Source organism: Paenibacillus sp. lzh-N1, assembly GCF_002872435.1.
GTDB lineage: Bacteria > Bacillota > Bacilli > Paenibacillales > Paenibacillaceae > Paenibacillus > Paenibacillus polymyxa_C.
Genome location: NZ_CP025696.1, coordinates 3,115,001 through 3,172,671 on the forward strand (window position 1 = coordinate 3,115,001; position 57,671 = coordinate 3,172,671).

The 57,671-nt window shown below is 46.2% G+C and carries 50 protein-coding genes, 11 tRNA genes and 2 rRNA genes (2 of these 63 running past the window's edge); 57 read left to right on the forward strand and 6 right to left on the reverse strand.

The window, feature by feature from the left end; all coding sequences use genetic code 11:
- From C0638_RS14170 to yajC, 21 genes are all read left to right on the forward strand, one after another.
- Positions 1 to 1,045 (forward strand): 23S ribosomal RNA (locus C0638_RS14170); it begins 1,882 nt to the left of the window's first position.
- A 145-nt stretch (positions 1,046 to 1,190) separates the two neighbouring features.
- Positions 1,191 to 1,307 (forward strand): 5S ribosomal RNA (rrf, locus tag C0638_RS14175).
- 18 nt (positions 1,308 to 1,325) lie between these two features.
- Positions 1,326 to 1,401 (forward strand) — tRNA-Asn (locus tag C0638_RS14180).
- 3 nt (positions 1,402 to 1,404) lie between these two features.
- Positions 1,405 to 1,496: transfer RNA gene (locus tag C0638_RS14185), tRNA-Ser, on the forward strand.
- 17 nt (positions 1,497 to 1,513) lie between these two features.
- A tRNA-Glu gene (locus C0638_RS14190) sits at positions 1,514 to 1,585 on the forward strand.
- Positions 1,586 to 1,594: 9 nt separating this feature from the next.
- Positions 1,595 to 1,670: transfer RNA gene (locus tag C0638_RS14195), tRNA-Val, on the forward strand.
- A gap of 30 nt (positions 1,671 to 1,700) precedes the next feature.
- Positions 1,701 to 1,777, forward strand: a tRNA-Met gene (locus C0638_RS14200).
- Between the two features lie 26 nt (positions 1,778 to 1,803).
- Positions 1,804 to 1,880 (forward strand) — tRNA-Asp (locus C0638_RS14205).
- Positions 1,881 to 1,905: 25 nt separating this feature from the next.
- A tRNA-Lys gene (locus C0638_RS14210) sits at positions 1,906 to 1,981 on the forward strand.
- Between the two features lie 35 nt (positions 1,982 to 2,016).
- A tRNA-Gly gene (locus tag C0638_RS14215) sits at positions 2,017 to 2,091 on the forward strand.
- 5 nt (positions 2,092 to 2,096) lie between these two features.
- A tRNA-Arg gene (locus tag C0638_RS14220) sits at positions 2,097 to 2,173 on the forward strand.
- 12 nt (positions 2,174 to 2,185) lie between these two features.
- Positions 2,186 to 2,265, forward strand: a tRNA-Leu gene (locus C0638_RS14225).
- Between the two features lie 7 nt (positions 2,266 to 2,272).
- Positions 2,273 to 2,346, forward strand: a tRNA-Pro gene (locus C0638_RS14230).
- A gap of 107 nt (positions 2,347 to 2,453) precedes the next feature.
- Positions 2,454 to 3,155, forward strand: a complete 702-nt coding sequence (locus tag C0638_RS14235) for a BofC C-terminal domain-containing protein (RefSeq protein ID WP_058712559.1) — start codon at positions 2,454 to 2,456, stop codon at positions 3,153 to 3,155.
- Between the two features lie 226 nt (positions 3,156 to 3,381).
- Positions 3,382 to 3,885, forward strand: a complete 504-nt coding sequence (gene ruvC, locus C0638_RS14240; RefSeq protein ID WP_016819144.1) for a crossover junction endodeoxyribonuclease RuvC — start codon at positions 3,382 to 3,384, stop codon at positions 3,883 to 3,885.
- A complete protein-coding gene (gene ruvA / locus C0638_RS14245) occupies positions 3,882 to 4,496 on the forward strand; it encodes a Holliday junction branch migration protein RuvA (protein WP_025675036.1) in 615 nt (204 codons plus the stop codon). The genes ruvC and ruvA overlap by 4 nt, the downstream gene beginning before the upstream one ends.
- 50 nt (positions 4,497 to 4,546) lie before the next feature.
- Entirely contained in the window at positions 4,547 to 5,554 is a 1,008-nt protein-coding gene (ruvB, locus tag C0638_RS14250; protein ID WP_058712558.1) for a Holliday junction branch migration DNA helicase RuvB, read from the forward strand.
- Positions 5,555 to 5,778: 224 nt separating this feature from the next.
- The gene (locus C0638_RS14255; RefSeq protein WP_058712557.1) at positions 5,779 to 7,872 is read left to right on the forward strand and encodes a SpoIID/LytB domain-containing protein; all 2,094 of its coding nucleotides are present in this window, start codon (positions 5,779 to 5,781) and stop codon (positions 7,870 to 7,872) included.
- Positions 7,873 to 7,879: 7 nt separating this feature from the next.
- Positions 7,880 to 8,908, forward strand: a complete 1,029-nt coding sequence (gene queA / locus C0638_RS14260) for a tRNA preQ1(34) S-adenosylmethionine ribosyltransferase-isomerase QueA (RefSeq protein WP_025675031.1) — start codon at positions 7,880 to 7,882, stop codon at positions 8,906 to 8,908.
- Positions 8,909 to 8,928: 20 nt separating this feature from the next.
- Entirely contained in the window at positions 8,929 to 10,068 is a 1,140-nt protein-coding gene (gene tgt / locus C0638_RS14265) for a tRNA guanosine(34) transglycosylase Tgt (protein WP_013372647.1), read from the forward strand.
- A 35-nt stretch (positions 10,069 to 10,103) separates the two neighbouring features.
- A complete protein-coding gene (yajC, locus tag C0638_RS14270) occupies positions 10,104 to 10,439 on the forward strand; it encodes a preprotein translocase subunit YajC (protein WP_013372646.1) in 336 nt (111 codons plus the stop codon).
- Between the two features lie 70 nt (positions 10,440 to 10,509).
- Here yajC and C0638_RS14275 read toward each other — a convergent pair whose 3' ends face one another.
- Positions 10,510 to 10,899, reverse strand: coding sequence for a TIGR04086 family membrane protein (locus C0638_RS14275; protein ID WP_013372645.1), 390 nt, complete (start codon positions 10,897 to 10,899; stop codon positions 10,510 to 10,512).
- 207 nt (positions 10,900 to 11,106) lie between these two features.
- Between C0638_RS14275 and C0638_RS14280 the strand changes: the two genes are divergently transcribed.
- Positions 11,107 to 11,883: a YetF domain-containing protein gene (locus C0638_RS14280; RefSeq protein WP_013372644.1), complete on the forward strand. Its 777-nt coding sequence runs from the start codon at positions 11,107 to 11,109 to the stop codon at positions 11,881 to 11,883.
- A 6-nt stretch (positions 11,884 to 11,889) separates the two neighbouring features.
- Here the strand turns inward: C0638_RS14280 and spoVB are convergent, their stop codons facing one another.
- Entirely contained in the window at positions 11,890 to 13,461 is a 1,572-nt protein-coding gene (gene spoVB, locus C0638_RS14285; RefSeq protein ID WP_058712326.1) for a stage V sporulation protein B, read from the reverse strand.
- A 306-nt stretch (positions 13,462 to 13,767) separates the two neighbouring features.
- On the opposite strand from spoVB, the gene C0638_RS14290 reads away from it, so the two are divergent.
- The 7 genes from C0638_RS14290 (at position 13,768) to C0638_RS14320 (ending at position 22,724) form a co-directional block, all read left to right on the forward strand.
- Positions 13,768 to 14,025 carry a post-transcriptional regulator gene (locus C0638_RS14290; protein WP_013372642.1) on the forward strand — a complete coding sequence of 86 codons (258 nt, stop codon included), beginning with the start codon at positions 13,768 to 13,770 and terminating at the stop codon, positions 14,023 to 14,025.
- A gap of 90 nt (positions 14,026 to 14,115) precedes the next feature.
- Entirely contained in the window at positions 14,116 to 15,372 is a 1,257-nt protein-coding gene (gene secD, locus C0638_RS14295) for a protein translocase subunit SecD (RefSeq protein ID WP_044787284.1), read from the forward strand.
- The gene (secF, locus tag C0638_RS14300) at positions 15,362 to 16,276 is read left to right on the forward strand and encodes a protein translocase subunit SecF (RefSeq protein ID WP_052833350.1); all 915 of its coding nucleotides are present in this window, start codon (positions 15,362 to 15,364) and stop codon (positions 16,274 to 16,276) included. Before secD ends, secF begins: the two co-directional genes overlap by 11 nt.
- 199 nt (positions 16,277 to 16,475) lie before the next feature.
- Positions 16,476 to 17,432 (forward strand): cation diffusion facilitator family transporter, encoded by a 957-nt coding sequence (locus C0638_RS14305; protein ID WP_013372639.1) that lies wholly within the window; start codon positions 16,476 to 16,478, stop codon positions 17,430 to 17,432.
- Positions 17,433 to 17,465: 33 nt separating this feature from the next.
- Entirely contained in the window at positions 17,466 to 19,862 is a 2,397-nt protein-coding gene (gene recJ / locus C0638_RS14310) for a single-stranded-DNA-specific exonuclease RecJ (RefSeq protein WP_044787283.1), read from the forward strand.
- A gap of 65 nt (positions 19,863 to 19,927) precedes the next feature.
- A complete protein-coding gene (locus C0638_RS14315) occupies positions 19,928 to 20,440 on the forward strand; it encodes an adenine phosphoribosyltransferase (RefSeq protein ID WP_013372637.1) in 513 nt (170 codons plus the stop codon).
- A gap of 235 nt (positions 20,441 to 20,675) precedes the next feature.
- Entirely contained in the window at positions 20,676 to 22,724 is a 2,049-nt protein-coding gene (locus C0638_RS14320) for a methyl-accepting chemotaxis protein (RefSeq protein WP_058710635.1), read from the forward strand.
- 138 nt (positions 22,725 to 22,862) lie between these two features.
- Here C0638_RS14320 and uraA read toward each other — a convergent pair whose 3' ends face one another.
- Complete coding sequence (gene uraA / locus C0638_RS14325) at positions 22,863 to 24,173, reverse strand: uracil permease (RefSeq protein WP_058710636.1); 1,311 nt, start codon at positions 24,171 to 24,173, stop codon at positions 22,863 to 22,865.
- A gap of 269 nt (positions 24,174 to 24,442) precedes the next feature.
- Between uraA and C0638_RS14330 the strand changes: the two genes are divergently transcribed.
- The 14 genes from C0638_RS14330 (at position 24,443) to crcB (C0638_RS14390) (ending at position 41,586) form a co-directional block, all read left to right on the forward strand.
- On the forward strand, positions 24,443 to 26,620 hold the full coding sequence (locus C0638_RS14330; protein ID WP_040103058.1) for a RelA/SpoT family protein: 2,178 nt from the start codon (positions 24,443 to 24,445) through the stop codon (positions 26,618 to 26,620).
- A gap of 133 nt (positions 26,621 to 26,753) precedes the next feature.
- Complete coding sequence (gene dtd, locus C0638_RS14335) at positions 26,754 to 27,200, forward strand: D-aminoacyl-tRNA deacylase (RefSeq protein ID WP_040103059.1); 447 nt, start codon at positions 26,754 to 26,756, stop codon at positions 27,198 to 27,200.
- A 132-nt stretch (positions 27,201 to 27,332) separates the two neighbouring features.
- A complete protein-coding gene (locus C0638_RS25360) occupies positions 27,333 to 27,494 on the forward strand; it encodes a hypothetical protein (protein ID WP_013372632.1) in 162 nt (53 codons plus the stop codon).
- Positions 27,495 to 27,732: 238 nt separating this feature from the next.
- Positions 27,733 to 28,239 (forward strand): type 1 glutamine amidotransferase domain-containing protein, encoded by a 507-nt coding sequence (locus C0638_RS14340; RefSeq protein ID WP_013372630.1) that lies wholly within the window; start codon positions 27,733 to 27,735, stop codon positions 28,237 to 28,239.
- 62 nt (positions 28,240 to 28,301) lie between these two features.
- Complete coding sequence (locus tag C0638_RS14345) at positions 28,302 to 28,772, forward strand: hypothetical protein (RefSeq protein WP_058710637.1); 471 nt, start codon at positions 28,302 to 28,304, stop codon at positions 28,770 to 28,772.
- Positions 28,773 to 29,463: 691 nt separating this feature from the next.
- On the forward strand, positions 29,464 to 30,708 hold the full coding sequence (hisS, locus tag C0638_RS14350) for a histidine--tRNA ligase (RefSeq protein WP_102163571.1): 1,245 nt from the start codon (positions 29,464 to 29,466) through the stop codon (positions 30,706 to 30,708).
- Between the two features lie 86 nt (positions 30,709 to 30,794).
- Positions 30,795 to 32,573 carry an aspartate--tRNA ligase gene (aspS, locus tag C0638_RS14355; RefSeq protein WP_025676154.1) on the forward strand — a complete coding sequence of 593 codons (1,779 nt, stop codon included), beginning with the start codon at positions 30,795 to 30,797 and terminating at the stop codon, positions 32,571 to 32,573.
- A gap of 152 nt (positions 32,574 to 32,725) precedes the next feature.
- Positions 32,726 to 33,475, forward strand: coding sequence for a tRNA threonylcarbamoyladenosine dehydratase (locus C0638_RS14360; protein ID WP_013372626.1), 750 nt, complete (start codon positions 32,726 to 32,728; stop codon positions 33,473 to 33,475).
- 173 nt (positions 33,476 to 33,648) lie between these two features.
- Positions 33,649 to 34,947: an NCS2 family permease gene (locus C0638_RS14365; RefSeq protein ID WP_058710639.1), complete on the forward strand. Its 1,299-nt coding sequence runs from the start codon at positions 33,649 to 33,651 to the stop codon at positions 34,945 to 34,947.
- A 98-nt stretch (positions 34,948 to 35,045) separates the two neighbouring features.
- Positions 35,046 to 36,863: an ABC transporter ATP-binding protein gene (locus tag C0638_RS14370; protein WP_058710640.1), complete on the forward strand. Its 1,818-nt coding sequence runs from the start codon at positions 35,046 to 35,048 to the stop codon at positions 36,861 to 36,863.
- A 140-nt stretch (positions 36,864 to 37,003) separates the two neighbouring features.
- On the forward strand, positions 37,004 to 39,145 hold the full coding sequence (locus C0638_RS14375; RefSeq protein ID WP_058710641.1) for a HelD family protein: 2,142 nt from the start codon (positions 37,004 to 37,006) through the stop codon (positions 39,143 to 39,145).
- A 279-nt stretch (positions 39,146 to 39,424) separates the two neighbouring features.
- Entirely contained in the window at positions 39,425 to 40,735 is a 1,311-nt protein-coding gene (locus C0638_RS14380; protein ID WP_013372622.1) for a replication-associated recombination protein A, read from the forward strand.
- An 87-nt stretch (positions 40,736 to 40,822) separates the two neighbouring features.
- Positions 40,823 to 41,224, forward strand: coding sequence for a fluoride efflux transporter CrcB (gene crcB, locus C0638_RS14385; protein WP_013372621.1), 402 nt, complete (start codon positions 40,823 to 40,825; stop codon positions 41,222 to 41,224).
- Positions 41,221 to 41,586 (forward strand): fluoride efflux transporter CrcB, encoded by a 366-nt coding sequence (gene crcB / locus C0638_RS14390; RefSeq protein WP_058710642.1) that lies wholly within the window; start codon positions 41,221 to 41,223, stop codon positions 41,584 to 41,586. Before crcB (C0638_RS14385) ends, crcB (C0638_RS14390) begins: the two co-directional genes overlap by 4 nt.
- Positions 41,587 to 41,692: 106 nt before the next feature.
- On the opposite strand, the gene C0638_RS14395 is transcribed toward crcB (C0638_RS14390), so the two are convergent.
- Positions 41,693 to 42,523, reverse strand: coding sequence for a PPK2 family polyphosphate kinase (locus C0638_RS14395; RefSeq protein WP_058710643.1), 831 nt, complete (start codon positions 42,521 to 42,523; stop codon positions 41,693 to 41,695).
- 286 nt (positions 42,524 to 42,809) lie between these two features.
- Between C0638_RS14395 and C0638_RS14400 the strand changes: the two genes are divergently transcribed.
- The 3 genes from C0638_RS14400 to C0638_RS14410 all read left to right on the forward strand — a co-directional run bounded on the left by C0638_RS14400 (position 42,810) and on the right by C0638_RS14410 (position 44,896).
- Positions 42,810 to 44,015, forward strand: a complete 1,206-nt coding sequence (locus C0638_RS14400; protein ID WP_040103065.1) for a WXG100 family type VII secretion target — start codon at positions 42,810 to 42,812, stop codon at positions 44,013 to 44,015.
- A gap of 14 nt (positions 44,016 to 44,029) precedes the next feature.
- A complete protein-coding gene (locus C0638_RS14405) occupies positions 44,030 to 44,380 on the forward strand; it encodes a hypothetical protein (protein WP_058710644.1) in 351 nt (116 codons plus the stop codon).
- 189 nt (positions 44,381 to 44,569) lie between these two features.
- Positions 44,570 to 44,896, forward strand: coding sequence for a maleylpyruvate isomerase N-terminal domain-containing protein (locus C0638_RS14410; protein WP_233902206.1), 327 nt, complete (start codon positions 44,570 to 44,572; stop codon positions 44,894 to 44,896).
- Between the two features lie 228 nt (positions 44,897 to 45,124).
- Here the strand turns inward: C0638_RS14410 and mnmA are convergent, their stop codons facing one another.
- Positions 45,125 to 46,246 carry a tRNA 2-thiouridine(34) synthase MnmA gene (gene mnmA, locus C0638_RS14415; protein ID WP_025676145.1) on the reverse strand — a complete coding sequence of 374 codons (1,122 nt, stop codon included), beginning with the start codon at positions 46,244 to 46,246 and terminating at the stop codon, positions 45,125 to 45,127.
- A gap of 304 nt (positions 46,247 to 46,550) precedes the next feature.
- On the opposite strand from mnmA, the gene cymR reads away from it, so the two are divergent.
- The 4 genes from cymR to C0638_RS14435 all read left to right on the forward strand — a co-directional run bounded on the left by cymR (position 46,551) and on the right by C0638_RS14435 (position 49,013).
- Entirely contained in the window at positions 46,551 to 46,970 is a 420-nt protein-coding gene (gene cymR / locus C0638_RS14420; RefSeq protein ID WP_013372613.1) for a cysteine metabolism transcriptional regulator CymR, read from the forward strand.
- A 10-nt stretch (positions 46,971 to 46,980) separates the two neighbouring features.
- Complete coding sequence (locus C0638_RS14425; protein ID WP_058710645.1) at positions 46,981 to 48,132, forward strand: cysteine desulfurase family protein; 1,152 nt, start codon at positions 46,981 to 46,983, stop codon at positions 48,130 to 48,132.
- Between the two features lie 136 nt (positions 48,133 to 48,268).
- On the forward strand, positions 48,269 to 48,790 hold the full coding sequence (locus C0638_RS14430; protein ID WP_013372611.1) for a PRC-barrel domain-containing protein: 522 nt from the start codon (positions 48,269 to 48,271) through the stop codon (positions 48,788 to 48,790).
- Positions 48,791 to 48,800: 10 nt separating this feature from the next.
- Positions 48,801 to 49,013 carry a hypothetical protein gene (locus C0638_RS14435; RefSeq protein WP_013311529.1) on the forward strand — a complete coding sequence of 71 codons (213 nt, stop codon included), beginning with the start codon at positions 48,801 to 48,803 and terminating at the stop codon, positions 49,011 to 49,013.
- 178 nt (positions 49,014 to 49,191) lie between these two features.
- On the opposite strand, the gene C0638_RS14440 is transcribed toward C0638_RS14435, so the two are convergent.
- On the reverse strand, positions 49,192 to 51,165 hold the full coding sequence (locus tag C0638_RS14440; RefSeq protein WP_058710646.1) for a methyl-accepting chemotaxis protein: 1,974 nt from the start codon (positions 51,163 to 51,165) through the stop codon (positions 49,192 to 49,194).
- Between the two features lie 211 nt (positions 51,166 to 51,376).
- Here C0638_RS14440 and C0638_RS14445 point away from each other — a divergent pair, with 211 nt between their 5' ends.
- The 7 genes from C0638_RS14445 to mltG all read left to right on the forward strand — a co-directional run.
- Positions 51,377 to 52,444: an AI-2E family transporter gene (locus C0638_RS14445; protein WP_013372609.1), complete on the forward strand. Its 1,068-nt coding sequence runs from the start codon at positions 51,377 to 51,379 to the stop codon at positions 52,442 to 52,444.
- Positions 52,445 to 52,793: 349 nt separating this feature from the next.
- Entirely contained in the window at positions 52,794 to 55,427 is a 2,634-nt protein-coding gene (gene alaS / locus C0638_RS14450; RefSeq protein ID WP_058710647.1) for an alanine--tRNA ligase, read from the forward strand.
- A 136-nt stretch (positions 55,428 to 55,563) separates the two neighbouring features.
- Entirely contained in the window at positions 55,564 to 55,824 is a 261-nt protein-coding gene (locus tag C0638_RS14455; protein ID WP_007431624.1) for an IreB family regulatory phosphoprotein, read from the forward strand.
- Positions 55,825 to 55,833: 9 nt separating this feature from the next.
- Positions 55,834 to 56,250, forward strand: coding sequence for a Holliday junction resolvase RuvX (gene ruvX / locus C0638_RS14460; protein ID WP_016819084.1), 417 nt, complete (start codon positions 55,834 to 55,836; stop codon positions 56,248 to 56,250).
- A gap of 13 nt (positions 56,251 to 56,263) precedes the next feature.
- On the forward strand, positions 56,264 to 56,566 hold the full coding sequence (locus C0638_RS14465) for a DUF1292 domain-containing protein (protein WP_013372606.1): 303 nt from the start codon (positions 56,264 to 56,266) through the stop codon (positions 56,564 to 56,566).
- Positions 56,563 to 56,868, forward strand: coding sequence for a DUF1292 domain-containing protein (locus C0638_RS14470; RefSeq protein ID WP_013372605.1), 306 nt, complete (start codon positions 56,563 to 56,565; stop codon positions 56,866 to 56,868). The genes C0638_RS14465 and C0638_RS14470 overlap by 4 nt, the downstream gene beginning before the upstream one ends.
- Positions 56,869 to 56,962: 94 nt before the next feature.
- Positions 56,963 to 57,671, forward strand: partial view of an endolytic transglycosylase MltG gene (mltG, locus tag C0638_RS14475; RefSeq protein ID WP_013372604.1) — the 5' portion only. It continues 320 nt past the right edge of the window; only the first 709 of its 1,029 coding nucleotides appear in the window; it begins with the start codon at positions 56,963 to 56,965; the stop codon falls past the right edge of the window.

Consider the following 57,671-nt stretch of genomic DNA (forward strand, 5'->3'; position numbering starts at 1 on the left):
GGTTAAGGGGAGTGGTAAGCCTTCGGGCGAAGCTATGAACCGAAGCCCCAGTAAACGGCGGCCGTAACTATAACGGTCCTAAGGTAGCGAAATTCCTTGTCAGGTAAATTCTGACCCGCACGAATGGCGTAACGACTTGGGCGCTGTCTCAACGAGAGATCCGGTGAAATTTTAATACCTGTGAAGATGCAGGTTACCCGCGACAAGACGGAAAGACCCCATGGAGCTTTACTGCAGCTTGATATTGAATTTGGGTACGATCTGTACAGGATAGGTGGGAGCCGTTGAACCTTGAGCGCCAGCTTGAGAGGAGGCATCCTTGGGATACCACCCTGATCGTATCTAGGTTCTAACTTGGTACCGTGATCCGGTGCGAGGACAGTGTCAGGTGGGCAGTTTGACTGGGGCGGTCGCCTCCTAAAGAGTAACGGAGGCGCCCCAAGGTTCCCTCAGAATGGTTGGAAATCATTCGAAGAGTGCAAAGGCAGAAGGGAGCTTGACTGCGAGACCTACAAGTCGAGCAGGGACGAAAGTCGGGCTTAGTGATCCGGTGGTACCGCATGGAAGGGCCATCGCTCAACGGATAAAAGCTACCCTGGGGATAACAGGCTTATCTCCCCCAAGAGTCCACATCGACGGGGAGGTTTGGCACCTCGATGTCGGCTCATCGCATCCTGGGGCTGAAGTAGGTCCCAAGGGTTGGGCTGTTCGCCCATTAAAGCGGTACGCGAGCTGGGTTCAGAACGTCGTGAGACAGTTCGGTCCCTATCTGTCGTGGGCGTAGGAAATTTGAGAGGAGCTGTCCTTAGTACGAGAGGACCGGGATGGACGTACCGCTGGTGTACCAGTTGTTCCGCCAGGAGCACCGCTGGGTAGCTATGTACGGAAGGGATAAGCGCTGAAAGCATCTAAGCGTGAAGCCCCCCTCAAGATGAGATTTCCCAGTATGTAAGACCCCTTGAAGACGACGAGGTAGATAGGTTGGGGGTGGAAGTGCAGTAATGCATGGAGCTGACCAATACTAATCGGTCGAGGGCTTATCCTAAGATAAGACGCAAGGAAGTTTCGGATCCAGTTTTCAGGGTGTAAGTTCAGTAGATCGTCAGCTCAAGGAGCTGAAGTTACACGAACAAACACACAGCATTTGGCGATGCTGATTCCTGAAAAAGAATTTGCGAAGCAAATTCATGTTTGGTGGCGATAGCGGAGGGGTTCCACACGTACCCATCCCGAACACGACCGTTAAGCCCTCCAGCGCCGATGGTACTTGGACCGCAGGGTCCTGGGAGAGTAGGACGCCGCCAAGCGAGTTTTGCAATTATTATTCCCTGATAGCTCAGTTGGTAGAGCACTCGACTGTTAATCGAGTTGTCACAGGTTCGAGTCCTGTTCGGGGAGCCATATGGAGAGGTGTCCGAGTTGGCCGAAGGAGCACGATTGGAAATCGTGTAGGCGCCAAAAGCGTCTCGAGGGTTCGAATCCCTCTCTCTCCGCCAGAATTATTTTATAGTATGGCCCGTTGGTCAAGGGGTTAAGACACCTCCCTTTCACGGAGGTAACAGGGGTTCGAATCCCCTACGGGTCATAGTAGTATGGAGGCTTAGCTCAGCTGGGAGAGCATCTGCCTTACAAGCAGAGGGTCGGGGGTTCGATCCCCTCAGCCTCCACCATTTATTTTTAATAGATTTCCCTACTATTGCCGCGGGGTGGAGCAGTTCGGTAGCTCGTCGGGCTCATAACCCGAAGGTCGCAGGTTCAAATCCTGCCCCCGCAACCAATTAACTTTTTAATGAAAATTATTGTGGAACTGTGGTGTAGAGGCCTAACATGCCTGCCTGTCACGCAGGAGATCGCGGGTTCGAATCCCGTCAGTTCCGCCAACACAAAGTTACATTACCCTGTTGGGAGCCATTAGCTCAGTTGGTAGAGCACCTGACTTTTAATCAGGGTGTCGAAGGTTCGAGTCCTTCATGGCTCACCATTCATGTACTTATACGTCATGGATATAATTGTATTGCGGACGTGGCTCAGCGGTAGAGCATCGCCTTGCCAAGGCGAGGGTCGCGGGTTCGATTCCCGTCGTCCGCTCCATATTTGCGCCCTTAGCTCAGCTGGATAGAGCGTTTGACTACGAATCAAAAGGCCGGGAGTTCGAATCTCTCAGGGCGCGCCATTAACTTCATAAGCCGGTGTGGCGGAATTGGCAGACGCGCGCGACTCAAAATCGTGAGGGAAACCGTGGAGGTTCGAGTCCTCTCACCGGCATCTATTTCGGGATGTAGCTCAGCTTGGTAGAGCACCTGGTTTGGGACCAGGGGGTCGCATGTTCAAATCGTGTCATCCCGATTCAATAGGAAGTCGCTGGAAGCAGCGACTTTTTTGTTATTATCTTTTGTATAAATCAGTAATCTTCAGGTCACACTAACACAAAAAGTGGGACGGAAGGGATTACTGTGAAGCGATTAAGTTGGAAAAAACAGATGAAACGGCGCTGGAAACAGTGGAGAAGAACAGTGTGGGCATGTACTATTTTGGGTGCGGCTTGCTTACTGACAGGGTTAGGCATTCTGTTTTCGAATCATATGCAGGCTATGCTGTCGCAACCACTGGCTACTCCCGTTATGGCAGAGATGGAGGAGGAGTCACCAAATTATACTTCTACCGAAGACCGCTCCTCGCAGATGCAGCTATTGCAAAGTATTCATGCTTCCGGTATAAGCAGGAAGACCCGTTTGTTAACTACCTACGTATGTGGTACGGAGACCACTTCCTTGGGAACGTTAAGTTCACAGCAACTGCAAAGTTTGCTGAAGCAACATCCCGATTGGAAGGGACGGCTTAATACTAAAGGAGAAGTGTGGCTGGAGCGTAGGGTGGAAGATTTGTCGGAGTCATGCAAAGAGCGTGCATATATGGGCTTAAGCACTGATGGACAGCTTACATTGTTTGAAGGGCTGCCTAAAAAGGAAAAAGTAATTCGTACCTTTTTTCAATTGGATATAGGGTCTATGGAGACGGCCTTGCCGGAAGGGGTATATAAACAACTTCAGCAGGGAATCCGTGTACAGGATATAAATGAGTATAACAGTGTAATCTCCACTTTTAGTGACTTCGCAGTGGAGCGAACACAGAGGGTATTAAAGCAGCATTATTGATTACAAGTCCGAGACGTTAGGCTTTGCCCATGAGGTGAGGCTTGTAGCGTCTCTTTTTATGTTTTCACTCATGGTTAAATTTTTTCCTCTATTAGATACAAAGTTTTGTTATAATGAAAAGAACGACACATATGTTCGCTTTATATGGGATTTGGTCATGTATATTGACGATAGTACTGACTGTTGGTTAGTTACGCCATGTTTGCGCGATAGGGGAGGGATTTTGTTGCGTTTTCTAGGAATTGATCCGGGTATTGCCATTGTGGGCTTCGGATTTGTAGACAAGGTTGGTAGTAAGGTGGTTCCTGTGCAATATGGCTGTATCCAGACGGAGGCACACACTCCCGAAGAAGACAGGCTGCTTCACGTGTATGAAGGCATGTTGCAATTAATTGATAAGTATAAGCCGGATGCGGTAGCATTGGAGAAGCTCTTTTTTAATCGCAATGTTACAACGGCTATGTCTGTAAGTCAGGCACGTGGGGTGCTGGTACTGGCTGCCAAACAACGTAATTTGCCTATAGGGGAATACACGCCGATGCAGGTAAAGCAGGCTATTGTAGGGTATGGCAAGGCGGAGAAGAAGCAGGTACAGGAGATGGTTAGAATGTTTCTAAAGCTCCAGGCTGTGCCCAAACCGGATGATGTAGCGGATGCTTTGGCAGTGGCTATTTGTCATGCGCATTCCTATGGACTAAATTCAAAATTAAATGAGGTATTACGAAAATGATAGATTTCTTGCGTGGTTCTGTAGCTCACTTGGAAAATGAATATGTCGTTTTGGATGTGCAGGGTGTAGGGTATCGGGTATTTTGTCCGAATCCTTACGCCTTCGCCAAAACGGAAGGACCGGTGGTTATTTACACTCACCATCATGTAAGGGAAGATGCTATTTTACTGTTTGGGTTTGCAACCCGTGAGGAGCAGCAATTATTCCGTAAATTGATCGATGTGTCTGGTATTGGACCACGGGTGGCTCTTGGTATTTTGGGAGGCGGTACGCCTGCGCATGTGGTGACGGCGATTTATCAGGAGAATATCACATTTCTCACCAAATTACCGGGGATCGGTAAAAAGACGGCACAACGTATGATTCTAGATTTAAAAGACAAGCTGGACGGTATTGGGGCGTTAGGAATGGCTACCGGATTGTTTGCGGAGCCTGCTGTAGAAGAAGGCGAAGGTTCGTACTGGAGTGAGGCGCGTGAAGCGCTTAAAGCACTCGGTTACACGGATGCTGAGTTAGATAAGGTATGGAGCAAAATGAAGAAAGATGCGAAACCTGATGATTCTGCCGACATTTTGATGAAACGGGCTTTGCAACTGTTGTTTGCCGGATAGGACGCTGTTGTCCGTGAATAGAAATCTGGTAAAAAGAGGAGCGATGGAATATGGATGACCGGATTATTTCCGCCAATTTGATGATGGAAGACCAGACGGCGGAGTTAAGCCTTCGCCCCCGTTATCTAAATGAATATATCGGGCAAAATCAGGTTAAGGAAAATCTGAAAGTATATATTGAAGCAGCCAAGATGCGTAAAGAAGCGTTGGACCATGTATTGTTGTACGGACCGCCCGGATTGGGTAAAACCACTTTGGCTAACATTATCGCCAATGAGTTAGGGGTTAATTTACGTACAACTTCAGGTCCTGCAATTGAAAGACCGGGAGATTTGGCAGCATTGCTGACCAACCTTCAAGAGGGTGATGTTTTGTTCATTGATGAAATTCATCGCCTTCATCGTACAGTGGAAGAAGTCATGTATCCGGCGATGGAAGATTTTGCACTGGACATTATGATTGGCAAAGGCCCAAGTGCACGTTCAGTTCGTTTGGATTTACCGCCCTTTACTCTTATAGGCGCTACTACACGCGCTGGGTTGCTCTCTGCGCCATTGCGTGACCGATTTGGCGTTATTAGTCGATTAGAGTTTTATACGACAGACGAGCTGGCTTACATCGTGTCTAGGAATGCGGATATTATGGAAATCGAGATTGTCGGGGATGCAGCGGAGGAAATCGCATTGCGTTCACGGGGGACACCGCGGATTGCCAACCGACTGTTAAAAAGGGTACGTGATTTTGCCCAAGTTGCCGGAGACGGTATTATTCATTCAGAGTTGGCTGCAGAGGCACTAAAGAGACTTCAAATAGATCCACTCGGGCTGGATGAAATTGACCATAAAATGCTTAAGGCTATGATTCATTCATTCCGGGGCGGACCTGTAGGATTGGACACCATTGCTGCGACCATTGGTGAAGAGAGCCAGACAATTGAAGATGTGTACGAGCCTTATTTGTTACAAATTGGCCTTTTACAAAGAACACCTCGCGGACGAACGGTGACTCCGGCGGCATATGCTCACCTTAGAATTCCCATGCCAACAGACCCACGGTGACTAGGAAATCATGGTGCACATTTAAAAATCATTGAGTTATTCGTAAGTATGGCGATATGAAATGGATTAGACAGATGAACTGAGTAAGAAGTGTATAAGTCCGTTTCGAGCGGGTTCAAATTTTAGTTTATTCCGCCGATGTATTTAAAGGGATAGACGCGGGTCGAGATCCCGATAAATCATGTAATATAAGTGCTAGTCAGCTAGAATTGGGGGAGCTAGAAATGAGTGGAGATACATTAAACCGAAATAAAAATTTCAGAGCGTGGACAGGCCGGCTCAAACGAGCAGCTTTGATTATGGTATTAGCTACAGCTTGCATACCTTGGCCTTCAGCTGTTCAGGCTGCTGCCGCCCAAGAGGATATTCGTGTAGTGATCTTTGCGGATCTAGGCAGTAAATATAAAGCGACAGTTCCCGCTGTAACTTTGAAATCATCAGGGAGCCTGAGTGTTGGCCAGAACAGTGGGGACAGCTTTCAGGCTTGGATGGGACTGCCAGACAGTACGGCTCGTTTTAGTGTAGACAGCTATCGAGTGAAGGTGCTTGAAGGAAATGAAGCGGCTGCGATAAAAGCGGCTCAAGCTCTGCAAAAGACTAATGATAAACCTACTGTTTTTATTGGTTCAAAAAACGGTGGCTCTGTCTATCAAGTGTATGCGGGATTATATGCTAGTGAACAGTCGGCACAGGCTGCTGTGCAGCGGATTTCCTCAGCAACCGGAGCACAGGCCGAAGTTAAGGGAAACAAACATTGGTCGACGGGAAGCTACGGAAGCGAGCAGGAGGCTAATCTCGTTCGCACGACAATTGCTGCCGCAGGTTTTGATGCTTTTACTGTAATTCAATCAAGAGGCCAGTATGCTGTATGGGTTGGAGAAGAAAGTAATGACAGTAAGCTGTCGGCCTTGAAAACAGAGCTGGAGAGCAAGCAGCCTAGACTCACCCTTTCCAAAGTGAATACTACTCAAACTGGTCTTATCCTAAGACAGGAAGCAGGGGTAACGACAGGCTCACAGGTGATGCCTCATTACATGCTAAGTGGCTCTAATAATAGCAAGATAATTGTCAACGGCGGTAATAATGGAATCCAAGTGGTCGAAAGGTCACAGCGTACATATCGCGGCGACATGGAGATTGGCATAACGTCAGGACAGCTGGCGCTTGTGAATGAAGTCCCTTTGGAGCAGTATTTGTATTCCGTAGTTGGAGCAGAAGTCTATTCCTCATGGCCAGCTGAAGCGCTTAAGGCTCAAGCGGTAGCGGCTCGCAGTTATGCGCTTGCCCAAGGCAATCGGTTTCAGATCGGCAATGTTGTAGATGGCACGCTAAGCCAAGCTTACAATGGTAAGAGCTCAGAACATGCAAATGTCAACGAGGCTGTAGATGCAACAACTGGTGAAGTTATTAAGAGTGGCGGCAAAGTGGTCGAAGCTGTATTCTCCTCTAATGCGGGCGGTGTGACAGCAGATGCTTCCGAAGTGTGGAATAGTGGTGGCGAAGCGTTTGCGAGCGTGGACAGCTCAGGAGATACCTCAGCGCAAAAAGGAGCACAGGAGTGGTATCATGTACTTCTCTCCAGTGGCAAGACAGGTTATATCCGCGAGGATAATGCTAAGGAGCTGGAGGGAGTCACAGAAGCGGGGTTAGACAAAATCACCGTCACTGCGGAAAATACAAATGTGCGTCCTATTCCTCAAATCCAATCAACGGTTACACCCGTAGCAAAGGCGCAGCCGGGTGAAGAGATGATTGTTCTGGAAAAGGTGCCTCAATCCGGAGACTATGCATGGGTTAGAGGGCCCTATACAGCAGCTCAGATTGCTAAGTCCTTGCAAGGGAAAATAACTGGCACAGTACCGTCCTCTGTTAATCACCTTGATGTTACCAAACGGGGTCCGTCAGGTCGAGTGTTGGAGGTTGAAGCAGATGGAACTCCACTAAAAGTGAAGTATCCGGACATGTATCGCTCAGCGATGGGGGGACTACCAAGCACACTGTTTGATATTGCGAGTACCGGCAGTTATACTGTATTAGGCGCTGATGGAGCTACTACTCATGTAAGCGGCACACAAGGTGCCCAAATTCTGTCGGCATCTGGGAGCAGCACTTTAAGTGGTAACGGGGTGGTCGTCATGAATGAAGATCGCCATGCACGAGTCATTGACAAAACGCAAAGCTTTATTTTTACAGGTAAAGGGAATGGTCATGGCTTGGGCTTATCACAATGGGGGGCCAATGGTTTGGCAGAGCAAGGGTATGATTACAAGAAAATTTTGAAACACTATTACAAAAATGTGGATATAGTTAAGGACTGACCAATATATGAACGTAAACGATTACGATTTTGAACTACCTGAAACATTAATTGCACAGACGCCTTTGCTTGAGCGGACCGCTTCTAGATTACTGACGTTAAACAAAAACAACGGTGAAGTGGGACATCATACCTTTTCGGATATTGTGCAGTATCTTCAGCCAGGGGATACGCTGGTTCTGAATGATACCAGAGTAATTCCTGCACGTTTGTTTGGCATCAAGCAAGACACCGGGGCTAAGGCCGAGGTTTTGCTGCTTAAACAACTGGAGGGAGACCGATGGGAAGCATTGGTGAAACCCGGCAAAAAGCTGAAAAAGGGAGCTGTTATTGTTTTCGGTGATGAGCTGAAGGCAGTTATTGAGGAAGAAGGAGATATGGGCGGAAGGGTACTTTCATTTTCATATGATGGTATTTTTCAGGAGATCCTGGATCGCTTAGGGCAGATGCCGCTTCCTCCGTATATTAAGGAACAGCTGGATGATCGTGAGCGGTATCAAACCGTTTATGCTCGGCACGAAGGTTCTGCTGCGGCTCCAACGGCAGGGTTACATTTTACCGAAGAATTACTGGACCGGATTAAAGAGAAGGGCGTTACGGTTGCCTTTATCACACTTCATGTCGGTTTAGGGACGTTCAGACCGATGTCGGTGGATACGATTGAAGAGCATGTCATGCATGAAGAATACTATTCATTGTCACAGGAAACGGCGGATGTACTCAATGCAACCAAGGCGCGCGGCGGAAGAGTCGTGGCAGTGGGAACAACCAGTTGCCGAACGCTGGAGACGGTGGGCAATAACTTCGTAGATGGTGTACTACAGGCCAGCAGTGGCTGGACACAGATTTTTATTTATCCAGGCTATAAATTCCGTGTGGTGGATGCAATGATTACGAATTTTCATTTGCCTAAGTCCACCTTGGTTATGCTGGTCAGCGCACTGGCTGGCAGAAAGAATATTATGCATGCTTACCAGGAGGCGATTGACCAAAAATATCGGTTCTTTAGCTTCGGGGACGCTATGTTCATTTATTAATTAAGGATGGTAGAGAAAATATGGCACCAGCAATAAGATACGAACATATTAAGACCTGCAAGCAATCAGGAGCACGTCTTGGGCGTGTACACACGCCTCACGGAGTTATTGAGACTCCAACCTTTATGCCCGTGGGAACTCAAGCAACTGTTAAAACGATGAGCCCTGAGGAACTGAAAGCGATGGATGCTCATATTATTTTGAGTAATACGTACCATCTGTTTCTTCGTCCTGGTCATGATATTATCCGAGAAGCGGGCGGACTGCACAAGTTTATGAATTGGGATCGTCCTATTTTAACAGACAGCGGCGGATTCCAAGTGTTTTCCTTAAGTGAAATGCGTAAGATTTCAGAGGAAGGTGTTCATTTCCGCTCTCATCTAAATGGAGATAAGAAGTTTCTTTCTCCGGAAGTGGCGATGGAAGTCCAAAACTCGCTTGGCTCGGATATTATGATGGCCTTCGATGAATGTCCACCGTTTCCGGCTGAGTATGAATACGTGAAAAAGTCACTGGAGCGTACCAGCCGTTGGGCTGAGCGTTGTTTGGAGGCACATGCGCGTCCACATGATCAAGGGCTGTTCGCCATTGTACAAGGAGGCATGCATGAAGATCTGCGTAAGCAAAGTGCGGCAGATTTGACTTCCATGGATTTCCCGGGGTATGCTATTGGTGGACTGAGTGTAGGTGAACCTAAGCATTTGATGTATGAAGTGCTCGATTACACGGTTCCTCTGCTTCCTACTAACAAACCACGTTATCTGATGGGCGTTGGTTCGCCGGATGCTTTGATTGAAGGCTCCATTCGTGGTGTGGATATGTTCGATTGTGTACTTCCAACCCGAATTGCTCGCAACGGAACAACGATGACAAGTCAAGGACGTCTTGTTGTTCGGAATGCGAATTATGCAAGTGATTTTGGCCCGCTTGATCCGGCTTGTGATTGCTACACTTGTCGCAATTATTCACGTGCTTACTTGCGACATTTAATTAAAGCAGATGAAACCTTCGGGCTCCGACTGACAACGTATCATAACTTGCATTTCTTAATACAATTGATGCGTAATGTCAGACAAGCGATTATGGATGACAGGCTGCTTGATTTCCGCGATGAATTTTTTGAGCAGTACGGTCTTCATGATAATGATAAAGGCTTTTAAGTTTTAGGGGAGAGTATACGAAAGGGGGATTTAATGTGTTTCATTTTGCTACAGCTGCGGCTGCACCTGGTGGAGCTGGCGGACTTTTTCAAATGATCTGGCCACTGGCTCTGATGTTTGTAATCTTCTATTTCTTGCTGATTCGTCCGAATCAGAAAAAACAAAAGCAGCGTCAATCGATGCTTCAAGCTTTGAAAAAAGGAGATAAAGTAATTACAATCGGAGGACTTCACGGTACAATTGTGGAGATTACGGACGATGTGGTTGTTTTGCGTGTGAACGATGTGACGAAGCTGACCTTTGACCGCAGTGCAATTAGTAATGCGATTGCAAAAGACACTGCATCTGAGGAAGTTGTTTCTAAATCGTAAAATGCGATTGTTATGCAAAAACCGAGCCTTTGAGGAGGCTCGGTTTTTTTTGTGTTACATACATGTTGACTTACTTACTAAAGTTAATGCCAAACATCCCGCCACCTGCTCCTATAACAAACGCGATTCCTAAGTGCAGCAGGTCTTTACCATTCATGCCTGCATCCAATGCCAAAAAACCGACCAGAAGAACGATTAGTCCATACAGAATGCCTGTAATACCGCCTTGATACCAGCCTTTGTTCGTGGATCTTTTACCGGCGACGAAGCCACCAGATAGCATGGCGAATGCGTGGACGATGTACGTATACAATGATAAGTCCTGTTCTTGCATCTGTGTCATCCACAAGAGTATTGAAAGAATCAATGCGCCAAACAGCATCCATGCAAAGGCATAAAATAAGCCGGATAAAATGGGATGGGCCAGACGAAACGAACACCAGCGGCGAATGAGCTCCATGGATAATTCCTCCTGTACCAAGGTTTGAACTATTATCATTCTATGGCCAAGCTTCCCGGGTTAGTACCAAGTCGTAAGCAGTCTTTCTCTTTATTTCAATAATTTAGCCTTTTGTTTTTTGTATGAGCCAAGTGAGGAACGGTCAGAATACGTGTACAATGAACGACTAATGTCTTGTCGCAAGTACAGGAGAGGAGGCGAACCTAGTTGAGTCACGATATTTTTGCTCATATTTTTCGGACGCTGCTCATGTATTTTATTGTATATCTGGTGATGCGCTTGATGGGTAAAAGGGAGATCGGAAAATTGTCTGTTTTCGATCTCGTCATATCCATTATGATTGCGGAAATTGCTGTATTCAGCCTGGAGGATATAAAACGTCCACTTTATGAAGGGCTGATTCCTTTAGGAGTGCTGTTAATTTTGCAAATCGGAATTTCCTATTTCAGTCTGAAAAGTCGGCGTCTGCGCTTACTATTTGATGGTAGGCCCAGTGTATTGTACTCAAATGGACAACTAAACAAGGACGAAATGGCGAAGCAACGTTACAACTTAGATGACTTGCTGTTACAACTTCGTGAACAAAATATAGAAAGTTTGGATGAGGTTGAGTATGTCATTTTGGAAACAACAGGTAAACTTACGGTGATTGACAAGGATTTTTACGATGGCGCTAAACACGAAAAAATAAAGCAGGAACAAAACAAAAATGATTTGATAAGCAAAGAACAACAGGAAAATAAAGTCCACCCTTCTCCACAAATCGGTGGAAAGTTTAGATATGAGGGACTACCGATTCCATTAATTATGGACGGCAAGGTGCTGGATCGAAATTTGGAACGGATGGATATGAACCGTTTTTGGCTTAAAAATCAGATTCAAGCGAAGGGTCACAAAGATTTTAAGGATGTTTTCTTATGCTCGGTCAACCATAGAGGGGATGTGTATATTACACCACCGGCCTATGGAGAATCTTTGGATTAGCTTTTTTTATGCTTTAAACCATCTTCTCAATATTGGAATGCGTGTGAGGTTGTCCCAGTCGATCATTTTGATCAAGGTCATCAGTAAAAGGTAGAGAATAATTCCCAAGCCTGCGGCAAACATAAATTGGAGCCACATTTGATCGAAAATCGTTAAATGTCTGTAGGTATATAATACCGCTGCCGCCATAATGATCATGCCCATCCCGGTTTTCCAGAAGTCAAGTAAACGTACACGAAAGCGAAGCAGTCTGCTGACACTGAAGCCATGTAGGAGGGTAACGATAGCACTGTTAATACAGATGGCAATGACAGCTCCGTAGATACCGTACTGAGGCTGAGAAGCAAGCCATACAATCAGCACAATTTTGATAATGGCTCCGATAAAGGTGTTTAATAAGGCACTTCCAGGACGGTCTAACGCCTGAAGTGCTGCCTGAAGAGGGGCCTGAATGTACATAAAAAGTGCAAAGGGAGCCATGAGTTTAAGCATGCCCGCAATATCGCCATTATTGTAGAGCAGCAGACACAGCGGCTCTGCTAATACATACATAATTACGGCAAATGGGGCTCCTGCGACTAAAGCAAGTCGAAGCGATTGATGCAAACGTTTGTGAATGGCAGTAACATGCCCTTTCGCTGCTGCTTCGGATAACGAAGGCACGAGTGAAACAGCCAGCGAACTGGTAAGGGCCCCTGGTAGTAATAACACAGGAATAACCATGCCTTGCATGGCCCCATATTGTGCGGTTGCCACGCCAGTTGCAATGCCTGCTACGGCGAGGCTACGCATGCATAAGATAGATTCGAGCAAATAAGATAAGGAACCGACAAGCCTTCCAGCAGTAACGGGAACAGATATCGACATAAGACGTGACAAAACGGATGATTGGTCGGTATGAACTTTTAGGGGTAAAGGGGCCTTTGGTTGAAGAATGTGATCTTTTCGCTGGTTCCAAGCATATTGCCACAGCAGCACAACCATGCCAATGAATTCACCCGCCAAAGCACCGAGCATGGCACCTGCAGCAGCGTAGGCTACACCATGAGGAAGTAACAAGTAAGCAAACCAAATGACGCAAAAAATGCGCATGACGGTTTCCGCAATGGAGGAACTTGCGGAAGGAATCATATTTTGTTTTCCTTGAAAATAGCCCCTATAAGCTGAGGAAACAGCAACAATGACAATCATTGGGCTCATACTTACGAATGTATAATACACACGGCTGTCGGTCAGGAGATGGCTTGTGATCCAAGGTGCAAACACAAGACAGATTGCCATGGCGATCAGGCTGAGTGTAATGGTGAAGCGCAAGCTAGTGTGCAAAATACGCCGTGACATCTCGGGTTGCCCCGCCGTTTCAGCTTCAGCTACAAGCTTGGCTACCGCAAGAGGGATGCCCCCAGTAATAAGAGTCACTAGTACAATAAAAAAGGGATACCCCTGCTGGTACAAGCCGACTCCTTCGGGGCCGATGATACGCGGGAGTGCGATTCGGGGAATAAAACCCAGTAGCCGATTGATGATACCCGCTGCCAATAAAATAATTGCTCCATGAATGAATGTCTGCTTTTTCAATCGCAACTCCCTCTTCCCAAAATGAAATTCTGCGTCTATGTGTTTCCTTAGAAGATATGCTGGACCTGTCCATGTTCATGACAAGCTTTTCAGTTTGAAACAAGGTGATCCAGACTACAAGAGGGAGAGTGGTGAATTCTGCTATTGACGAGCGAAATGAATGCATATATTGTTGATTTACGGCTATTTTTCGACGAAAAGAAGGGTTTTCCAAGATCAGGACAGAAATGTTCTATAAAGCAGTCAATAACCCCGCTAATTGCTGATCTGCGGAACCGATAGTCGCTGGGAGGAGGAACGACCATCGTGGGTATGGAAGAGCTGGATGAGCAGGATTGGGATGACGCAATTGAGATACTCTGTCAAAGTAAGGCAGACGAGCTGATTCTCGTAGGCTATGAACATGTCACCAGTAAGGACGTGTGGAATTGCGTCAGCCATAAATATGAAAAGGAGGGTATTCCTCCGCTGCACAAGCTCGTTAACGATATACTTTCCCTTAAAGCGACGAGCTTTATGAACTATTTGACGATGTCCGCATTACGGGGCTCCACTTTCGAATAGAAGGGGGTCTTTTTTTGCGTTCAAATTGACTGCTTTTTGAGGGGTAGCTATAATAGGAATATTGAGAATGAAAGGGGAACATGGGACGGAATGAAGAGAATTCTAAGTTTCATCGTGGTCGTGCTCATAACTACTGGTGTTATGATCGGGACAAGCCCGGGCCTACTAAAAAGTTTAAAACTAGGCCTCGATTTAAAGGGAGGCTTTGAAATTTTATATGAAGCCCAGCCTTTGGAAGCCGGGCAACGTGTAACCAGCCAGTCTCTGATACAGACAGCACAAAGTCTGGAGAGACGGATTAATGCGCTTGGTACGACTGAGCCGGAAGTAACAACGGAGGGCACCAATCGTATTCGCGTGCGGCTTGCTGGTGTCTCTAATGAGGCAGAAGTCCGCTCCATGCTGAAAAAACCCGCAGAGTTAACCTTCCGTAGTGCAACGGCAGCAGATGCTAAAAAGCCGGGTCAATACAGCAAAATTGAGCTCCGTGGTAATGATTTTGTGGAGAATGGCGCTGTTGTAGGCTATGACCAACTGAATCAACCTGAGATTAGTATTAAAGTAAAAGACAAAGCCAAATTTGCAGAAATCACAAAGCGACTTATGAATAAAGAGTTGGCTATTTTCCTGGATGATGAATTGCTGTCTGCACCTACAGTCCGTAGTGAATTGACGGATGGCAGTGCTTCGATTACAGGTAACTACACACGTGATGAGGCGAACAAGCTAGCAGATACGATAAACCTGGGTGCTCTTCCACTTAAACTGACGGAAAAATATTCTCAGAGCGTAGGGGCTACATTGGGTCAGCTGTCACTGGATCAGACGATCCGTGCTGGTTTGATCGGTTCGATCATCATTCTGATCTTCATGATTGCAATGTTTCGTGTACCAGGCCTAGTGGCCAGCTTCTGTCTCATCGTTCATACCTGGCTGGTGCTTGTGATCTTCTATTTGGGCGGCTTCGTGCTTACACTTCCAGGTATTGCTGCATTCGTGCTTGGGATCGGGATGGCAGTCGATGCCAATATCATAACGTATGAACGGATTAAAGAAGAAATCAAGTCAGGCAAAACGATTCGCTCTTCTGTCATTGCAGGCAGTAAGGCCTCGTTCCGTACTGTTATGGATGCCAATATTACGACAATTATAGCGGCAGCCGTCATGTTTGGTCTGGGTACAGGCTCCGTTCGAGGATTCGCTCTCGTGCTCATCGTTGATATTGTCGTCAGTATTTTGACGAATATCTTCTTCTCGCGCTTCTTGCTCAATCTGCTAGTTAAAGCGGATGCTGTGAAGAAGGCCAAGTATTTTGGTGTGAAGGAGAGTGATATCAGTGCGCTTTAATTGGGACTACAAATATGTCAAGATGAGCAAGTGGTTTTATACATTCTCGATTATCATCACATTGCTTGGTATTTTGAGCTTGTCGATATTCGGTTTGAATTACGGGGTTGATTTTCGTTCCGGTTCCAACGTGGATGTTAATTTGACTAAGGCAGTTACACAAAAACAGATTCAAACATTGCTGGACAAGAACGGGATCGGCAAAGAGGTGGATTATACACCAGGTAAAGAGCGCTTCGGCATTCGTTTTTCACAAGTGTTGACGGATCAGCAAGTGAATGAATTCAAAACCTCTTTTAACAAAGAGCTTGATCCAAAGGCATCATTTGAGGTCAATACGGTGGATACGGAAATGGCGCAAGAGCTGGAGCGAAATGCAATTTGGGCGGTTTTGCTAGCCTCTGTGGCCATTGCTATCTACATTTCGATCCGGTTTGAATGGCGTTTTGCGGTTGCTGCAATTGTTTCGTTGCTGCATGATGCGTTTCTTGTCATCAGTATTTTCTCGATTTTCCGACTTGAGGTCGATTTGACCTTTATTACGGCCATTCTGACGATTGTCGGTTTCTCCATTAACGATACCGTCGTTATTTTTGACCGTATTCGGGAAAATCTGCGATTTGCAAAGAAAAAGTCCAGAACCGACTTGGAGCAAGTAGTCGATCACAGTATTGCACAGACAATGACGCGTTCACTCGCAACGGTGTTTACAGTGTTTATTGCCTCTGTCTGCCTATTCATTTTCGGCGGCGAATCCATTCGGATGTTCTCGCTTGCGATGGTGATCGGTTTGCTATTCGGTGCTTACTCTTCCATCTTCATTGCCAGCCCGCTGTGGGTAGCTTTGAAGGGGAAACAAAAGACCCCGACAGCTGGTGGAGCAGCCAAAACTGCAAAGTCTTAAGTTACGCAAATACCAGTAGTATAAATTAAAGAGAAAGCCGCGTCTGCTTGGGCGCGGTTTTCTAAGGTTTTAAGATTTACCTTATGCTGTGGCTAATAGTGAAACACCTGATTGTAAAAGGTTTAGTTTTAAGAATTCGGTTATATTGGATTGGAGCTTTATCGGGAAATGGTTAGTTCAGGATTGAGGGGGAAACGTTGTGAATAGCGAACGCAGCCGATCATTAGAAACTGCGGCGTTGAGCGGGATTGTAGGTAATCTCGCGCTGGCTGTTCTAAAGGGAACCGTCGGTTATGCGGCAAACAGCAAGGCGTTGATGGGGGATGCACTGCACACGGCTGCGGATAGTGCTTCCCGTTTGCAGGAGATGCTGTTTTCCAAGGGTGGTACAGATCACGGAATGCTGGCGCGATTGCGGAACGGTGAAAAAGTTCGGACGGTCATATCTGTGGTGCTGGCTATTTTAGTGCTGATGAGCGGACTTCAGCTAGGTATTTCTGCCGTTCGTTCATTAAGCAGTTCGGAACCGCAGGCTCCCGGTCTGTATGCTTTAATTACCGTGTTAATTGCCCTGGTGTTGAGAGAAGCGTTATTTCAGTTTCAATATCGCTATTCGATTAAACATGGCCATAAAGCGGAAGCAGATCGGTACGCTAACCATGAACGGTACTCGCTGTATGCATCGCTGATTGCATTGATCGGTATGATCGGTGCAATGACTGGCGAAGCAATGGAATGGCCTGCATTATTGTATCTTGATCCAACTGCAGCTTTGCTGGTAGCCTGTCTGGTGCTGCGTAAAGGGTATCTGATGGTGATGAATACCGCTTATCAGGCACCTGCACAGCCCTTGCGGGAGGAAGACTCCCAGCGCTTTATGGAGACGATTCAACGAGTATATGGTATTGTAACGGTTGAACACTTACATGCTCAGGAAACGGGCCATTTCATAACAGTGGATGTAACGATAAGTGTTAACCCGCGGATTACGGTGCAGGAAGCGCAGGAAATTGCCGATCGAGCCAAAAATTTACTGTTAGCCCGTTTTCCACAGGTGACTCATGTACAAATGCAGTTCATTTCTTACCAAGCCGGGTATCCTTATAAATCCAATCATGAACTGCCTGATAATGATGCGTCGTCCTTGCTTCAATAAGGCAGGCCGACTATGAAAGAAAGGTGAATAGGATTGCTTCATTCGCAGTACAGATGGAAGACCCCGGATGTTAACCTGGAAGCGGCTCAGCCGTTAACAGAAGAGCTGGGGATTTCACCATTGTTGTCCCGGCTTTTAGTGAACCGGGGCGTCACTACGGCCGGGGAAGCAAACCGCTTTTTGTACGGAAGTGTGGACGATGTACACGACCCATTTCTGCTTCTTGGCATGAAAGAGGCCGTGCCGAGAATTCGCCAGGCTCTGGAGCGCGGCGAGCATATATTAATCTATGGCGATTATGATGCGGACGGCGTATCCAGTACATCATTGATGATTCAGCTTATGCGTTTTCTGAAGGCATCTTATGATATTTACATCCCCCATCGTTCCAATGAGGGATATGGTCTGCACAATCATGCTCTGGACTGGGCACATCAGCAGGGAGTTACGCTGGTCATTACAGTGGATACAGGAATTAGTGCAGTAGAGCAAATTACTTATGCGACTTCCTTAGGGATCGATGTGATTGTGACTGACCATCATGAACCGCCTGCTGTGCTTCCCGAGGCTTATACTTTGATCAATCCGAAGCTACCGGATTGTCCCTACCCATTTAAAGGTCTTGCAGGCGTTGGTGTTGCCCTGAAGCTAGCTCAGGCGCTGTTGAGTGAAGTACCCGAGGAATGGTTCGAAATCGCTGCTATTGGTACGGTAGCTGATTTGATGCCACTATATGGTGAGAATCGGACGATAGTACGTAGAGGGATTCAATCCATGAGAAACTCCGCATTTCCAGGGATTCGAGCGTTGCTTCATGTAGCGGGCGTGGAGATATCCACAGTGACTTCGGTCAACATCGCATTTGCATTGGCTCCGCGGATTAATGCGAGCGGGCGTCTAGATCATGCGGGTCGAGCGGTTTCTCTGCTGACGACAGAAAAAGAGGAGGAAGCAGATCAACTTGCGCATGCACTGGATCTGCTCAATCGTGAGCGTCAACAAGTGGTCGAACGCATTGTGGAGCAAGCCGAGCAGCAATTAGCATCCAAACTAAATGGAGGCAAGCTTCCATCTGTTATTGTTCTGGCTGGTGAGGGCTGGAATGTTGGTGTCGTCGGAATTGTGGCATCCAAGCTATTGGATCGTTATTATCGTCCGACCATTATTCTGGGCATAGATACGGAGACAGGCATGTGCAAAGGCTCTGCTCGTTCTATTCCTGCATTGGATATTTATAGTGCTCTTACAGATTGTCATGAGCTTATGGAGCATTTTGGTGGACATCCTTCGGCAGCGGGGATGACGCTGTCCCGTGACCATCTGGAATTATTCGAAGAGCGGCTAAACCGCTATGCAGGTTCCATTCTGACACCGGAAGATTTTATCCCTATAGCTGAGGCCGATATGGTCTGCCGTCTGGATGAGGTGTCTTTACAAGTGGTTGAAGAACTGGAATTGCTCCAGCCTTTTGGGATGGGAAATCCTTCTCCACGATTCGTATTACAGGGACTTCAATTGCGTGAAGCTCGTAAAATGGGACGTGAGAAAAACCATGTGAAGCTATTGCTGGAGCAGAACGGTTTATCGCTGGATGCGATTGCCTTCCGACGTGGCGATTTGGCTGATTTTTTACAGCAGCAAACGGACATAGATCTGTTGGGTGAATTATCAATTAACGAGTGGAACGGTAAACGTTCACTCCAGCTGATGATGCAGGATATTCGTGTACAGGCTCCGCAAATATTTGATTATCGTGGAGTATCGGACCCTCTTGCCGAACTGGAGCGAGGGCTGAGGATCTTCCATCCAAGCTTAGAGGAAAGAAAGAATAATGTTGCGGTGTTGATCCATCCGTCATCCAGGCTTCGGCCATCGAGCTCCGTGAGCGCTGAATCCTTATGGCTATACGATAAAGATGGCAGCGTTACTCCCAGTGAGGGTCAAAAAGATACACAGCACTTTGTGAAGTCGCTATTCGTACTGGAGCCGCCAGATACACCCGAGCAGTTTCATGCCTTATGGTCTACCTTTGAGAATGTGGAGAATGTATTTCTTCTTCATTCGATCAGTGAGCGTGGCGGCCGGCTCGTAAGCCCCGATAGGGAGCTGTTTAAGCGTATTTACATTGTGCTTTCCCGAATGGGAACACAGCTAATTGACGAAAAGGCAATGCTACCTGCTCTTAGCCGGCAGTGCTCCTGTTCAGTACGCATGTTATCCAAAGTACTGGATATCTTCGAGGATCTTGAGTTTTTGACGCGTACAGATGGTCAATTTCGTTTTGTATCCAATCCGCCCAAGCGGGATTTAACTGCTTCTCCGCGCTATCAGGAATTGTATAATATGGCTGAGATGGAGCGGTACTTATTGGATGCAGACACCACCCAGATGACGAGTTGGATCATGTCGCTTATGAAGGGTGCGTCTTGAGATACTACCTTGCAGTTTTGTAAAATGTATATACTAATTAGAAGTTTACAGTAGGAGGAACTAAGTTGGACTACAAAGAATATATTCGGGTGATTTCCGATTTTCCACAACCAGGGATTAGTTTTAAGGACATTACGACCCTAATGAAAAATGGTGAACTGTATCGTAAGGCAATCAACGATATGAAGGAACTGGTATCTGATTTAAAAATTGATTTGATTGCAGGTCCGGAAGCACGTGGATTCGTTGTCGGTGCACCTCTGGCTTATGCGCTTGGTGTTGGTTTTATTCCCATCCGTAAGAGTGGTAAGTTGCCTGGAGAAACCATTGAGGAAGCATACGGTTTGGAATATGGTAAGGATACTCTGGCTATGCATAAGGATGCGATTGAGCCGGGGCAAAATGTTCTGATTGCTGATGATCTGCTTGCTACAGGTGGAACCATCGCTACATCCGTTAACTTGGTACGCCAACTTGGTGGCAATGTGGCAGGGGCTGCTTTTCTTATCGAGCTGTCCGATCTCAACGGACGGGCAAAGCTGCCTGACGTAGACGTATTCACCTTAATTAAGTATTAAGTATTTCGAAACCGGGGTTTCCCGGGAAATATTTATGTATGATGATTTGCCTAAATAGTCCGATGGAACATCTCTTTTCTCTAAAGAGTTGCTCCATCGGACTATTTTGCTTAACAGTGATTATATTGAATTTTCCCATTGTCACAAATTACCACGGTTTTTATTGGAAAAGAGTTATAAAAAAATAAAATAAATGTCGATAAAGATTAAAAAAAGAAACAGAGGTGGATATATATTGGGTATATTTCAATTTAAGAGTTTACAAGCACGAACATTTTCTACCTTGATTCCGCTAGTACTTATAACACTGATTTTAATCAGTTTTTTGTCTTATTTTTTTGCCAAACAGAAGCTGGATACAGAAATAAGCCAAAATGCTGCTCATTCCTTGTCGAGGGTTAAAGCAGATATTGCAGCTAACGTAGATCGTCATGCTTTACTTGTTTCGATGCTGACTAAGAGTGCGGAACAAGTGGGAACAGAAATGAACATTGAAGATTATGGACGACTCTTTGAACAAGAGCTGACATTAAATGATATGACTTACGGGTTAGGGATTTATTTTGCTAAAGATGCGTATGATCCAGGAGTGACATACCGTTCAATATATGTGCATAGAGATGGCGAGCTAGTCAAGCAATCGACTGAATATGACGATCCACAATATGACTATTTAACGCAGCCTTGGTATACAGAAGCCGTGGAACGTGGTAAAGATATAAATTTCACAGAGCCATTTTACGATAGCAAGCTGAAAATCAATATGATTACTGCGGGGAAAGCATTTTATAACAGAGAGGGAAAACTGTTAGGTGTCATTACAGGCGACCTAAACATGACGAATATCCAAACGTATATTGAAAAAATGAAGTTTGGTACTCAAGGTAGTGCGATCTTGATGGATAAGAACGGAGCTATTCTGTCATCCGGTCTCCCGTCCTTAAAATCAGGCGAGTCGTTAACAAATACGATAAATGCGGAAGCAGCACAAGCTATTCAAAAAGGTACATCTGGACAAGTCTCCGTAGCTATTGATCAAGAGAATTATCGGGTAATGTATGAAACGCTACCACAAACCGGATGGAAAATCGGCGTATTACTGCCAGAATCAGATTTGAATCGCTCTGCGAATGAAATGCTTAAACTGTTACTAATTGTTAGTGTTATAGGCATTTTGCTAATTATGGGAGCGTTATTGATTAATAATTCAGGTATGATCAAAGAGATTAAAAAAATTAGGCAGATGACCAACCGTATGGCTCTTGGGGATTATACCGTTGAACTACCCCATCATCGTAAAGATGAGTTTGGCCAAATGGCTGATGGGATCAATAAGGTGATTGTTGCAACCAGAGGGATGGCATTGCGCTTGAGCGAAGAGTCAGATGTGATCTCAGGCGTATCTTCAAAAATATCCCAAGAGATTTCTGGAGCTACTAAAGATGCGCAGCATAATGCAGGAGAACTGGCACAGGTGAAGGAAGGAGCCGAGCTTCAGTTGACCGCAGCAGCGGAAAGTGCGACTGCGATGGAAGAAATGGCTGTTGGCATACAGCGTATTGCTGAATCTATACAGCATGTATCCGAGGCTACCAGTGAGATTGAACATAAAGCACAACAAGGGAATGAACGGTTGAACGTGGTCAGCCAAGGAATGCATAAAGCGAAAATGTCTATGGATGAGGCAGGCAGAGTAGTAAGCTCGTTAAATGAGCGGTCCGCCCAAATTGGCAGTATTATTGGAATGATTCAGGAAATTAGTGGGCAGACCAAGTTGTTGTCGTTGAATGCTTCCATTGAAGCCGCACGTGCTGGGGAGCATGGCCGAGGGTTCGCTGTGGTGGCTTCTGAAATCGGCAAGCTGGCTGTTAACGTAAGCGAGTCTGCTGAGCAAATTACGAGTCGAATCCGAACCATGCAGGAAGAAACCAAATTAGCTTTGGAAGGAATGCAACAGGGGACTCTGGAAATGGATGAAGGAGTATCTATTTTACGTGAGGTGGAAGAACGTTTTATAGCGATGAATCAGGATATTCAGCAGGTGGCAATAGAGGTGCAGGAAGTTTCATCTGCCTCTGAAGAAATGTCGGCAGGCTCAGAAGAAGTTGCAGCTTCTATTGGTTATCTTGCAGACATTGCAAAAGCTTCAGCTGTACGTGCAGGGCAAGCCTCGGAACGCTCTGAACGGCAGCTAGAGGATCTGGAGGGTCTGGACAGCTCCGCCAAGTCGCTTACAGGTGTCTCTGATACGCTTAATCAGGTCGTATCCCGTTTTCGTGTGTGATATCTTCTTTTAAAATAAAAGCCGTGCATAAAAAGACGCCGTTCCATGTAAGAGGATACTTACACGCTTGTCTAGATAGTCTGAGCGTGTTGATCCATAACTAACATGGAGCGGCGTTTTAAAATTGAAAAACAGATATCAATCTGGTGTTTTTTCAGTTAAAGGTTCCTGCGTTTTATCGTTCGACCAGCCGAGCACATCAACCAGCTTGAAGAACAAACTCAGGATAATACCGATGATTGTCGCCAATGCCATACCTTTCAAGGTGACAGCACCCCAAGTGAGCGTAGTACCACTGATTCCCACAACAAGCACGATAGTAGCGAGCAGCATGTTGGTTGGCTTGGCGAAATCAACTTTTTGCTCAACGAAGATTCTAAGACCAGAGGCAGCGATCACACCGAATAATAGTAAGGATACGCCACCCATAACTGGAGATGGAATATTAGAAACAATCGCTGAGAACGTACCCGAGAAGGACAACAGGATGGCAATAACAGCCGCTCCGCCAATAACCCATATAGAGTACACTTTAGTTAATGCCATAACACCGATATTTTCACCATAAGTCGTATTAGGTGTAGAACCTACAAAACCGGAAATGACAGTAGAAATCCCGTTACCCAGCAGAGAGCGATGGAGACCAGGATCTTTGGACAGCTCACGTCCGACGATGTTGCTAGTCACGAGCAAGTGACCAATGTGCTCTACAATGACGACCAGAGCAACTGGAAGAATCGTTAGCATAGCCGAGGCATTAAAGGTTGGAGTAGTAATTGCGGGATGGGCGAACAAAGGAGCGTCCGCAATGGCCTGTGTATTGACCATGCCCATGAAATAAGCAAGCACATAGCCCACCACGATACCGATTAGAATATGAATGATTTTGGCAAACCCGCGAAACAAAACCGCACCCAGAACAGTAACACCGAGCGTAACGAGGGAAAGGGTGATCGTTTTGGGATCTGGCGTCCAGGCTTTAGTAGGATCGGCATTAATAATGCCTGCCATGCCTGCAGCAACCGGAACTAGTTCCAGACCAATTAAGGCTACGATTGATCCCATGACAGCCGGTGGAAAAACGATATCCAGCCAACGTGTCCCGGCATACTTGATTACCAGTGCGACGAGACAGAAAATAATACCTGTAGCGATGAAAGCACCCAGGGCCATTGCATAGCCACTGCTGCCAGGATTACTTTTAAGCACAAGACTGACGGGAGCGATAAAAGCGAAGCTGGAGCCGAGATAGGCAGGGATTTTGCCACGGCAGATCCATATGTACAACAATGTTCCGAGACCGTTCATGAGCAAAATCATGCCGGGATCGACGCCGAAAATATTGGGCACCAGCACGGTGCTGCCAAACATGGCAAACAAATGCTGTACGCTGAGCAGGACCCCAGGTCCTGCTGGAAGCTTTTCATTAACTTGAATTTCGCGTTGCAACGCAGTTCACTCCTTAGTTCTTTCAATTATTCTTATATACATTAATTACTTTTCGTAATTTTTTCAATATAATTCGTTTCATTTCGACAACAATTCTGATTTTACTTATCCATGTGTGACAAAATAATGCGACAGTGCCAAACCTGTAATAGTTGACGTGTGGCGTGCTAAGCGTCATAATTGTAGGAAATCACTTTTAAAAGGGAACCTTTGCGCGACATTGATCGGCGGGTTCCATTTTGCATAGAAAGGACACGGAATAGAGCAGAATGGGGATAGAGCAATTACTTAAAAAGGCCGGGGCCTATACCAGAGAAGCAGATCTTATCCGCATCAGGGACGCCTATGATTTTGCCGAGCAGGCCCATTCCGGCCAGACTCGTAAGTCCGGTGAACCTTATATTCTGCATCCGCTTGCGGTTGCTGATATCGTCGTTAATATGCAGATGGATACCATCTCCATTATCGCCGCTCTTTTACATGACGTTGTGGAGGATACGACGGTGTCTTTGGCGCAGATTCGCGAGCATTTTGGCGATACATGTGCGATGCTTGTCGATGGTCTGACGAAGCTGGAGCGTATCCAGTTCCGTTCCAAGGAAGAACAGCAGAACGAAAATTATCGAAAAATGTTTATTGCTATGGCGCAGGACATTCGTGTCATCGTCATTAAGCTGGCAGATCGTCTGCACAACATGCGTACTCTGAAATATCAATCGGAAGAAAGCCAGCGTCGAATCGCTTATGAAACGTTGGAAATTTTCTGTCCGGTTGCAAACCGATTGGGTATTTCAGCGATTAAATGGGAAATGGAAGACATTGCTTTGCGCTATCTGAATCCCCAGCAGTATTATCGCATCGCTAATTTGATGCATAAGAAGCGGGCAGAGCGCGAGCAATTTATTGATAATGTCATACAGCGTATCAGAGAGAAGCTTGAAGAGATGGGTATTCAGGCTGATTTGTCTGGACGTCCTAAACATATTTACAGTGTGTTTAAAAAGATGACGACGAAAAACAAGCAATTCAATGAAATATACGATTTGCTGGCGATTCGAATTATTGTGGATAACATTAAAGATTGTTATGCCACACTGGGGATTATCCATACGTTGTGGAAACCGATGCCAGGGCGGTTTAAGGATTATATCGCCATGCCTAAGGCTAATATGTATCAGTCCCTCCATACGACCGTAGTAGGTCCTAATGGAGAGCCTACAGAAGTACAAATTCGCACAGTGGATATGCATCGCACTGCTGAATTCGGGATTGCCGCCCACTGGGCCTATAAAGAAAACAACGGGGCAAATAACACAAACTTTGAGGACAAAATCACCTTTTTTCGAGAAATTCTGGAGCTGCAAAACGAGGCGAAGGATGCATCGGAATTTGTGGAATCACTCAAAATGGACTTTTTCTCAGACCTTGTGTTTGTCTTTACTCCTAAGGGAGAAGTCATTGAGTTGCCGGCTGGATCGGTTCCGCTGGACTTTGCTTTCCGTATCCATACCGAAGTTGGAAATCGAACGATTGGCTCTAAGGTAAATGGAAGAATTGTTCCTTTGGATTATCGTCTGAAAACTGGCGATATCGTGGAAATTATGACGTCCAAGCACTCTTATGGACCTAGTCAGGACTGGCTTAAAATTGCTCAGTCCTCTCACGCGCGCAGTAAAATCAAGCAGTGGTTCAAGAAAGAAAAGCGTGAGGAAAATGTAGAAAAAGGCCGCGAAAGCCTGGAACGTGAGCTAAGAAAGCGTGATATTGAGCCATCCGTGTGGATGAGCGAGGACAAACTTCAGGATGTGGCACAAAAGTTCTCTTTTAATGATTCTGAAGATATGCTGTCTGCGATTGGCTTTGGCGGTATAACCGCAGCGCAGGTTTGTACACGTCTGACAGAGAAGCTGCGCAAGGAACAAGAAGAGGCACGGCTAATCGAACTGACGACCGAGGTCAAGGAGTACAAACCGCAGGGCGAACGGAAAAAAACACCGACCAACGGTGTCAGCGTCAGAGGCGTCGACAATTTGCTCGTTCGCTTTGCACGATGTTGTAATCCCGTACCGGGTGATGACATCATCGGCTACGTAACACGCGGGCGCGGCGTATCTGTGCACCGTACCGATTGTCCGAATATTCCTTCGGGTGTGGGCGAAGATCAGGCGCGCGTGATTGAAGTTGAGTGGGAAGAAGCAGCCGAGGTCAATTATAGCGTCGATATTGAGATTACAGGGCATGACCGCAATGGTTTGCTGAACGAGGTACTCCAGGCCATTTCTGAGAACAAAACTAGCTTCTCGGCCGTGACAGGACGTACAGATAAAAATAAAATGGTAATGATTCACATTACAATTCTTATTCGTAACACGGATCATTTGCATTCTGTTGTCGAACGGATCAAACGGGTGAAGGATGTATACACCGTGCATCGGATTATGCAATAAATTTGTTAGGTGTACACACAGGTTTGTATAGCCTTTGTAATACATGGGCACAAGCCTCATAGATGGCTGTAAGAGCCGTGATACGGCTGAGAGCAACTTTTAAGGGGAAAAGTAAAGGAGTAGCGGATAGGCGATGAAGATCATTATTCAGCGCTGTAAAGACGCTCAGGTAACGGTGAATCAAAAGGTGGTCGGCAAAATCGGAACTGGATTAATGCTGCTGGTTGGTATTGGTCAGGGAGATACGGCAGCCGATGCCGTTTATTTGGCGGATAAAATAGCGGGATTGCGTATATTTGAAGATGCTGAAGGCAAAATGAACGACAGTGTTCTGGATGTCGGCGGGGCCATTCTGTCTGTCTCCCAATTTACGCTGTATGGTGACTGCCGTAAAGGAAGAAGGCCCAACTTTATGGGAGCGGCCAAACCTGAGGAAGCGGAGAAACTGTATGATTTCTTCAACAGTCAGCTTCGAGCCAAGGGCCTGGAGGTCGAGACCGGAATTTTTGGAGCTATGATGGATGTTTCCTTGACCAACTGGGGTCCAGTGACGTTGATTTTGAATAGCGAGCGTTCTTAGGTATCCATTCTTGGTATGATCTGAGAACTTGAGCAGAAGAGAATAAAATAGCCGTTTAGAGGGACCCTAATGTCATCCCGGTTGGTGAGTAGCCATCTGGAAAGCCTTAAGGGTGACAGGAGAGACGAAACTATGCGTCAGACCCCAAAAATGGACGGATATCGAAGCGCGGTGTTGCTTTATCCTGGGAGTATGCGAGAGGCAATCAGCCTTACCCGTAATGCAGATGCGTTATTACAGCATGTTGCTACAGCTATGGACAAGCCAGGACGCGGTGCCCTGCCACGAAGGTAACAATGGAAATTCATTGGTAAATGCAGCATTAACGACGTGTTGCCTAAAGCGGTTATAAAGAGATCTAAAATAATTATGTAGCAGTAAATCAGGGAGGAGCCAACTGGCTCCTTTTTCTTTTTCACTGCTGAAAATTGTTATAAACACAGATCGAGCGGGTAATAACAAAGCGTGATAGACAAACAACCCTAACTTTAAACTCGCTCTGAGGATAACCGGAAAGGAGATCTGAACGATAATGAGTAAAATTGCATTTTTGTTGGCTGACCAATTTGAGGATTCTGAAATGAAGGTCCCCTATGATGAACTGAAAAAGGCTGGACATGAGGCAGATATTATTGGACTGAAGCAAGGTGAAAAAGTGAACGGTAAGCAAGGAAAAGCAAGCTACACTATTGAAAAAGCCATTGCAGATGTGAAATCAAGTGACTATGATGCAGTTGTTATTCCTGGTGGATCATCTCCGGAAAATCTGCGTTTGGATGCAAATGTTCTTAAGTTTGTAACTGAAATGAATGAGTCCAAAAAAACGATTGGCGCTATCTGCCACGGGCCGCAGATTTTGGCTAGTGCCGATTTGCTACAAGGTCGGACGATTACAGCTTATCCTCCATTGAAAGATGACTTGATTAACGCAGGTGCTCATTTCGAGGATCGAGAGGCGGTCGTGGACGGTAACTTTATTACGTCTCGGACCCCTAAGGATGAGCCAGCCTTTGTGCGTGAGTTGTTAAAGGCATTGTAATTTAACCGTGAATGCTTCCGTAAATTTATGCCAGTACAATTCCCATACGAGGAGGACTTGATATGGCTAAACAGATTCAGGCTTATTTTCGCACGGAAGATGAAGCTGAGGGCGCCAGAGCTTCGCTTCAGGCTTATAGAACTGAACATTTGGAAGTAGGTGCTCTGGATGAGGCGCTCGGTCGCGAGACGAGGGTTTTAATTCCGTTGGTCCCCTATAACAATACTGGCTCTGTGAGCACAGGAGGTTCTGCTGGTGCGGTAATTCCAGCCGCAGGGGCTTATGGCGAAAATATTCTACCAGATGCAAAGAATGACGAGGTTAACTATGGCGCAGCCCAAAGGGATCTGAATGAGGATCGGAGCGGAACAACGAATCATGACGGAGGTTTGCTCCGTGCGACAGATGTGTATATTAACGGTGATCATGATGAATTACGGTATGTATTGTCCGCCAAGGTAAATGATGCCGATTATGATGAGATCATTTATAAGCTCCGTTCCAATCGTGCATATGTGGCGCAGCTGGATTAAAAAGGAAGCGAGTGTCACAAGATTGTCGATACACGAGGAAATTAGCCACACTAGAGTGGCTGTAATACAATTGTAATATTCGAAACATCATTCCTTAATATTCGTTGTTTATAATAACAGCATGACCCCCTTTTGATATATCTTTTAGACCTGCGGACCGTTTCCGCAGGTTATTTTCTTTTTATAAGACTTATTTGTCTGATTCTAGGGGGAATGTCTTGACTTTGTCGAAGCAGTTCATTAAAATCATAAAATAATGAAAAATGATTTGATGACGGGACCAAGTACTCCGAACCCACAAGCGCAGAGAGGAATTTCCAGGCTGTAAAAATTCCCTTGATGAGCGGACGAATGACCTCCCCGAGAACAGGCGGCGAACAATGAGGAATCTTTGCTGAGTAATGCATGGCATATGCCAAACACAGCAGACCATCCTGCATAATAGCCGTACTGCGCGTTACGGGCGTTATACGTATGAGCGGAGTCAGTGCAATGCTGACGGACACTGAGTCATTTTTATGCCAGTGGTCTGGGTAAACTCCGGAATGTGGGTGGTACCACGGGTGATTTGTAAACGACAATCCCTCGTCCCTGTTAATAATAACAGGGCGAGGGATTTTTTGTTTTATATTGAAAGTGGAGTAAGTAGAGAGCGCACAAATAAGAAATATAATGACGGGGGGATACGTAAATGGCCTTTCAAAAACCGACGGGAACACAGGATTTGCTGCCAGGCAGTGTAGAAAAATGGCAAGTGGTCGAGGAAAAAGCCCGCGAAATTAGCCGCCGCTTTAATTATCGTGAGATCCGTACACCGATGTTTGAACAAACGAATTTGTTCGTACGGGGTGTGGGTGAAACGACCGATGTGGTGGAAAAGGAAATGTACACTTTTGAGGATAAAGGAAAGCGCAGCATGACTTTGCGCCCAGAGGGAACAGCAGGGGTTGTCCGCTCTTATGTGGAGAACAAACTGTATGGTGAGCCAGATGTGACCAAACTGTATTACATTGGCCCGATGTTCCGGTATGAGCGTCCACAGGCTGGGCGTCAGCGCCAGTTTCATCAATTTGGCATTGAAGCATTCGGGGCGATGGACCCGGCGCTGGATGCAGAAGTTATTGCTTTCGGGTATCAATTCTGCCGAGAGCTGGGCTTAAAAGGAGTACAGGTAGAAATTAACTCGGTTGGTAATGCTGCCAGCCGTGCAGATTATCGACAGCATTTGGTGGACTTCCTGATGCCCATTAAGGATACGTTGACCAAGGAGAGCCAAGCGCGCATCGAGCGTAATCCATTGCGAGTGCTGGATAGTAAAGACGATCAAGACAAATTTGGCGGGGCACCTTCGATTTTGGATAGTTTGGATGAGGAATCCAGCACTCACTTTGAGAAAGTGAAGCAAAATTTGGATGCGATGGGCGTGGAATATACAGTGAACCCGCGTTTGGTACGGGGGCTGGATTATTATACGCTGACAGCATTCGAGTTCAAAGCCGAAGGAATTGGTGCTATTGACACGATTGGTGGAGGCGGCCGATACAACGGATTGGTTGGAGATCTGGGCGGACCGGATCAGCCGGGCATTGGTTTTGGTATTGGGCTTGAGCGAATTCAGCTGATTTTGGAGCATCAGGGTGTCAAATTGAACGAAGCCAAGCCGTTGGATATCTATATGGTGGCATTGGGTGAGGCGGCAGAAACGGAAGTGACCAAGCAACTGTTCAAGTTGCGTCAAGCTGGATTTTCCGCAGAGCGAGATTATCTGGGGCGCAAAATGAAGGCGCAGATGAAATCGGCAGATCGTTTTAAAGCAAGATATACAGCAATTTTGGGTGACGATGAGCTGGGTAAAGGTGAAATTGCACTGAAAAACATGGAAACCGGCGAGCAGCGTACCGTTAAGTTGGATCAGTTGGTGGAAGAATTAGGATAAAAAACGTGATGAAACATCAGTCAGGGGGAGTTTCCCTCTGGCTGTCCATATAGCATTAACTACTAAACCTAACAGGAGTGTGTATTATGAAAAGGAGTCATCAATGCGGCGCATTGACTCATGCGCATATCGGAGAAACAGTTACATTGAACGGTTGGGTACAGACCCGTCGTGACTTAGGGGGCGTACTTTTTATAGACCTGCGTGACCGTAGCGGAATTGTACAAATCGTGTTTAATCCGGCCTATTCCGGTGACGCGCTGCAAATTGCGGACCGTGTTCGCAGTGAATATGTGCTAGAGGTTACTGGTACCGTTGTTAAACGTGATGCAGAAACGATCAATTCGAACCTGCCTACAGGTGAAATTGAAGTGCGTGTCACAGAAATCGAAGTATTGAATGCATCCAAAACACCTCCGTTCTTCATTGAAGATGGCGTAGAAGTTGACGAGTCGCTGCGTTTGAAATACCGTTATCTGGACCTGCGTCGTCCGGAAATGCATCAGACTTTGAAACTGCGTTCCAAAGCAGCAAAAGTATTCCGCGACTTCCTGGACGGTGAAGATTTCATTGAAGTGGAAACACCGATTTTGACGAAAAGCTCCCCAGAGGGCGCACGTGACTATCTGGTGCCTAGCCGAGTGCATGAAGGCGAATTTTTTGCCTTGCCGCAATCGCCACAATTGTACAAGCAATTGCTGATGGTGGGCGGCCTGGAGCGCTACTACCAAGTTGCACGTTGTTTCCGTGATGAAGATTTGCGTGCTGACCGCCAGCCTGAATTTACGCAGATCGACATTGAGACTTCCTTCATGCAACAGGATGACTTGCTGCCTATGATGGAGCGTCTTATGGTGAAATTGTTCAAAGAAACAGTTGGGGTAGAACTGGAAACACCGTTCCAACGAATTACACATGCAGAGGCAATGGACAAGTATGGTTCTGACAAGCCTGACCTGCGTTTTGGTCTTGAGCTGGTAAATGTTAATGATATCGTGGCAACCAGTGGTGTGAAAGTATTTGCTTCCGTAATTGAAAAGGGTGGCGAAGTTAAAGTCCTTAATGCCAAAGGATGTGGCACGTGGAGCCGTAAGGACATTGATGACCTGGGTCCTTTCGCAGCACGTTATGGAGCAAAGGGCTTGGCTTGGATCCAAGTGAAAGAAGGCGAATTCAAGGGGCCTATCGTTAAATTCTTCACACCGGAAGAAATCGAAGCCTTGAAAGAACGTACGGGAGCCGAAGAAGGCGATCTGTTGCTGTTCTCTGCGGATAATAAAAAAGTAGTTGCTGATGTTTTGGGCGCGCTTCGTCTGAAAATTGGCCGTCATTTGGGGCTCATCGACGATAACAAATTCAAATTTGCCTGGGTCGTAGACTTCCCGCTTCTGGGCTATGACGAAGAACAAAAACGTTATGTAGCGGAGCACCATCCGTTCACTCGTCCGAAGGAAGAAGACCTGGCCCTCTTGGACACAGATCCAGGTCAAGTTCGTGCTCAGGCTTACGACATCGTGCTGAACGGCTACGAAGTGGGTGGTGGCTCGATGCGTATTTTCAAACGTGAAGTTCAGGAGAAAATGTTCAAAGCACTCAACCTGCCGCCTGAAGAAGTGAAGGATAAATTCGGTTACTTGCTGGATGCATTTGAATATGGTACGCCTCCACATGGTGGTATTGCCTTCGGTTTTGACCGTCTTGTCATGCTGCTTGCAGGTCGTACAAATCTGCGTGAAACCATTGCATTCCCGAAAACAGCCAGCGCGACAGACCTGCTTATGGATGCACCAGCCGAAGTGGATCAAGCTCAATTGGATCAGCTTCATATTCGTCTTGCTCCGAAGCCTGTTGCGCCTAAAGCTTAAGACAAACGTTGGATTTTGCAAATTGCCATCTGTTGGCATGTAAATAGATTATAGAATGCCGTGAACCCGTTAACCTTTTATGGATAATGGGTTCGTGGTTTGTATGCTGGAGTTCCAGCATAGAGTTTAAACCAGTGAGGGAGGATTACCATATGCTGCATCAATTTTCACGCACGGAACTGGCCATCGGGACGGAAGGTCTGGAGGTTATGAAAAATAGCACGGTAGCTGTATTGGGTATCGGCGGTGTCGGTTCGATTGCAGTGGAAGCGCTGGCCCGAACGGGTGTTGGACGCATTATTTTGATTGATAAGGATGTCGTAGATATTACCAATATTAATCGCCAAATTCATGCGCTGACGACAACAGTAGGTCAAAAAAAGGCTGATCTGATGGTAGAGCGTGTGAAGCTGATTAATCCTGAATGTGAAGCAATTGCACTGAACATGTTCTATACAGAAGAAACATATGAGGAGCTATTCAAGTACGATCTGGATTATGTGCTGGATGCTTCAGATACAATTATTTACAAAGTTCATTTGATTAAAGAATGCTTGAAACGGGGAATTCCGATGATCTCCAGTATGGGCGCTGCGAATAAAATGGACCCAAGTCGTTTTCAAGTAGCTGATATTTCCAAGACAAGAATGGACCCGATTGCCCGTGTCATTCGAACCAAGCTGCGCAAGGAAGGTATTACCAAAGGCGTCAAGGTTGTATTCTCTGATGAGGAGCCAATGAAGCCGCGCGAAGAAATTACCAAAAAAATTGTACCTGCCAACGCACCTGAAATCCGGAAGGCGAAACAGCCGCCTGCAAGCAATGCTTTTGTACCTCCGGTAGCAGGCTTGATCATGGTGAGTGTGGCTGTGAAGGATTTGTTAGAGCGCGCTGGTGTGTAAGCTGAAAAAGTAGCATGACAGTACATTTATAGATTACAGTAGTATGTATTCACTTTTAAGACCTGTAGTTCTGTGCATCACTTCTTGGTGTCACAGTAGGCTACAGCTCTTTTTGTTTTGAAAAAACGCAGCTTACTGCAAACAGATTGAACAACTTGCTGGAGGGTTTTGGTATGAAGGATGGGCTATGGTCCAGAAGTCTCGGTTTCAAGCCCGAGCATCATTGGAAAAAGGAATTAGCCGCGGGTGCCATTTCTTATTTTTCCGTTGTATACATTATTATGGTTAATGCAACTATCTTGGCAGATGCGGGCATTCCTCTTCAAGGGGCAATGCTCGGGACGCTGCTGACATCGATGATCGGCTGTCTACTGATGGCTTTTGGCGGAAAGTCTCCCATGGTCGTTGTACCAGGGATGGGGATTAACGCCTTTTTCACTTACACGCTCGTACATTCCATGAAGCTGAGCTGGCAGGAAGCGTTGATGGTAGTTGCCGTCACAGGGGTGATATTCGCCATTGTGGCATTTACATCATTGTACAAGCTGATAAGCCAGGCGATTCCCCACAATTTGCAACATGGAATTACGGTGGGCATTGGTTTGTTTTTAACCTTTATCGGCTTGCAAAAAAGCGGGATCGTGATTGCACATCAAACGACTTTTGTGGCTATTGGTCATTTTAATGATCCTAAGGTGATTACAGCCTGTGTAACATTAATGCTCGCTATTGTATTATTTGTGCGTAACGTTCAGGGAGGTTTGCTGATCAGCATTTTAGCAGGAACCGGGCTTGCATACGTACTGGGGGCTGTAGAGCCGGCAAGCACGGTGCGAACCTCTGAAACAGTACGACAGTACGGGCAATTGTTTGGAGAACTTTCTTTTTCAGGCATCGTCTCGGTAGCCTTCTGGATCGCTGTTTTTTTGCTGTTACTGATTGTGCTGTTCGAGAATGTTGGAATGATTACTGCACAGACCAACATGATTGGAAGACCGGATTCTTTTAAGAATAGCTTGCGTGTGTTGGCTGTGACCAATATTTTTGCTGGTATTCTGGGCAGCAGTCCCGCAGTAGCCGCTGCGGAATCGACGGCTGGTATCGCCGCAGGGGGACGTTCGGGAATGACACCGCTGGTAACAGCAATTTTATTCGGAGCGACATTTTTCTTTATTCCGCTGTTGGCTTATATTCCTGACAGTGCCATTGCGCCTGTATTAATCATTATCGGGGGCCTAATGGTGCAAAATGTGCGAGAGATGGATTTCAGTGATTTTACCGAATCGTTTCCTGCGTTTCTGATCATGGTGATGATGCCCTTTACTTACAGTATTGTAGATGGGATGGCATTTGGTTTTATTGCATACCCCGTAGCCAAGCTGGCAGCAGGACGGGGCAAGGAAGTGCCTGTCGCATTATATATCATTTCTGTACTGTTTGTGGCTAACTTTGTGCTTCATTCTCTGGTGTAGTAAACTCGAAGATAGGTTGTACTGTTCATACCCGCGCAGAGCGCGGGTGTTGTTGTTTGAACAAGAAATGGTCAGACAGGAAGCGAGGTTGATGGTTTATGGAAAAAGAACATCATGGGCGACAAGATGAGCAGGAGGATCGGACGAAGGAAAAGCCGGGGAAAAGGCCGGATAAGGCTGGTATGGGTCGGTTTATCAAACTGATTGCGAGTGCACATCCGCCCAAGGCCATTCTGATCCTTGCCCTGATTCTGACCCTGATTCAGACGATTGCTGGTTTAATCGTACCGATGATGACCAAAGGGTTAATTGATGGCTTAACCTTTTCTTCACTGAACCGTATGGTCATTATTGGTCTGCTTGGCGCTTTTGTGCTTCAAGCGGTAGCTTCGGCGGTTTCGATCTATATGTTGAACTATGCCGGGCATAAGATTGTGGCTAATTTGCGCAAACGTTTATGGCATAAAATCTTATCTCTACCTATCCCTTACTTTGATCGAAATCGGTCAGGAGATACGATGAGTCGAGTTACCAATGATACAAGCCTGATTATGAACTTAATTACCGAGTATCTAGTTAATCTGATCTCTAATGTAATTGCAATTATTGGTGGTATTGCGTTGTTATTTTATCTGGATTGGGTGATGACGCTCATTATTATGACCATTGTTCCGCTAACAGCCCTGATTTTATTTCCGGTAGGCAGAAAAATGTATCGTATCTCCAAAAAACAGCAGGATGAGATGGCAGATCTGACCTCAGTACTGAGTCAGGTTATCGGCGAAATCAGGCTGGTCAAGGCCTACGGAACGGAAAGCAGAGAGGCACAGGCCGGGGAGGATCGCATTTACCGTATGTTCCGCTTCGGGTTGCAGGAGTCACGTATATTGGCCCTTGTAGGTCCTATTTCTACCTTTTTGCTAACTGCGGTGCTGGTTATTATATTGGGTGTTGGTGGTGTTCGCGTCGCATCGGGTGTGCTGACTGCGGGGGATTTGGTGGCTTTTATTTTGCTACTATTTCAGGTGATTACACCGATGGCCCAATTCACGACCTTGTATTCACGTCTGCAAAAGGTGGTTGGGGCCACTGAACGGATTCAGACTATTTTAGATCACGAAGAGGAACCACTTGAATTGAAGCAGGAAGCGGCAAAAGAGAGCAGAGATATTGTATTTCGTGATGTTGCTTTTTCCTATACCGAAGGTGAGGAGGTTCTTCATCATGCAAACCTGGTCATACCGGCTAACCGGACGACAGCATTCGTGGGGCCGAGCGGAAGTGGGAAGTCCACCTTGTTTTCATTGTTGGAACGCTTTTATGTGCCAGATACAGGGGAAATTCGTTACGGAGACGAATCGATATCTTCATATACACTTTCCTCCTGGCGCTCCAAAATTGGTTATGTATCACAGGAAAGCTCAATGATGACCGGAACGATTAGAGATAATATTACGTATGGCTTAGGACGCGAAGCTGATTTGGAAGAAGTGAGACGAGCTGCCATGATGGCGTATGCGGATACATTTATTATGGATCTACCTCAAGGCTATGATACGGAGGTAGGGGAGCGGGGAATGAAGTTGTCCGGCGGGCAGCGTCAACGGATCGCCATTGCGCGTGCGCTTCTTCGCAGTCCTGACATCCTCATGCTGGATGAGGCTACTTCTAGCCTGGACAGCTCATCCGAGCATGAGGTGCAGAAGGCCTTAGCGAACTTGATGGAAGGACGTACGACAATTGTCATTGCACACCGATTGTCTACAGTAGTCCACTCCGATCAAATTATTGTGTTGGACAAGGGCAATGTAACTGGTGCAGGGACCCATACCGAGTTATTAGAGACCCATCAGGTGTACCGCGAGCTGGCTCAAAAGCAGTTTGTGGAGATGGGAGAAAAGCTCCATACTTTGTGAAAGGGCAGGGAAATGGGCGTATTAGGAAATAAGGTTGGATTTTTGTGGTCAAATGTGTTACGCTTACTTTCCTTTTTTTGTGTCGGAGCAAGTGATAAGATGCAGAAATCGAGACTTGATATTCTTAGGAGGTAACTGAAATGGAGAATAAGTTTCAAAGTGCCTATCAAGAAGAACAGCACAGGCTGTCGCTTGCTATGGAGGAAATTGATCGGAGATTGGAACGGCTTCGCAGTACACCGGTGTACACTGGGCATGACTTTACGGAGCAAGTACTGGAATCTGCACGGGAGGAAAAACGCCAGGCTTTGGCCAAAAGCTCGCAGGAGCCTTACTTTGGGCGTATGGATTTTGACGAGCGCGGTAGAGGGCAGCGGAAGCCGCTTTATATCGGTAAAATCGGTGTGGAGCGTGAAGAAACGTCAGCGTATCCGCTGGTGATTGATTGGCGTGCACCGATTGCTAGCTTGTTTTATTCGTTTACAGGTGGTGAAGAAACGGCGTCTTATGAAGCTCCTGAGGGAACTGTCGAAGGCTTGGTGTATCTGAAACGTAACGTTGTCATTCGTAAAAGGATCCTGGAACGGGTAGCGGATACGTACAATCGTGAAAGTGACGAGCCTGCCGTTTCCGATGAGTTTCTCGTTTATCGTTTGGGAGAGAACAAGGATAACCGTTTACGGGATATCGTATCTACCATTCAAGCGGAGCAAGATCAGATCATCCGCGCGGCTAAAAATACAGCCCTCGTTATTCAGGGGGTAGCGGGTAGTGGCAAGACGACCGTAGCGCTGCATCGACTCGCATTTTTGCTGTATCAATACAAGGATCAGGTATCGGCAGACAAAATGGTTATTTTCGCACCCAACCATATGTTTCTCGATTATATTTCAGATGTACTTCCAGAGCTGGGAGTCGGAAATATTCAGCAAAGTACATTTGCAGATTGGGCGCTAGGTTTACTGGGGCTGGATTTACCTTTGGCAGATCCTACCGAAACGTTATCTTATTGGTTTGAAAGTGGCGGCTTGAGAACGGAATCTATGGATGAGGCGCCGGGTAGATTTAAGGGGTCGGTTCATTTTATGAAGCTGCTTCAGGATTTTGTGGAACGACTGGAGCCTATCTCGGTGCCTGAGGGCGACTTTTCACCTTGGGATGGTGCGGTGCTGTCCCGAACTGAGATTTTGAATTGGTTCAATGAGGAATATAAGCCCTATCCGCTCGCGAAGCGGAAGGAGCGTGTGCTGGCAAGAGTCCATCGCTGGATTGAGATGGAACTGAAAAAGTCACCTTCGGCGGCTGCGCTCAAGGAACGGAAGAAAAAAGCCGGATCTCGGGAAAAGGCGTATGCTAAAAAATGGCCACAATACGATGCACTGACGCTCTACAAGCAGCTTTTTCAGGCAGCTAAAGGGTTACCCGCAGAAGCCGCTGCGGAAATGAAGGCTTCTTTGCCGGCTCCCATCTTTAAGGCCACACAGTCGGACCTGCGAAGTCAGATAATTCGTGAAGAGGATCTAACTGCGTTAGTATATCTTCACGTGCTGATTCATGAGGTAGAATCATCTCAACGTTTTGACCATGTAGTCATTGATGAAGCGCAGGATTTTTCACCTTTTCATATCGCCTTGCTGGATTTGTTCGTAAAAGGGCATTCCTTTACGATACTGGGCGATTTATCGCAGGGGATTCATGAATATCGTGGTGTACATGCATGGGAGGAAATGAGTTCTCTTTTCGCGCCTGAACAAACGGGGTATTTTGCACTTACACGGAGTTATAGATCAACTTTGGAAATTATAGAATTTGCAAATACAATTTTGGAGCAGGGAGTACGTGGCGGCATTACAGCGGTTCCAGTATTTCGTAGCGGCGATCCGGTGCGTACCGTGTCTTACGACTCGTCTGTACGTGAGGAGAGTTTGCTCACCGCTTTAAAAGAGCTTTCCTCCAAGGAGTATCGTACTGTTTCTGTGCTGACACGTACCTTAAAAGAAGCTGTAGAGCTGCATGAGGTTTTCACAAGTGCGGGATTGGATGTCCATTTGATTGACGGTGGTAAAAAGCAATATGAAGGCGGCTTGTCTGTACTGCCTGTATATCTGTCCAAAGGTCTGGAGTTCGATGCAGTTATTGTGGCCGATGCCGACCAGGATCATTATGGAGAACGGACATGGGATGCCAAGCTGTTGTATGTAGGATGTACGCGTGCGCTGCATGAGCTGTGGTTATTGCATGACGGTCCACTTCCAAGTTACGTACAGGCGCAAACGGAGTAATTAGAACGCTGTATGTCATGCCAACCAAAGAACAGCCACGAAATTCATTTTTCGTCCCAGGCTGTTCTTTCTTTTTAGTTGAATCACGTGTAGGGCTACAGTTATACCGTGACCAGGCTATCTGCAACTTGTTAACCGATATGGTAGAATAAGAGGCGGTTTATCATCGTTTTAGTGCAGTAGATAAATTGAATTTTCATGTCTTTTAGCTGTATGGACGAACTTGTTTTCAATGAAAAAAGAAAGTGTTCGTTCATAAATGATAAGGAAGTGAATGAAATGGACTTATTTTCATATTCCCAGGAATCAACGCCAAACAATCGGTTGCTTGCAGACCGCTTGCGTCCGACTTCGCTGGATGAATATATTGGACAGGAGCATGTTGTGGGTCCGGGCAAGCTGCTGCGAAGAGCTATAGAGGCTGATCAGGTTTCTTCTATATTGCTCTACGGGCCACCGGGCTGCGGCAAAACGACACTGGCACATATCATTTCTCAACACACACAAGGCGATTTCGTCCGTCTAAATGCAGTAGAAGCCTCTGTGAAGGATGTAAGAGAAGTCATTGACCGTGCACAGACGAATAAATCGATGTATGGCAAAAAGACCATTCTGTTTCTTGACGAGGTACATCGTTTTAACAGTTCACGCCAGGATGCATTGCTGCCTGCGGTGGAAAAGGGGACGATCGTGTTTATTGGCGCCACGACGGAAAACCCTTTTCATTACGTCAACGGCGCTTTAATGAGCCGTTCTACACTGTTCCAGCTTGAAGCGCTAACCCAGGAGCATTCGCTGGCCGCTATGCGCCGCGCCTTGAGCGATGCGGACAAGGGGCTCGGCTATATGCAGCTTCAGGTAGACGAAGCTGCACTGGATCACATCGCGTCCATGGCGAATGGCGATATCCGCCGTGCTTTGAACGCGCTGGAACTGGCGGCGCTCACGACACCTCCACTAGCAGATGGCACAATTCATGTGACGCTGGAAGTGGCAGAGGAATCCATCCGCCGCCCGATTGTCAAGGCAGACGAGTCTACACAGTATGACGTGCTGTCTGCCTTTCACAAAAGCATTCGCGGTTCCAGCGACGCGGCGCTATTCTGGTTCCTGTATGCCGTAGAGAAGCTCGGTATGGACCCGATGACCTTTATTCGCCGCCTTATCGCAGCAAGCAGCGAGGACATTGGCCTGGCGAACCCGCAGGCGATGGTCCAAGCAGTGAGTGCGCTTGAAGCCTACCGCAATAACGGCTGGCCTGAGGCCAAACTGAACATTGCCCAGGCCATTTTATTCGCTGTGGAAAGTCCCAAATCGAATGCCGTATACACGGCGATTTCACGGGCCATGTCGGCCATGGACGATATGAAATCGGCTGAGGTGCCGCTACATCTGCGCGATGCACACTACAAAGGCTCGGAAAAACTCGGCCATGTTGGCTATCAATATCCGCATAATTTTCCGAATCACTATGTAAGGCAGCAATATTTGCCCAATTCGATAGCAGATCAGACCTTTTACCAGGCCACTGAGCAGGGAAATGAGTCTAAAATCAGGCAAAATCAGCGTTGGCGGGATTCACAATCTTAATATATGGGTGACTTTAATATACGGAATGTGTACGATTTGTTGTCATGTTACACCATGATCCGGTAAGAGCGAAGAAGGGGATAAAAAATGAAAGACGTACTATTCGTCGCCGCGGGTGGAGCGATCGGAACCTCTGCTCGCTACAGCCTGCAATTACTGTTGCCTGCGGCTGGGGCGGATTTTCCGCTTGGCGTGCTGCTAATGAATTGGCTCGGCTGTCTGTTCCTAGGCTGGTTCTTTACGGTAACCTTGCGATCGTGGCGGATCAAACCACATTTGCGACTTGCCATCGGAACAGGCTTTACAGGGGGATTTACCACCTTTTCCACCTTTGCAGTGGATGCTGTACGCCTCACGGTTCATGATCGCATGCTGACGGCTGTGTTGTATCTACTGCTGAGCGTAGGCGTAGGCTTACTTTTAACGTGGGCAGGTATCCGTCTAGGTACAAAAATGACGCAGACTGCCCCCAAGGGGGGACGCTTATGATTTGGTGGGCTGCGGCAGGCGGAATGGTGGGTACAATAGCAAGATACGGGCTTGGCATGTGGGCCGGAAAAAGGTTGTGTACTGTATTCCCGTGGGGGACCTGGATTATTAATATCAGCGGTTCATTACTGTTAGGGTGGCTGTATGGTGAGTTTATGCAACACAATCTGTCGCCTGCACTCTGGATGCTGCTGGGAACAGGTTTTTGTGGCGGCTACACCACCTTTTCCACATTCGGCTATGAATCTATTCAACTGATGGAACATAAAAAATACCGACGTATGGCTGTATATGTAATGTCTTCTGTAATAGTAGGAGTTATAGCTGCAGCTATCGGGTACAGGGTCAGTTATATCTTATAAATTTTCAAAATGACATGTGAGCACACAATAAAAGCTTCCAAACCCTCAATCAAGGCGTTATCAGCCGTAAATAGGAGGGTGGAAGCTTAGTACTGTGCCTATTTAACTATTTTTTATCTCGTTCTTTGTATAATTCAGGTAAAAGTGCTTTGAGTTCAGGTCGTGGATCAGGGTCAGACAGCTTCATTTCCTCTAGTGTTTGGACAGCAATCCGCAGTACAGTATAATCTCTATACCAACGATTGTCTGAAGGAACAATATACCAAGGAGCTTGCTTGGTTGCGCTTAGCTCTAGTACATCCTCATAGTATTGGGTATATTGCTTCCAAAATTTTCGTTCCTGCAAATCACTCGGATCAAGCTTCCAGTTTTTGCGAGGCTTCTCAATCCGGTCAATCAGCTTTTCCAACTGGAATTGCTTCGAAATATGTAAAAAGATTTTAACCACCTTTACACCACTATCCAGCAACAACTGTTCAAAATGCTTGATATGCTTTATATTCCGTTTGGCCTGCTTATCGGATACCTGCCCGTGGACACGTGTAATCAGCACATCCTCGTAGTAAGAACGGTTGAACGCTGCAATATATCCTCGTCCTGGAGTTACGCTATGGGCGCGCCACAAGAAATCATGGCTTAATTCCTCCGTCGTAGGTGATTTAAAGCTGTGTACAGTCACCCCTGCAGGGTTAAGATTAGAAAACACCTGCTTGATGACGCCATCTTTTCCGCTGCAATCCATACCCTGAAATACAAACAACACGGCTTGTTTTTTCTCTGTAAATAATTTGCTTTGTAATTCCGCGAAGCGTTCCTTCAATTGATCTGTTTCCTGTCGGATTTCTTCTTTGTTTTTGATATTCTTCGTATCCTTGGGGTCCCATTCTTTCAAAGAAACTTTTTTACCCGGTGTCAGCATTCCTAATGAATCAGACATAAAGGCACGCTCCTTTTCAATTGAAGTTGATCTTGTCTACATCATATACCCAAATGGGGACGTTATCAAAAATCTCGTATGTATGGTCTTTATTAGCGATTTTTCTACTGGGGATGCCTCTGGTCACGAAATTTTCTTCAGGTTCAACAATTAAAAAGTTAAGTTTTAAGTCTTTAGACATAGGCAGTAAGGTTAATCTTTCTTATAACAATTAGGAATTAAGATGGTTCTCCATAAAGTTTAAGAGTGTTATTATGTCATGACGAACTCTCAACAGAGGTATAATATGACAACTATTAAAGTAACACCTGAGCAGCTTATGACTATCTCTAAGCAATTTGAACTTGCACAGCAAAAAGTGACCCAAATGAACAGCATTTTAATTCAACAAATTTCATCTATGGAACGATTCTGGGATGGAGTGACCAAAGAGCAATTCTATTATAGTTTCCAAACATCTCAGAAGAATATGAATGGCTTTGTTACACTGACAGATTCTGTTGCAAAAGAATTGCGTCGTCATGCGGATAAATTCAGGTTAGCTGATTTGCTGGAAGCAGGTAATATTGATTCAAGCTGCTTACCACCTCCACCTAATTCATGTGCTCCCCCTGCTCCAGATACTAGAAATGCTTTGGAAAAATCAGCAGATAGTTTGGTAGAACTTGGTGAGGATTTTTTGTCTGCTGCGGAGGACAGGTACGAAAAACGCTATGACTCTGTAGGCGGATTTTTAGACTATTGGACGTTTGGAATTCCGAAAGGTTTGTATCAAGGATATGCAGAGCGTGCATCCAAGCAGTTTGATTCAGGGAATGATTTTTTTAACTTCTGGACTTTTGGTGTACATGGAACAATCAGAGAAGCAATGTTTCCTACAAATGCATGGTCAAAGGAACATTGGGCTAACATGATCGGTACAGCGGGAATCTTTGGGGGAGTCAGTTCAGTAATTAAGCCTAAGATTGGATTGGGCTCGTCAATGAAATATGAGGTGAAATCTGGGGCTAGTCTTGAAGTTAAAGGGACTTCGAATCGATTATCTGATACGATGTTAGGTAAGAATGATGCTGATCCATTTAGGGATATATATGGTCCTGGACGACTTTCTCATCCAGAAGAGTGGAGTACCATTATTAAGAATACGCAAGGAGCCGGGGTTGAAGTTAGAATTCTAGATAGAGATATTATGGCGTATGCACCCAAAGGATCAGGAAAGCCGGGGCAATTGAATATATATGAGGATGCTTCAATTAGTGCACTGCGGCATGAGTACCAACATTTTCTTGATGATAAAGCTAAAGGTTTTCCTAGTTTGGATGTAACATATGAATTCAAAAATAGGATTATCATGGAACTTAGAGCCTATATGGTCGAGATAAAAGAAGCAGAGAGGATTGGAAATAAGGACCTTGCAGAACATCTTTGGAACAATTACAGGGATGAACGGCAGTATCTTTTAGAGAATTATGGGCCAGTTAAACTAGATTGATGGGAGATAACAAAATGAAGCTACTTACTTTATCAAAGGAAATACGAGAGGGGAAAATAGGCGACGATCAATTGGTGGAATGTTTGGATATCCAGCATAATCAAGTACAGTTGAATGCAATGAGTCAGATCGCTAAAAAGAAACTATGCAATGAGAAAATAATTGAAAAATTGAAACATATTAGCCAGTTCAGAGACCCTAAGGTAAATAAGCTTTTTGGTATTGATACGCTTGGACACTATAGTATTGCTGTACTTCGAGTATTGAACACTTCTGAATCTATAAAGCAGTACGAGCTGTTAATGTCTGAACTCGATGATTTTGATAAAGGAATAGTTGAAAGAATTATAGAGGGAATAAGTTAGTGTTCATTTTTTGAAGTCCATAGTTAGGCTTTTTTTGTGAGGAGTTCTACTTGATAATGTAAAAAAATCTTAAAATAAAAGAGCTATTGATTACTGTATCTAATGAAGCTACTATTTGCATGAAGTTAAAAAGAAGTGTTGGTATTACTTAAGTATCCATGCTAATCCTATCAAATAGGAGGAATTCACTTGGCGACGATAGCTAAGACTTCTGAAGATTTAGAAGGATGGATTGCATTTCTTGCTGCTTTATCTCCGTACTCAGATGAGTTAACTTGTGAACCTATAGCAGGTAAATGGTCGATTCAAGATGTGGTCAGTCATATTATGGGCTGGGATAAAAACTTCACTAAGGCGCTTATACAGATTATCGATAAGGGACAAGTCATGCTCAAGGAGCATCCTGATGTACAGACATTCAATGATTCATCTGTAGCGTTCGGTAGAACTATGAAACCACATGATTTGCTAAATGAAGCTATTGCTCAGCGTAAGCAAATGATTGCCAAACTCTAAATGGTATCAGAATCGGATTTTATGCGTCCAGTTCCTAATAGTCTGTACACTTTGGAAACGTTTTTACAAGAGACGTTTGTCCAGCATGACAAACATCATAAAGAGCAGATTATGAATTCTTTACAACTTATAAACTAAAAACATCTTTTATAAAAAAAGTCGCCCTCCATAAATCTGGAGAGACGACTTTTTTAATTCCTGCTATATCAATGCAAAATAGTCATTCATTTAAACCGTTTCAGGCTGAAGTTTTTCAACCTTATCAATGGTTCCGCCGCCCAGACAACGTTCCCCGTCATAAAATACAACAGCTTGTCCAGGGGTAATGGCCTTTTGATGTACATCGAATACGACATGCACGGTTCCATCAGGAAGCCATTGTAAAGTTACTTGCTGATCAGGCTGGCGGTAACGGAACTTGGCTGTGCAGCGGAATTCGCCGGATGGACGTGCATCTGCGCCTTCAATCCAGTTTACATCCGTGGCAATCAGGCTGGTAGAATACAGGCTGTGGTGACGATCACCTTGTACCACATACAGGATATTCTTTTCCAAATCTTTATCTGCTACGAACCATGGTTCGCCTGAACCTGAGCCGCCAATGCCCAAGCCTTGTCGTTGGCCCAGTGTATAGTACATCAGACCATCGTGACGTCCTTTGACTTCACCCGTAGCGATATCCACCATATCTCCACCTTTTGCAGGCAGATAACCACTCAGAAACTCCTTGAAATTGCGTTCGCCGATAAAACATACACCTGTGCTGTCTTTTTTCTTGGCTGTATAAAGTCCCGCAGCTTCTGCAATTTTGCGTACTTCTGGTTTCGGCAGATGGCCGATCGGGAACATGGTGCGCGACAACTGTGCTTGGCTTAATGCATTCAGGAAATAAGTCTGATCCTTGTTGCTGTCCACACCTCGCAGCAAAGTAAAGCGGCCGTCTTCTTCCACAACCCGTGCATAATGTCCAGTAGCAACATAATCTGCTCCCAAATCCAGCGCTTTGTTCAGAAACTCGCCGAATTTAATTTCACGGTTGCACATGACATCCGGATTGGGTGTGCGTCCAGCTTTATATTCATCAAGAAAATAGGAGAATACTTTATCGAAGTATTCTTTTTCAAAATTGACTGTATAGTAAGGAATGTCGATCTGTTCACAGACGCGGCGCACATCCTCCGCATCCTCTTCAGCCGTACAACGGCCAAATTCATCCGTGTCATCCCAATTTTTCATGAAGATGCCGATTACGTCATAGCCCTGCTCCTTTAGCAGCAGCGCGGTAACGGATGAGTCGACGCCACCGGACATGCCGACGACGACACGGGTTTCATGATTGGCTTTAGCCATGGTCATCACCCAATTCTTTCAATATTGTTGTAGAACCCACCTATTGTAACATAAACGATAATAAGTTACGATGTTTGGACGAACAAATGACACGGCGAACGATGCAAGAAAGCTACATAAAACGGGCTAAATCTGTTCCTAATCGCTCGAAAGCAACTTTTTTTAAGATTGTTACCGTAATGTTTCCCTTTACCTGCCCTAATATGTTAACATAAGCTGAGGGTTAGGATCGGAATAGAGAGGTTTACAACTCCAATTATTCCGCGTGTTTAACGGAATTGTTACTATAAGCGAGGTGCCACAATTGAAAATATCAACGAAAGGCCGTTACGGCCTGACCATTATGATGGAGCTTGCAGCCAGGTTTGGCGAAGGTCCAACTTCTTTGAAAAGTATTGCCGAAAAAAATCAGCTATCAGAGCATTATCTGGAACAGCTCATTGCGCCTTTGCGTAATGCAGGTTTGGTAAAAAGTATCCGTGGTGCTTATGGCGGTTATATTTTGGCGAATGAACCGTCAGGCGTAACAGCAGGAGACATCATTCGTGTACTGGAAGGTCCGATTTCTCCAGTCGATTTCACGGAAGAAGATGATCCGGCAAAACGCCAGCTTTGGCTGCGAATTCGTGACAGCATTGCTGAAGTGCTAGATTCTACTACACTTAAGGACTTGATCACATACCAAGAACATGATGAATTGGATAATTACATGTTCTACATTTGAGGTGGATAACATGAACAGAATTTATCTGGATCATGCCGCATCGACTCCTATGCATCCTGAGGTTGCGCAGACTATGATGGACATCATGACCGGCCAATTCGGCAACGCTTCGAGCGTTCATGCCTTTGGCCGTGATGCCAAGCGCACCGTCAGCGCAGCGCGGGATGCCGTTGCGGCCTCTTTGGGCTGCAAGCCTGAAGAAATTATATTTACGAGCGGAGGGACAGAGAGTGATAATCTGGCCCTGTTTGGGACGGCTACGGCAGATGGTCGTACTTCCGGCCATATTATTACAACCGCGATTGAACATCACGCCGTGCTTCATGCTTGCGATGAGCTGGAAAAAGCGGGATACCAGGTAACCTATATCCCGGTCAATGGTTTTGGGCGTGTGAATCCTGCGCATATTGAGGCAGCTATTCGCCCGGATACTTTTTTGATCAGCATGATGTATGCCAACAATGAGGTGGGCGTCATTCAGCCGGTTCAAGAAGTAGGACAGATTGCGAGAGAGAATGGAATTATATTTCATGTAGACGCAGTTCAAGCCTTCGGGCATATATCCATCGACTGCAAGAATCTCCCGATTGACTTACTTAGTGTGTCTGGCCATAAGATTAACGGTCCACAAGGGGTGGGTGCATTGTATATCCGTCAGGGTACACGCATTCAGCCGCTAATGCATGGGGGACTTCAGGAGAAGAAGCGTCGTGCCGGAACAGAAAATATCGCCGGCATTGCTGGGCTGGCTAAAGCCGCAACTCTTGCTAATGCTTCCATTGAGGAGCGAGGAGCACACGATATGGCTCTTCGCCAAACGTTGCTAAAAGCGTTGGAAGGCTCTCTGGGTAGCCATGAGTTTATAATTAACGGTGATCCTGAATATTTTGTGCCTAATGTGCTAAATATTAGCTTTCCGGCCATTGGTACAGAGACCATGCTGATGAATCTCGATATGGAAGGAATCGCAGCGGCCAGTGGATCAGCCTGCACTTCGGGGTCTCTAGAGCTATCGCATGTATTGCAGGCGATGGATCTTCCTGAAGATGTTTTGAATTCAGCGATTCGGTTTAGCTTCGGTTTGGGTAATACTACGGAAGAAATGGAATACACGGCCAAGAAAATTGAAACCATATGGAAGCGGCTGCGTACTAGGAACTAGGGATTTCTCTGCATTTTAGTAAGAAGGGAGGGGCGGTTTTCCATTTCATTGCATGAACGAAAAGCAAGGTCTGACAGGCATGTAGGAAAAGGACCGCACCTTCGTTCGGATTGCAGAATGAGGAGGGACCCGATATATGAAGCTTCAAGACATGATCGGACTTGCTGTTTTCGATGTCGAGGACGGGAAGCAGATTGGTAAAATACATGACTTTATGTTGACAGCTGATTGGCGAATTACAGGGATTGAGCTAGAAGGTAAAGGGCTTTTTTCATCTCATGTCAAAATGGTGGCTTGGGATGACATCGTTGCCTATGGTGAGGATGCGATCATGATTCGCAATCAGCAGGCCGTCCGTAAAACAGAGGCCCATGATATACAACATACGTACTTGCTTGGACCCGGTAAACTGAAGGATTTATCCGTGCTAACAGAGGAAGGGCTTATGCTCGGGCACATCTCGGATGTTTATTTTGACCAGGAAATGGGCAATAACATAATAGGCTTGGAAATCAGCGATGGTTTTGTATCGGATATTATAGAAGGGCGGAAATGGCTGCCCTGCACCGAAGATATGTCCATCGGGGAAAATGCTGTTATGGTTCCCCCGTTAAGCGAGCAGCGTCTGGAAAAAGCCATATATTCTGTTAATGGATAGGGTGAGTTTATTGAGATGTCCGAATTGTAATTCCAAAGATATCGGGAAAATTGGCTCCCATCAATTTTATTGCTGGGGATGCTTTATCGAACTTCAAGTGAATGGTGAAAAAATGTCTGTCTACCAAGTGGAAGAGGATGGAACGCTCAGTTCGCTGGACGACTTATTCTTTGGAGATGAGATGGCACAACAGGACTTGCCGCAAATTCACGCTTCTTCCTAAGCTTGATTCGGAAAGTGGACAGGCTGTTTACGAATAGGTGTGATCTCCCACCTATTGCTTAAAATACAGCTTAGTGGGTTGGATCATGCTTAATAAAAAATGGAGAGGGTGTCCCGAAAGGCCTTTTGGCCTGGGGGCACCCTCTTTTGTATATCCTATTTTGCGAAGATGGCTAGTTCTACAATTTAAAGCGTTTGACCTCTTCCAATAGAAGATCTGCATGAGAATCAAGTTTGGCAGAAAGGTCGGCAATATTGTTCATAGCATGACCTTGTTCTTGTACTGAGGAAGCTACTTCCTCGGTAGATGCTGCACTTTGCTCAGAAACAGCGACAACGCTAGAGATGACATCTGAAATATGTCCAGCATTCACACGGAGATGATCTGCGGCGGCGGAAACATCCTCAATTTGGGCAAGCATGTGCTGAGAAGCGCCACGTATGGATTCAAACGCCTGTCTCGTTGCAATGGCAGCATGCTCCTGTTCTACAGTTACAGCAAGAGCCTTCTTCATTTCCTCTGCGCTTTGTACTCCCGCAATTTTAATTTCCTCCAGCTTACTCATGATACTGTCACTGGAGTTGCCCGCTTGTTCGGCCAGCTTTCTGACTTCTCCCGCGACGACGGCAAAACCTCGTCCGTGTTCCCCGGCCCGTGCCGCTTCGATGGATGCATTGAGGGCTAGTAGGTTTGTTTGTGCGGCGATATCGTGGATGGCCCCAGCCAGCCGTCCAATATCCTGGGTTTTCAGCGTGAGTGAATCTACTGCTTCTCCTGCCGCAGTGGTCGTTTGTCTGGACTCGGCTGCGAGTTTCGCTTGACGCTCTGCTGTTTCATACCCGGCCAGCACGGCAGAATCTGTTTCGAATACAGCAGTTTGGGTCCGTTTTACACTTTCGCCAATCTGGTTGATGGATCCTGTCATATGTGTCAGCTTCTCAGAACCGGAATATACGGCCTCAGCTTGGTCGCTCGCTCCTTGAGCCAGCTCCTGTACTGCACTGGAGATTTGTGAGGCAATGGTTCCTGTATCTTTGGCGTGTTGATGCATATCATGGGAAGCGGAACTGACATCGCTAGCTGTATCTGATACCTTGCGCAACAGGTGAGAGAGATTGTCTGACATGAGGTTAAAATCTGTCCCCAGACTGGCAATTTCATCTTTACCCTTAATATCCACACGAGCGGTCATATCGCCTTCAGCTATCCGTTTGACATTTGCTTGGAGTCTGCGAATCGGCTTGATAAAGTTGTTTGCCGCCCAGATCGCCAGCAGCATAGCAGCAACTAAAATGATAGCAACAGTAATAATTAACTGATTACGAGTGGAGTAATATTCCTGAAAAGCAATATCTTTAGAAATAGATAGGCCTACAATCCAGCCTGTGCTAGGCATCTTTTTAAAATAAAGCTGACGGTCACTGCCATTGTAGCTATATTCTGTTTTTCCCGAAGCTGCGCTGAGCAGGGTCGCGGTCGATGATCCTAACTCGGGGGTTTCCTTGAGGTTTTTGCCAGCCAGCTTGTTATCTGGATGCGCGATTACGACTCCCTTTTGGTCAATCAGAAATGCGTAGCCCAATCCGTTCAGATTTATGCTTTGAATCATTTTTGTCATATCGTTGAGCATAATATCTTCGCTGACTACCCCGGTGATCGAGCCGTTGGCATCCTTGAGCGGTTTAGCGATGGAAATGGTGAAGTCATTACTGCCTGCGTCAGTGTAAGGTGATGAATAATACAGTTCTCCCTTGGTTTTGGCATCCTTGTACCACGGGCGAGCGCGAGGATCATAATTTGCTTCAAACCAGCCAGATCCATCCCAGTAAGAACCATCCTCATAGCCTGCATAAATGTTGGAAATATTTTGATCCTTATAGTTTTGGAAAGCTGCTTTCAGAGATGCTATTTTGGCATCTGATGAAATATCACTGGATTCCAGACTCGCAGCTAATGTTTCGATAATTTCAGCTTTGCCGCCTGTCCATCCGTCGAGCTGATTCACGGTTTCGGAAGCTTTGCTGTTCATAAGCTCTTGGATATCATGATTGGCCTGATTTTTAACGCTTGTCATGCTAATGACGGATAAAGGCCCGGCTGCAACGATTACAATGCAAGTGAAAAGAAGAATAAGCTTCATTTTTAAGTTCATGTAACGACCCCCGATGTTTCAGAAATGTGAAAGCTTAGGATAGTGCTTTGTACTTATATCGTCAGATCGAATGACTTTGTTTATTGTTTTCATCCATTTTCATCAATTTTTCACAATGGTTATTTATGGAACACCTTAGACTGGCGGGAAGGATTAAACTAGAGGTACAGGCATATACTTAAAGGAGGCTAGTCCGGTAAGGGGGCACAAAATGGACCAATTAACGAAAAGTAGACTGTTCCGGTACGGCATATGGACGCTGCTGGGACTTGTCATTCTATATTTTATCTGGCTGCTGAGACCTTTGTTTTTGCATTTGTATGAATTTCTGAAAACAATCATTGCTCCGTTTGCGGTAGCGATGATCATCTCCTATGTACTTAATCCTGTAGTCAGTATGCTGGGCGGTCGAAAGGTGCCTCGTAGTGTAGCTGTACTGCTCATTTATGCTGTGTTTTTGGCCAGTCTTATTGTGATCCTGATGAATCTGATTCCAATGTTCATTGAACAACTGGATGAGCTGAATGAGCATCTGCCTGAGCTGACCATGCATGCACAGGGACTAATGACGAATATGGACAGCGGTATTTTACCCCAAGGGGTGCGAACGGGGATGAATCAATGGTTTTTCCAACTGGAGAATCGGATGGCTACTGGGATTTCTACCTTTATGGACAACATTGGTGGGATGATCAACATGCTGTTCAATGTGTTTATTGTCCCTTTTCTTATTTTTTATATTTTAAAGGATTTTGACGTGTTTGAACGGACGATTGTATCTTATCTCCCGCGTTCTCGTCGTAAGGCGATTGTATCAGTACTTAAGGAAATTGATCAGGCGCTTGGCAACTATGTCAGGGGCCAATTGCTGGTGTGCGTCATTATTGGCGTGATGGCGTATATTGGATATATGCTGATTGGCATGCCTTATGCGCTGTTGCTGGCCGGAGTAGTGGCTCTTTTTAATATTGTTCCATATTTGGGCCCCTTTTTGGGCGCTGCACCAGCGGTAATTATGGCTTCTACGGTTTCCTTGAAAATGGTACTTTTAGTCGTAGTCGTTAATGCCTGTATTCAAGTGTTGGAAAGTAATGTAATCTCTCCTCAGGTGGTGGGACGAACGTTGCATCTGCATCCGCTAGCCATTATTTTCGCTCTGCTAGTCGGTGGGGAAATTGCGGGAATTGCTGGCTTGATCTTGGCAGTTCCTGTGATGGCGGTTTTGAAGGTAGGGCTTCAGCATTTTTTTGCATATTATGTGAAGCGAAAAACGATCTGATTTCGTCTATATCCCGGATGCATGCTGTCTGAAATCGCGTTGACACGGCTAAATGACACGGATATACTGAATTGAGTATGTTTAAATGTGTTTATCCAGTAGGGAAAGCTCATTTCGGAGTGCGGGCTGAACCCGCCGGGATGCTCCCGTTACCAGTGAAAACAAGGCGATCGATCGTCCGTTAGCAGATGTTGGTGTGCGCTTGCACATGTAGCATTTCGTACAGAAGGGACGGCGATAACCAGGGTGGTACCGCGATACAATCGTCCCTGATCCGTTCAGGGGCGTTTTTCTATTTTTTATGGCCTGTGCCAGAAACCAGTGACACCATAATTAGGAGGCTACTTATATGAAAGCTAGTGAAATCCGCTCCAAATGGCTGGAGTTTTTTGAAAGCAAAGGACATGTGATTGAACCAAGCGCACCGCTTGTTCCGCATAAAGATCCTTCCCTGCTGTGGATTAATGCGGGTATGGCGCCGCTTAAGCCTTATTTTGACGGACGTGTAAAACCAGAAAATCCACGTATCGCTAATTCGCAAAAATGTATTCGGACGAACGACATTGAAAATGTCGGTAAAACCCGCCGTCATCACACGTTTTTCGAAATGCTCGGCAACTTTTCCATTGGCGACTATTTTAAGGAAGAAGTCATCACATGGGCATGGGAGTTTCTGACAGACCCGAAATGGATCGGCTTTGATCCAGAGCGTCTGGCTGTAACGGTATATCCTGAGGATGAGGAAGCGTACAAGCTGTGGAACGAAAAAGTTGGACTTCCGGCTGAACGTATCATCAAACTGGAAGATAACTTCTGGGATATCGGTGAAGGACCTTGCGGACCTTGTACGGAAATTTTTTATGATCGTGGCGAAGCCTACGGCAGCGACATGACGGACCCTGAAATGTATCCGGGCGGAGAAAATGAGCGCTATCTGGAAGTGTGGAACCTCGTATTCTCGCAATTCAACCATAACAAAGATGGCAGCTACACGCCGCTTCCTAATAAAAATATAGATACAGGGGCTGGTTTGGAACGTTTTGCATCCATTTTGCAAAATGTGGATTCCAACTTTGATACGGATATCTTCCAGCCACTAATCCAGAAAACGGCTGCGATGGCAGGTGTTAAATATAACGACAATGTGGACAGTGATGTGGCTCTCAAGGTCATTGCTGACCATGTTCGTACTGTTGCTTTCGCGATTGGTGACGGTGTACTTCCTTCCAATGAAGGACGGGGTTACGTCATTCGCCGTTTGCTGCGCCGGGCTGTTCGTTATGGAAAAATGCTGGGCATGAACCGTCCATTTATGTTTGAACTGGTGGAAACCGTTGGGGATATCATGGGCGTATACTACCCAGAGGTCGTGGACAAGCGGGATTTCATCATCAAAGTGATTAAAACAGAAGAAGAGCGTTTCCATGAAACATTGACAGACGGATTAGCTATTTTGGCTGATATCAGTGCTCAGGCAAAGGCCGAAGGCCGCAACGTCATTAGCGGAGCAGATGCTTTCAAGCTATATGATACGTACGGGTTCCCATTCGACCTCACAGAGGATTATGCGGACGAGCAGGGCTTGAAAGTAGACCGTGAAGGCTTTGATGAAGCGATGCAGGAACAGCGTCAACGTGCGCGCGATGCTCATCAAGATAATGCCAGCATGAAGATTCAGGGCGGAGCTTTGTCTGATCTGGCGGTTAAAAGTGATTTTGTTGGATATAATGACCTCGTAACTGAGTCCAAAATTGTGGCAATTGTATATGATGATATGCTGGTGGAGAGTGTTAGTGAAGGACAGTCCTGTCAGGTCGTGCTGGATGTGACTCCTTTCTATGCCGAAAGCGGCGGGCAAGTGAGTGACCATGGCTTACTGCGTGGCGGAACGGTAACCGCGAAGGTTGAAGGGCTGTTCAAGGCGCCGCAAGGTCAGCATGTGCATCAAGTCGTTGTAGAGGCTGGTGAGCTGAACGTAGGCGATACGGTAAAAGCTGAAGTAGATCAAGCTTCACGTGGAGAAATTGAGAAAAACCATACGGCTACGCATTTGCTTCACAAAGCGCTTAAAGAAGTGCTGGGTGACCATGTCAATCAGGCGGGTTCCTTGGTAGAACCTGGGCGTCTGCGTTTTGACTTCTCCCATTTTGGTAGCATTACTCCAGAAGAGCTGGCGGATATTGAACTGCGGGTTAACCGTGCCATCTGGAGCCAACTGAATGTGACGATTGAACTGAAACCGATTGACGAAGCCAAAGCTCTTGGAGCGATGGCACTGTTTGGTGAGAAATATGGTGATATCGTACGGGTCGTTAAGGTTGGCGATTACAGTATCGAACTGTGCGGAGGATGTCATGTCAGCAATACTTCGCAAATTGGTTTGTTCAAGCTTGTCAGCGAGAGCGGCATCGGGTCAGGTGTACGTCGTATTGAAGCAGTGACCGGACGTTTTGGTTTTGAGTATATGGAAGGTCAATTAGAGCTGTTGAAGGTGTCGGCTGGGCTTGTTAAATCCAAGCTGTCCGAGGTGCCAAAACGCATCGAATCTTTGCAGCAACAAATTAAAGACCTCAGTCGTGAAAATGAATCACTGCAAAGCAAGTTGAGCGCTATTGAGGCGGGTCAGCTGACTGATCAAGTCGTGCAAGCTGGCGGAGTGCAGTTGTTGGCTGCACGCGTGCAGGCCTCCAGCATGGATGCGCTGCGTGCAATTGCTGATGAGCTGAAAAGTAAGCTCCCTGCAGCTGTGCTGGCGCTAGGCGCTGCAATGGACGACAAAGTTAATTTTGTCGTTGTTGTCCCAGCTGAGCATACCAAGACGGGACTTCATGCAGGTAAGCTCGTGAAAGAAATTGCGGCCGTATGCGGCGGCGGTGGCGGCGGACGACCTGACATGGCGCAAGCCGGGGGTAAGGATGCCAGCAAGCTGGACGAAGCACTTCAACGTGCGCATGAATTGGTGTCAGCAGCCTCACAAGGATAAAGTTCGATAATTTTTGCGGATTTTTGGAAAAAAACGGACTTAGACATTTCCTTGAAGGGCTTTGCTTATGGTATGATATAAAAGAATAAGCTGGCATAAACATGTACACATGTTTTGTGGAAGCGAGGTGTCAACAATGGATTCCATGGACAAAACGGTCAAATTTAATGTCAAGGCGGATGAGAAGGAAGCTTCTGCTCAGGAGATTTTGTTGACCGTATATGATGCGTTGGTAGAAAAAGAATACAATCCGATCAATCAAATCGTCGGGTATTTGCTATCCGGTGATCCGGCTTATGTGCCGCGGCATAATAATGCTAGAAGCCTGGTGCGTAAAAAAGAACGCGATGAATTGATTGAAGAGCTGGTTCGTTTCTATCTCGCTAAGCATCGTTAGGAGACAGGCATGAAAGTAATGGGATTGGATTACGGGGATCGCCGAATTGGGGTCGCCGTAAGTGATGCCTTCGGCTGGACCGCCCAAGGATTGGAAGTCATAGAACGACGCGGTGACGACAGCGAGTTCGGTAAAATTGCAAATTTGGTTCGTGAACATGAAATTGGTGAGGTTGTTGTAGGCTTGCCGAAAAATATGAACGGAACCGTGGGTCCACGCGGTGAGATTTGCATTGAGTTTGCGAACCGGCTCAAGGAGTTACTGGGTTTACCCGTTCACCTTTGGGATGAACGGCTGACGACGCGTTCGGCAGAGCGTGCGCTTCTGGAGGCCGACGTCAGCCGCAAAAAACGCAAGCAGGTGGTAGATAAACTGGCCGCAAGCCTGATCTTGCAAAATTATTTGGACGCACACAGTACAAGGTGAGGGGGATTTCGTAATGGCTGAAAATCAATTGGGTATGGAAGAAGAGCCGGAAATTATTTATATTGCCGATGACGAGGGCAACGAGGAAGAGTTCGAGGTCATTATGAAGTTTGAGGTAGATGGTTCCGAAGCAAAGTACATGATGGTTGCGCCAGTGGACCCTGAAGCTGATGAGTCCGATGTGTACGCCTTCCGCTACGAAGAAGAAGGCGATGATATTAAATTGTTTGTGATCCAAGACGATGCCGAATGGGAAATCGTCGAAGAGACCTTTAATACATTTGTAGAGGAAGAAGAAGAGGAAGACGGGAAATGACGAGCTATTCACGTGAAGACCTGAGCTGGACCTCTGATTTGAAGGAAGCATTTGACGGCGATGTAGAGTTGCAGGATGAACAGGGTCATGCAATACGCATGGAGTTGGAAGCAGAGTTCAAGGTAGGCGAGCAACGGTACGCCGTATTGCGTAGACCTGGTGCTGCTGCTGGCGAACATGAATTATATCATGTAAGCTCATCCACAGACGGCGAAATCTCCATCACCACCATTGAAGATGATGATGAGTGGGAAGATATTTCTGAGCTGTACGACGAATGTACGTTGCCGGAAGAGCTGTAAGTCTGGATAACGAGCAGATCAAACCTGAAAGGGCGGACCAGTCCGCCCTTTTTGGCTGTGAAGGAGTTGGGTGGATGTGAAGCGAAGGACAAGGATGCTTACGTTGCTTCTCGTGCTTGTTTGTATAGCGGGAGGTGCAATCCTCTATATATGGAATGCCATGCAGCCTGTTCAGCCGAAAACACAACCCGTTGCTTTTACGGTGGTAAGGGGTACGGGAACATCGGCTATTGCAGATACGCTGGAGCAAAAGGGACTTATACGTAATGCGCTCGTGTTTAAGGCTTATGTAAAATTCAAACAGCAAGGAAACGCATTTCAGGCTGGAAAATATGAAGCGCAGCCTGGCGCAACCTTTGATCAGCTGATTGCCAAGCTATCGGCTGGGGACGTAGTCAAAGAGGAAATGATCCGTTTTACAATCCCGGAGGGTTTTACGATTAGACAGATGGCTGAGAAGCTGCAAAAGGAAGGACTGGCAGACCGGCAGCAATTTTTGCAGCTAGCCAACGATCCGTCCGCTTTTGACGTCCCGCTGGTACGGGACATACCAAAGCAGGCGGGGCTTCGCTATGCGCTGGAAGGCTATCTTTTCCCGGAAACTTATGAACTGAAAAAGGGAAGCACAACCAAGGATATCATTCAGACGATGCTGGAGCAGACGCAAAAACGTCTGGATACCATTTCTGACCTGGATGCCGGGCTGCAGCAACGCAGTGAAACACTGCATCAGCTGCTGACAGTTGCCTCTCTGGTAGAGCGTGAGGTGGTTGTAGACGATGAGCGGCCTATCGTAGCTGGCG

Bases quoted from the DNA above. Each gene is read 5' to 3' on its own strand.
- aspS (WP_025676154.1), top strand. From the start codon at position 30,795: ATGAAAAGGAGTCATCAATGCGGCGCATTGACTCATGCGCATATCGGA.
- C0638_RS14430 (WP_013372611.1), top strand. From the start codon at position 48,269: ATGAAGCTTCAAGACATGATCGGACTTGCTGTTTTCGATGTCGAGGAC.
- C0638_RS14255 (WP_058712557.1), top strand. From the start codon at position 5,779: ATGAGTGGAGATACATTAAACCGAAATAAAAATTTCAGAGCGTGGACA.
- C0638_RS14400 (WP_040103065.1), top strand. From the start codon at position 42,810: ATGACAACTATTAAAGTAACACCTGAGCAGCTTATGACTATCTCTAAG.
- hisS (WP_102163571.1), top strand. From the start codon at position 29,464: ATGGCCTTTCAAAAACCGACGGGAACACAGGATTTGCTGCCAGGCAGT.
- C0638_RS14340 (WP_013372630.1), top strand. From the start codon at position 27,733: ATGAGTAAAATTGCATTTTTGTTGGCTGACCAATTTGAGGATTCTGAA.
- crcB (WP_013372621.1), top strand. From the start codon at position 40,823: ATGAAAGACGTACTATTCGTCGCCGCGGGTGGAGCGATCGGAACCTCT.
- ruvA (WP_025675036.1), top strand. From the start codon at position 3,882: ATGATAGATTTCTTGCGTGGTTCTGTAGCTCACTTGGAAAATGAATAT.
- ruvX (WP_016819084.1), top strand. From the start codon at position 55,834: ATGAAAGTAATGGGATTGGATTACGGGGATCGCCGAATTGGGGTCGCC.
- crcB (WP_058710642.1), top strand. From the start codon at position 41,221: ATGATTTGGTGGGCTGCGGCAGGCGGAATGGTGGGTACAATAGCAAGA.
- C0638_RS14405 (WP_058710644.1), top strand. From the start codon at position 44,030: ATGAAGCTACTTACTTTATCAAAGGAAATACGAGAGGGGAAAATAGGC.
- C0638_RS14455 (WP_007431624.1), top strand. From the start codon at position 55,564: ATGGATTCCATGGACAAAACGGTCAAATTTAATGTCAAGGCGGATGAG.
- alaS (WP_058710647.1), top strand. From the start codon at position 52,794: ATGAAAGCTAGTGAAATCCGCTCCAAATGGCTGGAGTTTTTTGAAAGC.
- C0638_RS14445 (WP_013372609.1), top strand. From the start codon at position 51,377: ATGGACCAATTAACGAAAAGTAGACTGTTCCGGTACGGCATATGGACG.
- C0638_RS14360 (WP_013372626.1), top strand. From the start codon at position 32,726: ATGCTGCATCAATTTTCACGCACGGAACTGGCCATCGGGACGGAAGGT.
- C0638_RS14440 (WP_058710646.1), bottom strand. From the start codon at position 51,165: ATGAACTTAAAAATGAAGCTTATTCTTCTTTTCACTTGCATTGTAATC.
- C0638_RS25360 (WP_013372632.1), top strand. From the start codon at position 27,333: ATGCGTCAGACCCCAAAAATGGACGGATATCGAAGCGCGGTGTTGCTT.
- dtd (WP_040103059.1), top strand. From the start codon at position 26,754: ATGAAGATCATTATTCAGCGCTGTAAAGACGCTCAGGTAACGGTGAAT.
- C0638_RS14330 (WP_040103058.1), top strand. From the start codon at position 24,443: ATGGGGATAGAGCAATTACTTAAAAAGGCCGGGGCCTATACCAGAGAA.
- C0638_RS14375 (WP_058710641.1), top strand. From the start codon at position 37,004: ATGGAGAATAAGTTTCAAAGTGCCTATCAAGAAGAACAGCACAGGCTG.
- ruvB (WP_058712558.1), top strand. From the start codon at position 4,547: ATGGATGACCGGATTATTTCCGCCAATTTGATGATGGAAGACCAGACG.
- C0638_RS14275 (WP_013372645.1), bottom strand. From the start codon at position 10,899: ATGGAGCTCATTCGCCGCTGGTGTTCGTTTCGTCTGGCCCATCCCATT.
- C0638_RS14470 (WP_013372605.1), top strand. From the start codon at position 56,563: ATGACGAGCTATTCACGTGAAGACCTGAGCTGGACCTCTGATTTGAAG.
- C0638_RS14365 (WP_058710639.1), top strand. From the start codon at position 33,649: ATGAAGGATGGGCTATGGTCCAGAAGTCTCGGTTTCAAGCCCGAGCAT.
- tgt (WP_013372647.1), top strand. From the start codon at position 8,929: ATGGCACCAGCAATAAGATACGAACATATTAAGACCTGCAAGCAATCA.
- C0638_RS14380 (WP_013372622.1), top strand. From the start codon at position 39,425: ATGGACTTATTTTCATATTCCCAGGAATCAACGCCAAACAATCGGTTG.
- mnmA (WP_025676145.1), bottom strand. From the start codon at position 46,246: ATGGCTAAAGCCAATCATGAAACCCGTGTCGTCGTCGGCATGTCCGGT.
- C0638_RS14345 (WP_058710637.1), top strand. From the start codon at position 28,302: ATGGCTAAACAGATTCAGGCTTATTTTCGCACGGAAGATGAAGCTGAG.
- C0638_RS14425 (WP_058710645.1), top strand. From the start codon at position 46,981: ATGAACAGAATTTATCTGGATCATGCCGCATCGACTCCTATGCATCCT.
- secD (WP_044787284.1), top strand. From the start codon at position 14,116: ATGAAGAGAATTCTAAGTTTCATCGTGGTCGTGCTCATAACTACTGGT.
- C0638_RS14465 (WP_013372606.1), top strand. From the start codon at position 56,264: ATGGCTGAAAATCAATTGGGTATGGAAGAAGAGCCGGAAATTATTTAT.
- C0638_RS14395 (WP_058710643.1), bottom strand. From the start codon at position 42,523: ATGTCTGATTCATTAGGAATGCTGACACCGGGTAAAAAAGTTTCTTTG.
- queA (WP_025675031.1), top strand. From the start codon at position 7,880: ATGAACGTAAACGATTACGATTTTGAACTACCTGAAACATTAATTGCA.
- C0638_RS14370 (WP_058710640.1), top strand. From the start codon at position 35,046: ATGGAAAAAGAACATCATGGGCGACAAGATGAGCAGGAGGATCGGACG.